Source organism: Runella sp. CRIBMP (genome assembly GCF_009905605.1).
Classification (GTDB): Bacteria; Bacteroidota; Bacteroidia; order Cytophagales; family Spirosomataceae; genus Runella.
This window is the reverse complement of sequence record NZ_JAAAKZ010000012.1, coordinates 115,344-173,014: the sequence shown is the minus strand read 5'-3', so window position 1 is coordinate 173,014 and position 57,671 is coordinate 115,344. Positions and strand designations below refer to the sequence as shown.

Sequence of the window (57,671 nt, the reverse complement as noted above, 5' to 3'; positions counted from 1 at the left end):
AACATGGCGGTTCCTGCTACCCCACGCAACCACCCCAAATTCAGCTCTTTGGGCTTGGTACAAGCGGCCGTTTTGGGTTTAACCGACCCTGATTACAACGCTTCCACGGCTTTACAATTCATTCCAAATATGGATGGCTTCCCCAACGGACGCCGCTTGGAAGATGATGTAACCACGATTGAATTGCAGGCCGTAAGTGGAGTAGTACTAGCCGCCGTTGGCTTGTGGTACGACGATTTTCAGCCGGGTGTAACGACCAGCCCCGTGACGCCTAAACTCGTTAACGTGCTGGGTTTCAACGCGGGACCCACCAAAAATGACATTGAGCTAAAGCCCATGTTTCCCTTCGTTCAGAACCCTTGGCGAGGATTTGATTATCCCGAAAAAGCAAGATTCTAACCTTCACCATTCACAACACTGAAAAAGATGAAAAACATAAAAAACCTTATAGCTGTGGTGGGGGTACTGGCCGTGATTTGCCTGCAAACCTCCCAATCGTTTGGTTCTTCGCACCGCGAAGCGCCGCTGATTTCAAACGACCCACTGGCGGATAATACGGACTTGTACGCCTTTAAAAGTCCAAATAATGCCGAAAATGTGGTGCTTATTGCCAATTATATCCCTTTTCAGCATCCTGCGGGTGGACCCAACTGGTATTCTTTTGGCGAGCGCATCCGCTACGAAGTTCACGTAGACAACAACGCTGCTACGCCCGGCTCTGACATTATTTATCGTTTTACGTTTGAGCGTGTCAACGAAGACCCTACTACTTTTTTCCTGATTCGGTTGGGTAAAGAAAACCTGAAAACTACCTACAAGTGTGAGCGCAGCATGGACGGCGGTAGGTCTTTCAGCACCATTGTGATGAAAGGCACGGTACCACCACCAAACATCGGACCCCGTTCGATTGAGAACAAAACGGTGGGTTTGGGTGCGGAGTCTTACGATGATTTGGTCAATAAGGCTGTGGCCACGGCTACCACGGGCGAAAAGATTTTCTGCGGACCGGTAGATGACCCATTCTTTGTGGATTTGGGCGGAATTTTTGACCTTGGAAACATGCGTCCAAGCAGCGGAAAAGACGGTGTAGCTAAATTTAACTGCCATTCTATCGTGATTGAAGTGCCCGTTGCGACCTTGCAGAAAAGCAAAAAAACGGTGGCGCAGGCATCCAATATTCTTGACCCTGATTACGTCATCGGAGTGTATGCCTCGGCGAGCCGCCAGATGATAAAAACGCTCTATTCGGGTGGAGATGTAGGCTTTGATGGCAACTACGTTCAGGTGTCAAGGTTGGGAATGCCATTGACCAACGAAGCCGTGATTCCGTTGGGGATGAAAGATAAATGGAATGCTGCTAAGCCAAGCGAAGATTTGCAGTTTGCCCAGTATTTTACCAATCCTGAGCTGGCACTTTACATGGATGATTCTCAGTTTGGGGCGGCAGTTCCAGGCTTGGCTCCTTTGCGGATTCAATCAAAATCATTGGGAGCCTTCGATTTTCGGAATGGCAAGCCCGGTCTTTTTGGTTTGAAAGGCAACCCTGCCCTCAACGGTACGGCGTTGTCAGAAGCGGCTTTTGGAAGTGTGTTGTTGCCAGATAATAAAAGCCCACGCGCGGTTGATATTCTGCCTATATTTTACACGGGTGTGCCCAATTTGCCACCGTACCAATTGGCCACGGGCAAAGCAGGAAATCCTTTGGCTGCAGGTAAACCGTTTATTCACAACTTCTTGCCTACTTTTGGTGATTGGCTGCGCCTCAACATGGCCGTGCCTGCCACGCCCCGTACCGACCCTAAATTTAGTTCGTTGGGCTTGGTGCAAGCCGCTGTTTTGGGTCTTACTGACCCAATGTACAACGGCTCGACGGCTTTGCAGTTTATTCCCAACATGGATGGTTTTCCTAACGGTCGCCGTTTAGAGGATGACGTCACCACCATCGAGCTTCAGGCCGTGGGTGGCGTTGTATTGGCGGCCATCGGTTTGTGGTACGACGATTTTAAACCCGGTGAAACTGCCAGCCCCGTAACGCCAAATCTGGTGAGTGTGCTGTCGTTTAATGCGGGTGTTACTAAAAATGATACCATCCTAAAACCTTGGTTTCCGTACGAACAAAATCCTTGGCGAGGTTTCCGGGGTAACAGCTACTCGGGCCCATCTACTTCATCGGCCCGTATTGCTACCACTCCGTTGGAAGATAAAGTACAAGGGTTGTCGGTCAAGGTTTTGGGAAATCCCGTGTTGACGGATGATGTTTCTGTCGAAATCTCAGGCGTTGACGGACAGGCGCTGCGCATGGGATTGACCAACAGTCAAGGTCAGGTCATGGGACAACAATCGGTCGGAAAAGCTGGTCGGATTGAGCGCCAAACGTTCCGTATCGGCCGTCAACCGGGCATTTATTTCCTACAGGTATCTACCGCGAGCGAGCACCAAACGGTGAAGATTATTCGTAACTAATGAAGTACTTGGGAGGTCGGTAATCGTTTGAAAATCATGCCTCCCAATTTTTTAATAACAACCGCTATCTCCCCTCTAAAAAAATGAAAAAAGTAATATTTATTCCAAAACGAGCATTGTTGTTCTCCCTCCCTATTTTGATGATGGGCTTGTTACCAATGAGTTGCACCGACAAAGGAAAAACCAATTCTGAAACCACCGCTTCAAGCACCTCAACGATGGAAATACCCGCGCTGTATGAACGTAGGGGAGAGTTGGCCAAAGCTGAAGAATGGGTACGAACCAAAGAAAAAGTAGAAGAACTGAAGAAACAAATCAAAAAAGACCCGAGTGATGTCAAGCCGCGTCTCCAGATGGCCATGATTTACCTTTCGGAGGCACGGATTACGGGCGAACATCCCTATTATTATCCCGCAATTTTAACCATCTTGGACGGAGTGTTGGCGATGGATTACAAAAACTTTGAGGCGACTACTTTCAAGGCTTCCGTAAAAATGTCGCAGCACCAATTTGCCGAAGCCCGCGATTTGGCAGAAAAAGCCCGCCAACTCAATCCCAACAACGCCTATGTGTACGGTGTGTTGGTCGATGCCAACGTCGAACTCGGTAACTATGAAGAAGCCGTGGCGATGTCGGATAAAATGCAGGAGATGAAGCCTTCGCTAGAATCGTACTCGCGAGCGTCTTATCTGCGGGAGATTTATGGTCAGTATCCAAGCTCAATCGAAGCCATGAAATTGGCCGTTGATGCAGGACTGCCCGGCTCAGAGCCGTATTGTTGGAGTAAAAACACTTTGGCGCAATTGTACGAAACAACGGGCAAATTGAAAGAAGCCGAACAACAATACAACGAAATTTTGGCGTTGCGTCCGAGTTATGCTTTTGCTTTGAGAGGAGTGGCCCGCATTCATAAAGCCAGAAAAGAATACGATAAAGCCCTCGCAACGCTCGACAAAGCAGCGGCCATTATGCCCGAATTTTCGTTTCATGAGGAAATGGCCGAAATCTACGCGCTGCAAGGAGACAAGGAAAAAGCAAATGCCAAATATGCCGAGGTGGTGAAAATGCTGGATGAAGATGCGCAGTCAGGTCATGCCGTTGATTTGGAGCTTTGCAAACTTTATACGCAAATGGGGCAGTTTGATTTGGCGTTGGAATATGGCATGAAAGAATACAACAAACGTCCCAAAAATATTGATGTGAATCACGCGTTGGCGTGGGTGTATTTCAAACAAAATAATATTCAAAAAGCGCAGCAACACGTACAGATTGCATTGCGTACGGGTAGTAAAGACCCTGAATTATTGCAAAAAGCGGGCACCATTGAGCTTGCCCTCGGCAATGCTGGCCCTGGAAATAAACTGATTGCCGAAGCCAAAAAAACCAATCCGAGGTTCACGCTCTGAGGTTATCTTGGTTGGATTAAATCTTGTTATTTTTTTGCATAGCATTTGGTACGATTCCCGCTTTAGAACGTATTCTGATGGGGCTATCAAACTCACTTGCTGGTGAGTTGGTTTCTATTTCTTTGAGTATTTTGTGCCAATTTTAGCAGTCTCTTTCGGTTATGAAACAAATTGTTTATTACATATTATTGACTATCAGTTGTTTGTTTAGTTTTTCGGCGTTTGCACACCTTGGCAGTATTTCGGGTGTGGTGTATGAACAAACCACCAACCTGCCCCTAAAGGGCGTAAATGTGCAATTGACTGGGTTGGGGAAAACCACCACCACCAACGAACTGGGGCAATACCGTTTTGATGAATTGGTAGCGGCTCCTTATAAAATCGAATTGTCTTACGTAGGTTTGAAAACGGTGGTAGTGGAAGCGATTGTGCTGGATGACCAAACCACGTCCCTCAAAACGCTCATGGTCAACTCTACCCTCGAATTGAAAGAAGTGGTGGTGTCGGCGCATCGGGCGCATGATCAACAGCTTATCAGTAACTTAGACATTAAAATTCGTCCCATTGTCAATTCTCAGGAGATTTTACGGATGGTGCCAGGCTTATTTATTGGCCAACATGCGGGCGGTGGAAAAGCCGAACAGATTTTTTTGCGCGGGTTTGACATCGACCACGGCACCGATATTCAACTTACCGTAGATGGCATGCCGGTCAATATGGTTTCTCACGCTCACGGGCAGGGATACGCTGATTTGCATTTTGTGATTCCCGAATTGATTCAGGGCGTTGATTTTAAAAAAGGACCTTATCATGCCGAAAAAGGCAACTTTACGACCGCAGGTTGGGTGAACTTTCGCACACGCAACGCACTTGACCGCTCGTTTGTGAAACTGGAAGCGGGCCAATTTGGCACGTACCGAGCAGTAGCAGGGCTGGATTTACTGGGAAATCGCCTGAAATCTGGGAAAAATCGTGACAAAAACCAATCGGCGTATTTGGCATCGGAGTATTCTTATTCTAATTCGTATTTTGACAATCCGCAGGACTTTAAGCGCTTAAATATCATGGGGAAATACCACGGGCATCTTTCCCCAACGACCTATCTCACGCTGACAGGGTCGACGTTTTGGAGTAAATGGAACCACTCTGGGCAGATTCCCGACCGGGCCATTGAATCGGGGCTGACTGGCTTTTTTGGATCCGTCGATCCCACCGAAGGCGGTGAAACAAGTCGAACCAACGTAAACGTCGAACTGGTGACCGTAACCCCGCGCAACCATACCATTAAGAATCAGTTTTTTTACGGAAATTATAACTTTGAGTTGTATTCCAACTTTACCTTTTTTCTGGTAGATTCAATCAATGGTGACCAAATCCGTCAGAAAGAGAAGCGTAATTTAGTGGGTTATAACGGCAGTTTTGCTACCCAAAATGACGTAGGTAATACGCAATGGACGACCACATTGGGCGTGCAGTACCGACAGGATTTTACAAAAAACTCGGAACTTTCGCACACCAAAAATCGAATAGAAACCCTCAATCGGATTCAATTCGGTAACATCGACGAACTCAACGCTTCGGTGTATGCCGATGAGTTGGTGCAGGTTTCCAGTCGGTTTACCATCAATGCGGGCCTGCGCCTTGATTTTTTTCGTAATCAATACGAAGATTTACTGTCGGCGCCTTTGACGACCAAACAGGCTTCGGCGGCGATTCTTTCGCCCAAGTTGAATTTTTATTACACCTTCAATAACCGTTTTCAGTTGTATCTCAACACGGGTCGAGGCTTTCATTCCAACGATACTAGGGTAGTGGTTCCGCAGGGAGGACGGGAGATTTTGCCGCCTGCTTACGGCTCCGACTTGGGCGCGATTTTCAAGCCTTTTCCTAAGTTACTCATCAATGCTGCCGCGTGGTATCTGTGGTTACAACAGGAATTTGTATACGTAGGTGATGCGGGCGTGGTCGAACCTGGGGGTCGTACGCGTCGGCAGGGAATTGATTTGTCGGTGCGGTATCAAATCACCGATCACTTGTACGCTGATATTGACGTAAATACCACCAAACCAAGGGCAATTGGAGAATTGGAAGGCCAAAACTACCTACCTTTGGCTCCTGTTTTTACGACAATGGGTGGCCTGTCGGTACAGAATAATGCTGGTTTCAGCGGGTCGTTGCGGTATCGCTACATCGGCAACCGTCCTGCCAACGAAGACAATTCCATCGTGGCCAAGGGCTATTTTGTAACGGATATGCAGGCCAATTATAGCCGAAAAAATTATACGCTTGGCCTATCGGTTCAGAATCTGTTTAATACACGTTGGAAAGAAACTCAGTTTGCTACTGAAAGCCGATTGCAGGGAGAAGCGGCACCCGTTGAAGAAATTCACTTTACGCCCGGAACGCCTTTTTTCGCTCGTTTGAGCTTGACAGTTTTCTTTTAAGTTTGACTAAATGAGGCTTGTTGGTAAATAAATAACTGATAAACAGGTAGTTGTGATGTTGCGGAGGCCTCCTCTAGCTGAATTAATTTTTTGCAGTCATTGGGTTAAAGAAATTATTAGGGTCAAGTTTTGTATTTTTGGGTTGTGAAATCATCAAAACGCCTTAATGCTTCAACACTGGTCTGACTCCAAATACCGACAGTTGCGTAAAACTTATGCTTTCTTGCACCGAAAGCGGTTTTTTAGCAAGGGTGTCTCGTTGGCGGATATAGGCACGTTGTTGATTGAAAAAATTCTGTTGTACGACATCGACCAACGGGCAACCGCCGTAGCTTACAACTTCACGCTCGCCGTTTTTCCCGCCATTCTGTTCTTGTTTACCCTGATTCCGTACTTCCCGATTGCCAATATGGAGTCTCAAATCATGAACTTCATGTACGATGCCATGCCCAAATCGCTGTACGAATTTGCCGCGGCCACCATTTATGACATCATCAGTCGGAAGCAGGGAGGCATCCTGTCGTTTGGTTTTGTGTTTGCGTTGCTCACCGCTACCAACGGCATGGGAGCGCTCATGACCGCCTTCAACATGGTAGACCATACTTCGGAAAACCGAGGATTTTTTAAGGCCAAAGGAATTGCGCTATTGCTGACTGTGTTGCTATCGACCGTGCTTTTTTTGGCGGTTTTGGTGATTATTGTGGGCGGGTTTTTGGTCGATTGGTTGCACCAAACCATTTTGTTTGGTGATCATTTAACCGTCTTTTTATTGGACGCTCTGCGCTATTTAGTGATGTTTTTCGCCTTTACAGTTGCGGTAGCCATCATCTACCGGTTTGCCCCCAAAGTACGTCACGGGTGGCGCTTCTTTAATTTAGGGGCAATCATTGCCTCAATGTTGATTATTTTGGTGACCTACGGATTCTCTTTTTACCTCTCTCGTTTTGGTAGTTACAACAAACTCTATGGCTCTATCGGAACCATCATCGCGATGATGATTTGGTTTTACCTCGTAGCGTTGCTGTTGATTTTTGGATTTGAACTCAATACCAGTATTTGGCGGGCCAAGCATGACAGGAAAGGCGCCGAAACAAAAAAATAAATGCCATCCGCAAATTGGGATGGCATTTATGTACTACCCTAACCCATAAATAATGAAAGATATACTTCTATATCGAATCATAATGAAATTGCAGAGAAAACCGTGCCAAATTTTAAGGTGATTTTGATTTGTATGGTTATTTTTATGGGATATTTTATAACTAATTGATTTGTATGATATTGGATATATTATTGCATTTTTTATATACCAAAAAATGCAATAATCGTCTCCCAGAAACCTACCTTTGATTCCTTTTTAGTTTACCGTTTACTAAAAAGTCAGGTTACTTTGGTTAGAGATAGAGTCTAATATTTTACATTTACTATACAAAAACGCGCCGTTTATAAATTTTTAAGCGTACTGTAACCATTGAATATGAATCCAATTGTCACCGTTATTTGCACCTGCTACAATCATGAACTTTTTGTTCGGGAAAGTCTCTTATCGGTCATTCAACAAACGTATTCTGCCATTCAGTTGATTGTGATTGATAACGCGAGCACTGATGAATCAAGGAGGGTGATTCAACGCCTAGTAGATGAATACCCTGAAATTGTTTTTATCAGAAATACCCACAATATAGGTCTATGCCGGGCTTTTAATCAAGGCCTTGGCGACGCGACGGGTAAGTACATCATTGATTTGGCCGCCGATGATGTGATGCCGGCCAACCGTATCGAAATGCAGGTAAAAGCCTTTGAGAGTCTCCCCAAAGACTACGCGGTGGTATTCTCAAATGCCGCCTATATTGATTCTTCGGGCGCAAAATTGGGCTATCATTATGCATTGCGCGCCAATGGGCACGCCAAAGGTCAAGTGCCCACGGGTGATATCTACAAAGAAATTTTGCGACGCTACTTTATTTGTACGCCTTCTATCATGATGCGCAAGTCGGTGCTGATGAAACTGGGCGGCTACGACGAAAACCTCAGTTACGAAGATTTTGATTTTTTTATCCGTTCGGCCCACGATTATAAATACCACTACATCGACGAAGTACTGATGTACAAACGGGTACTTGACGATTCGTTGGCGACGCAATTTTACCGTATCGGAAATCCGATGCTGCGGTCGAGTTGGGAGGTGTGCAACAAGGCCTACGATTTGAGCCGGTCGCAAGAAGAATACGATATTTTGGCCAATAGAATCCGGGAGTTTATCAAGAAATGTTTTGTTGCTGAAGACCCCGAACAAGCCCTGGCATTTAGAAAATTGCTCAATTACATCGAAGACCCTGGCTGGAAAACCGACCTTTTGGTGTTTCTCTGCCGCCTCCATTTGCCCGTCAACTGGTTATACCAGCGTTACGCCAAATGGCGCAATCACCGCAACCTCGCCCTGATGCAACAGGGAGTACCTTTTGTACAACTGGAACGGTAGTGAGTTAAAAGTGGACAGGGAGGAAAATAGGCCCAAACGTGTAAAATAGTTGAAGGAAGTTTCCAATTAATGAAAAATTCCGCGTAATTAGTCCAACTGATTTTGCACTCAAACACTTAACCCACTTCCTACGTGCCTGCGGAATTCCTTCATATTCATCCCCAAACGCCCGAACCGCGTAAGATTCAGCAGGTAGTCAACAGCCTGCGCAACGGGGGTATTGTTATTTATCCGACCGACACCGTCTACGCCCTCGGCTGCGATATTCACAACGCCAGGGCCGTGGAGCGCATTGCGCGCATCAAAGGAATCAAACCCCAAAAGAATGATTTCTCGTTTATTTGCCACGATTTGAGCCATATTTCAGACTACGCTAGGGTAAGCAACGCCGCCTTTAAAGTAATGAAACGACTCCTGCCTGGGCCGTTTACGTTTATTTTGGAAGCCAACAATAAGGTCCCGAAAGTACTGGCCAATCGCAAAACCGTGGGAATTAGGGTGCCCGACCACCCCATTGCGCGGATGATTGTGTTTGAATTGGACCATCCCATTATTACTACTTCCATAAAGGATGACGAAGACGAAATCATGGAATATCCCACCGACCCCGAGATTATCTTTGAACGTTTTCAGCATCAGGTAGATATTGTCATTGACGGAGGCTTTGGTGGGTTGATCCCTTCCACGGTCATTGATGCCACCGACGATAATTTTGACATTATTCGAGAGGGTGCTGGGGAGTTTACGCGTTAGTAAAGTGTCTGTTCACAATAAAATACATTCAATACGTTCCTGATTTTGAAGGAATAATATTAAAAACTGTTGTCTTGAAATACCTTCGCCAACTTTATATCTCCACCCTTTTTTGGGAGGTTTTCATTGGATTGACGGCCACCTTTTTGTTGGCGTTTGCTTTCCCGTTTCTCTTCGGAATTGCCAAGATCGGCAGTGCCATCGCGGCATTGCTGGTGGTGGCCGATTTGGTTTTGCTTTTTAGAAATAACGAGGGCGTTTTTGCGCGTCGTGATGTAACCGACCGCCTTTCTAACGGTGACCCTAATCCGATTACCATTTACTTAGAAAATCGCTATGGATTTAAGGCACGGTTGGAAGTCATTGACGAGATTCCGTTTCAATTTCAAAAACGTGATGTGCTGTTTGAAGCCGAATTGGTGCCCAACGAAACCCAACTTTTACGCTACGAACTGCGCCCTACCAAGCGCGGAGAATATAGCTTTGGGGCCGTCAATGTGTTGGTAAGAAGCCCGTTGGGGTTGATAAAACGTCGGTTTCAGTTTTCGCAAAACAAGATGGTGGCGGTGTATCCGTCGTACCTCCAAATGCGTCAATACGAATTGATGGCCATTTCCAACCGCCTGACCGAGCTGGGCATAAAGCGCATCCGTCGGTTGGGGCACAGCATGGAATTTGAACAGATTCGGCCTTATGTGCAGGGAGACGACATCCGCACCGTCAACTGGAAAGCAACCGCCCGTCGTAACGACCTCATGGTGAATGCATTTCAGGACGAAAGCTCACAGGCCGTGTATTGTCTGATTGACAAGGGCCGCATCATGAAATCGCCGTTTGAAGGGCTAACGCTCTTGGATTATGCCATCAATGCCACACTGGTATTGAGCAATATCGCGTTGTTGAAGCAAGACAAAGCGGGCGTGATTACGTTTTCGGAAGTCATCGGTCAAATTCTGCCCGCCGAGCGTAAAGCGGGACAAATGCAGAAGATTCTGGAAATGCTCTACAAGCAGAAAACACGTTACCTAGAAAGTGATTATGAAACGCTGTATTCGTACGTAAAAACGCACGTGCGGCAGCGGAGTTTGTTGTTGTTGTTTACCAATTTTGAGACCGTCAACGCAATGCGTCGGCAGCTACCTTTTTTGCGGCGATTGGCCAAAACCCACTTGCTGATTGTGGTGTTCTTCGAAAATACCGAGACTTCGTTATTGCTCAAGACCCCCGCCGAAAACACCGAAGACATCTACCTCAAAACCATTGCCGAGCGGTTTTTCTACGAAAAGCGCCGCATTGTAAAAGAGCTTGAGCAATATGGCATCCAATCCATCCTCACCGCCCCCAAAGACCTGAATGCCAATACGGTGAATAAATATCTGGAATTGAAGGCGAGAGGGATGATGTAGGGGGCAGGCCCGCGGCGGCTCTTAGTTCAGTTAAAAGCTCGGGGGAAGATGATTTATAGAAATCGTCTATGCCCAATCGTTTAGTGCCTTGATAGTCTAAAATCAAAGCTAAGGCTTTAAGTAGGTCCGTTTTGCCTGAATTATTATGCCAGATAAGGACATTTATTCCTTCTTTAAACTCTACTTCCTTTTCTTTGAAGTTGCGAAAATTTTTGATTTTAATTTTTGATATATACATTACTCATCTTTTTAAAAGCTATAATAATTGCGTATACAATCTGCGGTAGTGTAACTTATTGCAGCTATATAAAAGACCTGTAATCGTAATTTACACAGGGATGTATATAACTTACGGGAATGTATAAAACTGCTTGCACTACCCCAATTTATGCCAATTAATTTATCAAACGGCTATTTCCCCTCTCTGGCCATTCTCCAAAAGCACCTACTCCCGTCATAAAATCCCCCCCTTCATTTGACATCCTGCACCACTATCCCTATTTTTAGGATAAAATCGACAAACCCAAACTAAAACCTTATGAAACTACTTCGCTTTCTGCCGATGGCTTTTGCCCTTTTTCTGATAAATAGGGAGGGCAATGCGCAGGCATTCAATAACTTACCAGTCACTACCCAAAAGCCTCCGCTGCATGGAAAGCACTGGATGGCCATTACGGGCAAGCCCTTGGCCGCTACGGCCGGGGCCATGACCTTTACCAAAGGCGGCAATGCCATCGACGCGGCCTGCGCTATGTTGGCCGCTACCTGTACCATGTGGGATGTGCTCAGTTGGGGCGGGGAGACGCAGGCACTCATTTACAACCCCAAAACCAAAAAGGTCATCGCCATCAACGCTCACGGGGTAGCTCCCACGGGCGCCACGCCCGAGTTTTATAAGAGCAAAGGCATGAAATACCCGCCCGAATATGGCCCGTTGGCTGCTGTCACGCCCGGTACGCCCGGCGGACTGATGACCATGCTTGCCGAGTACGGCACTATGTCGCTAAAAGACGTGTTGGCACCAGCCATGGAAATGGCCGCTGGCTACCCCATTGAAGCCCAAACCGCCAATTCGATTGAAAAAGGCAAAGACCTGATCAAGCAGTGGCCGTATTCCAAAAAAGTATTTTTGCCGCATTTGGGGGCCAGTCGCGAAGCGCCCGACGCAGGTGAGATATTCGTTCAAAAAGACCTGCTCGAAACCCTAAAAAAACTGGTAAACGCGGAGCAACAGGCACTTGCCAAAGGTAAATCGCGCAAAGACGCTATCTACGCCGCCAACGATCTGTTTTATAAAGGCGAGATTGCCAAGGAATTTTCGAGGGGTTGCCGCGAGCAGGGCGGGTTGATTACAGAGCAGGATTTGGCCAACTGGAAAGTGAAGATTGAAGAGCCCATGATGACCACCTACAAAGGCATCGAGGTTTATAAATTGCAACAGTGGACCCAAGGGCCGGCCATGCTCCAAGCATTAAATATTCTGGAGAATTTTGACCTGAAAAGCATGGGTTATAACTCCACCCGCTACGTGCATACGCTGTATCAGGCCATGAACTTGGCGTTTGCAGACCGTGATTTTTACTACGGCGACCCCGCTTTTGGCCCCGAAGAACCGATGAAAGGGCTGCTTTCTAAAGAGTACGCCAAAGAGCGCAGCAAGCTGATTAATCCCAACATGAACGACCCCAAAATCGGCCCCGGCGACCCGTATCCGTTTGAGGGAAAGGCCAATCCGTACTTGGATATGCTGAAAAATTGGGGCAGCGCTAGCCTGACGTCGCCGAAAAACAATGCCACTCTGGACGAAAAATTTGAAGAATCATTTACGGCAGGAACTACTTCCATCGAAACCGCCGACGAAGAGGGTTGGGTGGTTTCGGTGACGCCGAGCGGCGGCTGGGTACCTGCCTGCATTGCGGGCAATACTGGCATTGGCATGAGCCAACGGATGCAGGCGTTTGTGCTGGATGCCAAAGAAAACCCTTTCAACGTGCTCGAACCCGGCAAACGCCCTCGCGTGACGCTCACCCCGAGCATGGCCCTCAAAAATGGCAAACCTTACCTGTCGTTTGCCAAGCAAGCGGGGGATGAGCAAGACCAATTGCTATTGCAGTTTTTCCTGAACATGGTAGAATTTGACATGACGGTGCAGGAATCCTGCGAAGCGCCTAGTTTTAAGACTTTTCAGATGTATTCAAGTTTTGGAAAGCACGAGCGTATCAATGGCGGTTTGACTCTCAACGAAGCCATGCCCGACTGGACCCGCAAAGATTTGGGTCGAATGGGCTACAAAATAAATTATCAGGAACGTACCAGCGGACCCATCAACGCCATTTATTTCGATTGGGAACACGGCAGTTTCTGGGGTGGCTCCAGCAACCACGGCGAAGATTACGGTATTGGCTGGTAGTTTTTGTTCTCATAAAGTATCTTGAGAAGGGTGTTGGGCTTAGAAATGGTCTGACACCCTTTTTATTGGTCTAAACGTGTTTTTAACAAACACCTCGGTCGCTATTTTTGGCAACTCAGCCTAAAAAAAGGCGGATTTAGTACCTCCTTGTTTCTGAAAAGGCATGATAGCAAATACATTTGTTGCATCCTGTCATCCAACTCATTACAGCCCATGATTCAACGCTACACTTTTGTTTTTGCAGGTTTTTTGCTATTTATTTTAACCCAACCCCTTTTGGCGCAAACATTTAGACTTTCTGGTGAAATACAGGGCACTAGTCAAAAACCGCTAGAAGGAGCCGTGGTTTCTTTGTTGAATGCCAAAGATTCTTCGTTTGTAAAAGCGGCGGTGACCGAAGCCAATGGTCAGTTTGAATTGCTGAACATCAAATCGGTGGCTTACCTGCTGATGGTGAGCAACTTGGGCTATCAAAAATACATCAGTAAGCCATTTTTAGTGGCGCAAACTGATGCGACGCTACCTGCCGTGGTTTTGGTGGAAGAAAACAAAAGTTTGGCGGAAGTGAAAGTGACGGGTAAGAAACCCTTTGTCGAAACTAAAATTGACCGAACAGTGGTGAATGTGGATGCGCTGATTGGCAATGCAGGCACAAATGCGTTGGAGGTACTCGAAAAATCGCCAGGAATTGCCGTTGACCAAAACGGAGGAATTCGGCTGAAAGGCAAATCGGGCGTGGTGGTGTTTGTGGACGATAAACCTACGTACCTATCGGCCGATGATTTGGCCAATTACCTCAAATCGCTCCCCGCGGGCTCGGTCGAAACCATCGAAATTATGCCCAATCCGCCCGCCAAATACGACGCGGCGGGGAATGCGGGTGTGATTAATATTCGACTGAAAAAAAATGTGTTGAAGGGGTTTAACGGCGGGGTCAATTTGAGCTATGGTCAGGGAGTTTATAGACGTACCAACAACAGCCTCAATTTTAATTATCGCATCAATAAGCTTAATTTTTTCTCCAACGCGAGCGTTAACCATAACAGTACTTATCAAGACCTTACCATTTGGCGACGCTATTACCAGCCCACGGGGGAATATACCTCGGCATTTACCCAAAATTCTTACATTCAGCGCAATCAGGGCGGGAATAACCTGAAAGTCGGCGTGGATTTTTACGCGTCCAAAAAAACGACTTTGGGGGTGGTATTGAATGGATTTTACAACCCTTCGTTGGTCAATGTAACCAACAAAGCCAAAGTACTTAACGCCGCAAATGAAATAACAAGCCTGGTGGAGGCCGTCAGTCCTACCGACAGAGTGTGGAAAAACGGCAGCGCCAATTTTAATTTTACCTATAAATTTGACAGCACGGGCAAAGAACTTTCGACCAATGCCGATTACATTCACTACCAATCGACCAGCAACCAAACATTGACCAATACCCTGTTTGACCCCCAAAATAAATTTGTCAGTCAGTCGATTTTGTTTTCGTCGCTGCCTACTACCATCGACATCAGTACGGCTAAAGTTGATTATACGAGCCCGTTGAAAAGCGGCGGTAAGATTGAAACGGGCCTGAAAACGAGCTTTATCAAGACAGGAAACGTCGCCGATTTTTTTGATGTTTTGGACGGGAAACGTTTTCCAAATTATGAGTTTACCAATAACTTTAATTACAAAGAAAACATCAACGCGTCGTACGTAAATTACACCCGGGAGTTCAAGCGGCTGTCGGTGCAGGCGGGGCTTCGTTTTGAAAATACCACCATCAAAGGGCATCAATTGGGCAATGAGCAAACCAAAGACTCAACTTTTACTCGAAAATACAACAGCTTTTTCCCGACATTTTACGCCCGTTATCGGTTAGATTCGGCCGATGTTCACCAAGTCGGATTCTCGTTTGGCCGTCGGATTGACCGACCCAATTATCAGGACATGAATCCCTTTTCGTACCCCCTCGACCGCTTTACTTATTACGGTGGAAATCCCTTTTTGCAACCGACATTTTCGTACAATTTCGAACTCTCCCATACCTTCAAAAACAAGATTACCACGACGTTACAGTACAGCCTTGCTAAAAACGTGATTTCGGAAACCAACGAACAGCGTGGTACGATTTATTACAGTCGACCAGGCAATTTTGGGCAGCGGATTTCATATGGAATTTCGGTTAATGGCAGCTTGCAGCCCACCAAATGGTGGACACTCAATCTCTATACCGAGTACATCAACAATGGTTTTAAGGCAACTTTGTACGGTCAAAAGCTGGATGATTCGCGTTTTTATTGGGCGGTTATTCCCACCAATCAATTCCAACTCAGTAGCACTTGGTCGGCCGAATTGGCAGGGTCGTACCAAAGTACGTTTCTATTGGGCCAACTCTTGATTTATCCGATTGGCTCGGTGCGGGCTGGATTGTCCAAAAAGGTATGGAAAAATCAGGGGACGATTAGACTCAACGTCAGCGATATATTTTATACCAATCAAATTAAGGGAGATATTCGCAACATTGCCAATGCCTCGGCCAACTGGTTCAGCTATTTGGACTCGCGCGTCGCGACTCTTTCACTTACCTATCGTTTCAATAAAGGCAAAACCCTGAATGTACGCCAAACAGGCGGCTCAGAAAGCGAGAAAAGTCGGGTGAGAAGTTAATAAATACGGTTATCGTTGTTAGTTTGCATTGTTGAATTTGTCCCGCCTTTCTATTGGGTGCAAACCGCCCGAACGTACTTTTAACCCCTGTGTAAAATGTTTGACTTTTCTGAATTTTACTGGCTAAACCCACCGCAGAAATGGGAGCTAGCCAACGAGCGTCTCAGCATCAGAACTGAGCCGAAAACCGATTTTTGGCAACGCACCTACTATGGCTTTCAAAATGACAATGCCCCGGCTTTCCTGCGGAGTATTACTGGGGATTTTACATTTACGGTCAAAACAACCTTTGATTCCAACATCCAATTTGACCAATGCGGCGTCCTCATTTATCAAAACAGCGACAACTGGTTTAAGGCATCCATTGAATATGAAAATAAACAAATAGCCCGCTTGGGCAGCGTCGTAACCAATTTAGGATATTCAGATTGGGCCACAACCGATATTTCTGCCGAAGTGCGTACCATGTGGTATCGACTGTCGCGGGGTGGTTCGGATTTTTTGATTGAAAATTCAGAAGATGGTGAAGAATTCAGTCAAATGCGCATTTTTCATTTGCACCAACCGTTGCCCGAAGTACATTTTGGAGTGTATGCGTGCAGTCCGTTGGAGTCAAGTTTTGAGGCGGGTTTTACCAATTTTTATTTAACAGAATCGACATGGCAGGCGCATCCGCTGTGATTTTTGCGCTGAAATGGGTGTAGAATATGAGACAAAATTGTTGAGGTAACACCTCGAAAATTCCAACCCTTTGAAATCTTTTGGGGTCTTTGGTGCAAACAATAAATGATGAAAATGCGCTCATTCTATTCTTCTTTGTTATGTACTGCCACCATTGTATGCCTGTTAAGTTGCGAAGGCTCCTGCCCGGTATCGCCTAATTGCTCATTAGAACCCGAGAGTGGAGCATGTTTTGCGGCCTTTAAAAGATACTATTACGATAAAAAAGAAAAGAAATGTAAAGAATTTACATGGGGCGGATGTGGAGGCGTCGTACCGTTTGAGACCTTGGAAGCCTGCCGAGACTGTGAGTGCAGAAAGTGATGATCAAATACTTGGCTAAAAAAGTTGAGACCTTTTGAGAAAATAAAGAAAACGTCCAGTAAAACCCTTGGAGCAGGGTTTTTGTTATGTGGAATATGCATCCATTCAGGCAGTTTATCAACAGGTACGTTGCGATTTTGGAAGAGAAATGGTAGGCAATTGAGACGTATTTTTCGAGGAGAGAAATAAAAAAAGAAACCGTATTGCTGGAAGAGGGTAAAGTGTGCCGGCATCTTCTGAGGCCATTCGTCTGGTAGGTGCATTGTGGGGTGCTATTTTTCTACTTTCGGTTTTGGGGCTTTTTTTTCCGCAAAAAATGCAGATAGTGTTGGTTTTTCAACTCATCTATAAATCTTCATGGCTGCTTTTTGCCGCCTTGCCCGCGCTTCTTTTGCATCAGCCATTTCCTAAGGGTATGGCCCTGTTTTTTATTGTATGGGTAATTAGTTTACCCTTTGTGATTGAATGGAAATGGCTATTTGATTAATCCACCGTAAAAGAGGGACGCGTTTATGGGGTAACGGAATGGCTTTTATTCATTAAATTTGTCTCAAAATAGCCTTCCCTTTATGATAACAATTCAAAACGCCGATATTAAAGCCACCATCAATACCAAAGGTGCGGAGCTCAATAGCTTGGTTTTGCTCGCTTCCCAGCTTGAATTTATGTGGCAGGGAAATCCTAATTTTTGGGGCAAACATTCGCCCGTTTTGTTTCCGATTGTAGGAGGCCTGAAAGATAACACTTACTATTTTAACGGCACAGCCTACCACCTTCCCCGCCACGGGTTTGCCCGTGAAAAAACCTTTTCGGTGGAGCAGCAACAAAGCGATTCAGTTACGTTTTTATTGACCCACGATGAAAGTACATTGGCCGTGTACCCGTTTGGATTTGCGTTTCGGATTCGGTATTCATTGTTGAATAATCAGTTGAAAGTTAGCTACTTGGTAGAAAATCCAAGCGGCGGCACGCTGTGGTTTTCGGTGGGAGCGCACCCCGCGTTTAAAGTGCCGTTAGTAGAAGCAACGCAGTATGAAGACTATCTTTTGAGTTTCAATAAATCCGAAGATTGGGCGCGGTGGCCGCTGACACCCGAAGGAATGGTTGAAAAAACGCCTGTTTTGTTGGCAGAGCAAACAACGGATTTGCCGCTGACCAAAGAACTATTCTACGAAGATGCGCTTGTCTTCAAAAACTATCGTTCCGACAGCGTGGTGCTGCACACTCCAAAATCCCCTCATTCGTTGCAATTTGATTTCCCTGATTTTCCTTATCTCGGCATTTGGGCCGCCAAAAACGCTGACTTCGTTTGTATCGAACCTTGGTGCGGCATCGCCGATTCGGTGGACCACAACCAAGACATTACCCAAAAGGAAGGCATTATTCAGTTGGCAGCCAAAGAACATTTTGAGCGGAGTTGGACGGTGACTTTGGGGTGAGAAAATGCTAGTTATTTCTCCGTTTTTTTCTCTAAAATCTTAATTTCCGTTTTCTCTTTTTTGATAGCCTGACGAATCAACGCGTAGATGTTCATGTAGAGATTGGCGAGCCAGACCAAGGCAAATCCAGCCACCAGATAGCCGCGCCAATCGGGCATCAGTAACTTAAAGTCGGTCAGGAAAAGAAAGAAAATCGTGATGTAGTGACTGAAACAATACTCGCAGGTAAAAAGATAATAGAACTTGCGTCGGACTAAGGTTTGGTCATTCTGACTTCGATTTACACAATATTCGCGGGGTTCCCGAAAAATTTCCTCATGGGTGACCGTCCATGAGATGCAGGCAATAGGAAGTGCCAAAAGAAAAAGCCATTGGATTTGGGTGTACATTTCCATGCGTCAGGTGTTGGTAAAGTGATACCGCCTAAATCGCTAAAAAATCGTTCCAACGAGGCTCTGCAGGTTACTACACACCCTTCTCCAACATTCCCTCTAGCACTTGCCATACATTTTCGGCTACGATTTTGGCCCCGATGGCGTTGGGGTGGATGCCGTCTTTTTGGTTAAGTTTTACTTCACCGCCTACGTTTTCGAGGAGGAAAGGAATGAGTTCTACCTTGTTTTTCTGGGCCAATTCGGGATAAATTACTTTAAATTCGTCGGCGTATTTTTTGCCCATACTGGGCGGCACCTGCATACCCGCTAAAACAATCTTGGCTTTGGGGTATTTGGCTTTTACCTTGTCAATCATGGATTGGAGATTTTTGCGGGTTTCAGTGGCGGGAATCCCGCGCAGGCCGTCGTTGCCGCCCAATTCCAAAATGAAAATATCAACGGGGTTTTTCAGTACCCAATCCAAACGGCTATTGCCGCCCGAAGTAGTTTCGCCGCTGACGCCCGCATTCACGATTTTATAAGGTAATTTGAGCGAATCCAGCCGATTTTGGAGCTGTGCAGGGTACGATTCCGAAGGCTCCAGACCATAACCCGCCGTGAGGCTATTGCCAAAAATAAGAATGTTCTTAACGGTTTTTACTGGTGTGGCGGGGCTGCTTTTGGTTGCGGAAGTTTGCTCATCCGAGGGTTTTTCGGTGTTGGTACAGGCCACAAAGGCGAACATCAAAAAATAAAGCAGAAAGATTGAAACTATTTTTGGCATAATGTATTTTGATTAGAATACTGATATAAAATAAACTCATGCAAAGACGTATAAGTTTCTGAAACACTGTCGTTTCTTTGCTCCTTTGCAGCTTGGCGTGAATTCTAAACATAGACTATGGCAAATATACTTCATCTTCATCAGGTTGGGAAAGTTTATCGGAGTGGTAATCGAGATTTAAAAGTACTGGATGACGTCAATTTTTCGGTCGAAGCAGGCTCTACGCTTTCGATTGTTGGGCCGTCGGGCAGTGGAAAAACAACTTTACTTGGTCTTTGTGCAGGATTGGACCGCGCGTCGAGCGGACAGGTTGAGCTCAACGGCATCGGTCTAAACCAACTCAACGAAGATGAATTGGCGTCGGTCAGGAATCGTTACATTGGGTTTATCTTTCAGAATTTTCAACTCATGCCCACCCTCACGGCGCTCGAAAACGTGATGGTGCCGTTGGAATTGCGCGGCGAAAAAAACGTTCGCAGTCGTGCTTTGGACTTGCTTGATAAGGTGGGCTTGGCCGACAGAGGGCATCATTATCCAACGCAGTTGAGCGGCGGCGAGCAGCAGCGCGTATCGTTGGCGCGGGCATTTTCTAACCAACCCCAAATCCTTTTTGCCGATGAGCCCACGGGAAACCTAGACGCCGAAACAGGCGTTAAAGTGGAGAAATTGCTGTTTGATTTGAACAAAGAATCAGGAACTACGCTCATTCTCGTGACCCACAACCTCGAATTGGCCGCCAAAACCCAGCGAATCATTCGCATCAAAGGCGGAAAAATTCTTTCAGATACGCTTACTGCCTAACATTGTCAATCTCCCGACGATTTAAGTATTCAACCACATAGTATGAATTCAAAGATAAATTTTGCGTGGCTAGTCACGATGGCTTGGCGCGACAGTCGGCGCAATTATTCGCGTTTGTTGCTTTTTGTTTCTTCCATTGTTTTGGGCATTGCGGCGTTGGTAGCGATCTATTCTTTGGGCTACAACTTGCAGCAAAATATTGATACACAGGCTGCATCGCTGTTGGGGGCCGACTTGGAACTTTCCGACAATACGCCGCCGAGTCCTAAAATGACCCATTTGGTTGATTCATTGAAAGGGCAGCAATCAAAAGAGTTGAGCTTTGCGTCCATGATTTATTTCCCCAAAAACAGCGGTACGCGTTTGGCGCAGATTCGGGCGTTGGAGGGAGATTTTCCGTATTATGGAGAATTGGAGACCGAGCCAGCCTCGGCGGGGAAAACCTTCCGCAACAAAAAAGAAGTGCTGGTAGACCAGACGCTCATGCTGCAATACCAAGCCAAAGTAGGCGATTCGCTCAAAGTAGGCGAGGTGACGTTTTTGATTGCAGGGATTCTCAAAAAAGCGCCTGGGCAAACGGGCATTGCAGCCACGGTGGCGCCGTCGGTCTACATTCCCTTGTCATATTTGAAGCAAACGAATTTGGCGCAGAAAGGCAGCCGAATCACGTACCGTTATTATTTCAAGTTTGCGCCCAAGGTCAATATGCCGCTGTTGGTCAAGAAAATTGAACCCACGGTGGAGGCCGAAGATTACAACTACCGCACCGTCGAAAGTCAAAAAGAAGATACGGGGCGCTCATTTCGCGATTTGACACGTTTTTTGAGTTTAGTCGGCTTTATTGCGTTGCTTTTGGGATGTGTTGGAGTGGCGAGTGCCATTCATATTTATATCAAGGAAAAGCTCAATTCCATTGCTATTTTGCGGTGTTTGGGTGTAAAAGCGTCACAAGCATTTCTAATTTATTTGATTCAAATTTCAGGAATCGGTTTGATTGGCTCACTCCTCGGGGCGGGATTAGGAGCCGTGATTCAGCAATTTTTACCCGCTGTATTGAAAGACTTTCTACCGTTTGAGTTGGCTACCGAACTGTCATTTTCGGCCATCGGTCAGGGCGTTGTGTTGGGGGTAATCATTTCAAATCTGTTTGCGTTATTATCGTTGATTTCCATTCGTAAAGTGTCGCCGCTTAATGTACTTCGGGCCTCGTACGAACAAACAACCATCACCAAAGACCCGCTAAAATGGCTCGTTTATGCTCTGATTCTCTTGTTTGTGTTCGGATTTACGTGGTTGCAAATGAAAAAATGGACCGATGCCGTAGCCTTTACGGGGGGGGTAACGATGGCGTTTTTGCTGCTTCTGGGGATGGCCTCGCTGTTGATGTGGTTGGTGCGCCGTTTTTTCCCTTCTTCGTGGGGGTATTTGGGGCGACAGGGATTGGCAAATTTGTACCGTCCCAACAATCAAACGGCCATTTTGATGGTGTCTATTGGCTTGGGAACCATGTTTATCTGCACGTTGCTTTTTGTACAAAACCTTTTGCTGGCCCGCATCAAACTTTCGACCGACGGCGACCAACCCAACATGGTACTGTTTGATATTCAAACACCGCAAAAAGCGCCCGTGATGGCTTTGTTGAAACAACAAAAACTACCTGTTTTACAGTCGGTGCCGATTGTGACGATGCGCTTGGATGAACTGAACGGACAAACCTCAGTAGAAGCTCTCAAAGATACCACCAATAAACGTTGGCGGGGGCTGTTTAGCCGTGAATACCGCGTTACCTTCCGCGATTCGCTGATTTCGACCGAAAAAATAGTGAAAGGTAAATGGATTGGCGAAGCAAAAGACTTGGCCGCGCCCGTGCCGATTTCGTTGGAGGATGGCTACGCGGAGCGCAATACCATCAAAGTTGGTGATACGCTGACCTTCAACGTGCAGGGAACCATGCTGACGACCGTGGTGGCGAGCCTGCGCGATGTGGATTGGGCGGGCGTACAAACCAATTTTTTGGTGCTGTTTCCCAAAGGGGTATTGGAAGACGCGCCGCAGTTTCACGTATTTCTGACGCACGTACCCAACAACCAAGTGTCGGCGAAGTTTCAGCAGTCGGTAGTGCAGCAATTTCCCAATATCTCGATGATTGATTTGGGGCTTATTCTCACCGTTTTGGACGATATTTCTACCAAAATTGGCTTTGTGATTCGTTTCATGGCGGGCTTCAGCATCCTGACGGGCTTGATTGTCCTCATTGCGTCGGTGTTGATTTCTAAGTACCAACGCATTCAGGAAAGCGTGTTGTTAAGAACCTTAGGCGCAAGCCGTCGGCAAATTTTGGTGATTACGGCCTTAGAATACTTCTTTTTGGGAACGTTGGCCGCCGCAACGGGTGTTTTATTGGCCGTAGGCGGTGGTTGGGCGCTGGCGCGTTTTAGCTTTGAAACGGATTTTAACCCTCAATTCCTGCCCGTTTTGGTGGTGTTTTTGGTAGTGCCTGCTATCACGGTGTTCATCGGTTTGGTCAACAGTTGGGGGATTCTGTCGCGCTCGCCGCTGGAGGTGCTGCGGCAGGATGTGTAGTAAGTCTAACAATGACAACGTTTCAAACGTTGTCATTGTTGATATTTTACTTCAACAGCGCTCGGATGGCTTCCTCGGCTTTGCCAGATGAGGGCCTTGGGGCAACGGTACTCACGATTTCCCCCTGTTGGTCAATGAGGAAATACTTGGGAACGCCGCCGCCGCACTGATATTCTTCACTGATTTTACGTTGTTCGATGGGCGAGAGCCTGAGGTGGACGCCTTCGGGACTATTGGTCGTTTTTAGGAATTTACGCCAGGCGTTTGGGTCGCCATCTACGGAAGCATACAAAAATACGACCTCATTATTTCCCTCAAACTGTTTTTTTAATTCTTTTGCCCACGCAAATTCGGCCCGGCAAGGGCCGCACCAAGTGGCCCATATATCGATGTACACTATTTTCCCTTTTAAGTTGCTCAATGATAATCTCTGCCCATCGGGCGTTTCTCCTGTAAAATCAGGTGCGGTCGTGCCCGGTGCTACGCTGAGCCATTTCGCATAACTTCTTTGCAGAACGGGCAGATACGGTGAGGTACTGTAATGGGTTTTGAAATCACTAAGCAGGCTTTCGGTAGCGGGGATTATTCCTAAGGTCTCTAGTGCTTCATCAATGTTTTTAGCCAGAAAAAACCCTTTAAACGGAGGAGAAAGCATACTTTTTTGAATGTTTGCGTGGGCGGCCTGAGGAATGATATGGCGAATCGAATCTATTTTTTGCGGAGTGTCGGTTGGTTTAAAAAAAGGGTTGTAGAATTTTTGCCGATAATAATAATCCAGCATTCCGGCGTAATTTATCAATCCTGAAGAGAGAAGAGTAGTATCAAAAAAGATGGTATTCGTCCACTGCTTCAGACGTGGCGGCATTTTGTCTTTGGTGGCAAAAGATCCAAAATAAGCATCAGTGTAATTTTGCGCAAATGCCAGTACCAACAGCTCATTGTTGGCCTTAAGTAAAGTACTTACATTTTTGGGCAAGGGGTGCTTTGTGACATACTGGGAATGAAAAGCCTTGAGCGCTTTTGCCATCGTATCCAGTCCAATAACAAATTCGTTTGTATTTAACTCATTGATATATTGGTTTTTATATCGAAATTTTTTATCCTTAATAACGGCGGATTGCCACAAGTAATTATTGGCGTCACCTCCTTTTCCAGTGAAGGTGAAATTGGGATTCGTTAAATCAACTTCAAGACGTAAGTCATCGCCAGGGCTAAGATAGAGGTCTGTTTTTTTAGTGCCAATGCGTATTTCGGCAAAGGTAGGCTTGGTCAATGAGAGCAGTAATACAGCATTTCCTGATGCATTAATTTTATTGCCAGCTAAAGTGTCTCTTCGGTAGTTGATCGAATTGAATTTCGTGACAAACGCGCTTAATCCCTGCGTCTTTCCTGTTATTTTTAGAGAAATCTGAACCGTGGAGGAGGCAGGTAAATTGTTCTCATTTTGGGCAAAACAGCCAATGCCAAAACAGAAAATTAACAAGTAAAAAAGGGGCGAAGTTTTCATAAAGCAGGCGTTAAAGGCTGTATATTAAATCTTTAACGAAAAGATGATATTTTGTCTGCTTTTACTTACGCATTTTTATTTTTTGAAGCACCCATTCTCCAATTTGCTGACCTTGTTTTTGACCATTTTCAATGGCAGGGCGGTAATGAATCCCGCCGTACAAACGGCTGATAGAAGCTTCTTCGGCGGCCTGTTTAAAAGAACTGAACCGGCGGGTGGGTAAGCCATAGGGTACTTCAGTAGCGTCGACGAACGCAATGTTATCCCCAAACCAATGGGTAAGCACCACCGCCACCGCCGACGAAATAACGCTGTGGCCGCTGGTATATTCAGGGAAAGGCGGTGTTTGGAGCAGCGGACGCCATTTTTCATCGATATGCGCATTAATGTAGGTCTCAGGACGAATCACATTTGAACGATACTTCTCATCCCAACAACTGATAAACCCATCAAACAATGCAATGGCCGTGAGTGTGTAGGCAGCGCTGCTTTTCAGAATATCAGCGTTGGTTTGAGCCGCTACCTGACCCGCAATTGAAAGCCAGTGACCTCCTGGCGAAAGCTTTTTTGTGCCAAAATTGAGATGTCCACGCGTGTTGAGAAAGAAGGGGTTACAATCCCAAAAATTGGCAATTAGGGTTTGTTCAGGTGTTAAATTTTGTCCTACCTGATGTACCTCTTTGGCCAACCGAAAAAATGGGCTATCGGGAGCAGTGCTAAAAGATGCATTGGGGGCGGGCCTGCACTGAGAAGCAGAGTCCAGCACTAAAGGTCGAATTCGATTCCAGTAGGGTTCTACTGCAGCCATGTATCCTGGCGGCGTGGGCAACCACATGCCGGGGCGCTTGATAGGTGTATAACGCCGCATTGCTCGGGTGGCTTTGTAGTTATCTTTGGTCGTCCAGCTCAATATGTGTTGGGCTACCTGCCGTCCATATGCTCGAGAAAGTGCCAGTGTATCAGGAGAATAGCCCTTCTGCACAAAACTTTGCCAGATTTTTGCGCTGAGTTCGTCAAACATTTGTTCCGAAAAAATCATGGTGCGTCCCGTCGTTAGGAGTGCTTCAATGGCCGCAATGCTGGGGTTGATAGGGTGGGTAGGAACAGGAGGTGGGGTGAGTTGGGAAAGTTGTCCAGCCAACGATTGATGCGAGGATGGCCGAGTTGCCACCAATGTTTCGTAGGCTGCCACGTGGGCGTATACGTACACGCGAGAAGCCACGGGCGGGGTAAGAATATCAGTAACGATGACGTCGGTCAGCAGCTGATGCGCTTGGTGGAAGGCTGTTTCCTCAAACCGGGTACTTTGACCCGTGGCCCGAGGACTGAAAATGACTCCCAAAAGCAGCAGTATTCCGCTGATGACGCTTTGTTGTAGACAAAAAAATATTTTTTTTGGGAAAGCCATGCCGTGTGTTTACTTAAATTCAAAAATCTTTAACTGGTCATTGTTTAAGCCCAATAATAACTTTCTAAGGCCTGATTTGGTCTGAACAATGGTGGCAGTGCGCACGTCCCCTTGCGCCCACAATCCTGTTTGAGCGGGCGAAAGCGGCGTGAAGAGCCCTTTGCCGTTACCTTTCATTAATTGCCCGAAACTACCGTCGCAAGGGCCCATTTGTACCCGATACGGGTGAAAATTGCCGAGAAGCAATAGGTCTTTTTGGCCGTCTTGGTCTATGTCTTCGTACAAAATACTGCTGATGCGTGAAAACTGTGCTTCAACCGAAAATGCCTCAAATTCAAATTTGCCGTTGTTGTTACGAAAAATTCCCGAAGCCAATTGGCGGCAGTAGACCGTGTTGGCTTGGGCGAGTTGCCGGGCTGAATAAATGTCGTTGATGGTGGCGTTGGCGTAGAGATGATAGCGGTTAAATTTTTTACGAAGCGGCACCACTTGGTCGAGCAGTTCATCGCGGGAGGCTACAGGATAGCTTTTTCCCTCTATGAAATAACTCCAGATGGGATCAATGACGCCGTCGTCGTTGATGTCGGCGGTCACGATACTCATGGGTTCTTTGACCGACGCTCTGAATTGGTTGTTGAGGCCAGCATTGCCCGCAATGATGTCCAGATCACCATCATTATCAATATCGGCAGGCAGCAATGTGGCCCATAGCCCTTCGGTATTAATGAGCCCACTTTCGTTTGATATATCGGTAAGACGGCCGCTTTTGTTACGGAAAATTTTAAGGGGCATCCAATCGCCCGCCAAAATCAGTTCGGGATATTTATCATTGTTTAAATCAGCCCAAACCGCGGTTTGAACCATGCCGACGCTACGTAAGGCGGGGGCAGCTTGCTCTGTAATGTCGGTAAAAATACCTTTATCGTTCTGGAGGAGATAACTCACCGAAGGCATGGGGAAAAAACCAGCTTTGCCACGCCCTCCAACAAAGAGGTCGAGGTCGCCGTCTTGGTCAAAATCTGCCGCAGTGATGGCCATTTTGCTGTCATTCATGGCAGGAAGGACCGAAGTGTTACGCTGAAAATTACCTTTCCCGTCGTTGATATACAGCCGGTCTTGGTATTCAGGAGAGCCAGATTCGTACTCATTTCCCCCACTCACCACGTACAAATCAGCGTCTTTGTCACCATCTACATCGAAAAAAAGGGCGTTGACATCCTCACTGACGGCTTCTTTTTGCCAAGGTTGTTGTGCGGCCCGCTGAAAATTGCCATCTACACGTTGCTGCCACAATTCGCCGCTTTGGTCTACAGCTCCGCCCACAAAAATATCCTCTAGCCCGTCGCCATTTACATCCGCTTTCGCCAGTGCTGGCCCTAGTCGGGAGAGTTGGTACGGGATCAAAACTTCGACTTTAAAATCAATAAAATCGTTTTCTCGGTGATGAAAATCTAAGGTGTTTTTTACGGCGGTTTCGGTAAATATCGGGGAGAGGATAGGCTGTGTAAAGGCGACAGTTTCGGAGGCTTCCTGTTGCGATAACTCAATCAGGCGGTCGGTGGGAGGGTTGGGTAAAATGCTGCGCTTTCCGTTGGGCCAATACACCGTGATGGATTTGACGGAGGTCTGTATTCCTAGTCCAAAATTGAGCAATGGTTCGACCGATGCCTGATAGCCACGCACGGGATACAGCTCCCGGTATTGAACCCCAGCGGCGGTTTCAACGACGACTTTCGCCCCCAGTGCTTGGGTGTTTCCTACCTGCCCCTTCAGTTTTACCTTTAAAAAATGGGGCTTAGCACTGTCAAGGTTGATTTGGTTTTGATAAAGGTGTACGGGTTCATTTTGGTTACAAACCACCATGTCCATATCCCCGTCGTCGTCAAAATCGGCGTAGGCGGCAGCCGTTGAAACCGAAGGCGAAGTAATGCCCCATTCTTGGTTTTTCTTTGAAAACGTTAAATCATGGTTGTTCCGAAAAACATAATTAAGCAGTCGGTTTGAAGGCATTTTTTTGACCAACTCAAAGGTCTGAAAATCCAGTATTCCGCGCGCTGCGTAGTCTAGTTTGGCTTCAGCAACGATATATTTCATGAAATCCAAATCGGTAAAATCGCGCAGGTAACCGTTGGAAACAAACAAGTCCTGCCAACCATCATTGTCAAAATCGGCAAACAAACCCGCCCAACTCCAGTCGGTGGCAGAAACACCTGCCAACTGACCAATTTCTGAAAACGATGGCCCTGCGTTGTTTTGCTTCAATCCTTGGTTCAATTGTAGCATATTACGCATATTTTGATGATAATAGCCGCTGTCTATCAGGAGTTTATATTGGTCATATTCGTCTGGCCCCTTCAACATTTTTTGCCGATGGTTATCTTCAGGCAGCATGTCGAGGGTAAACACATCGGGCCGTGTATCGTTGTTATAATCGGCAATGTCTACCCCCATCGAAAACTTGGAAGTGTGGGCCATGCTCTGGCGCAATGATTCTTTGAAAGTGCCGTCTCGTTGATTGAGATAGAGGCAGTCTTGCTCAGTATAGTCACTGGTGGAGTAAATATCTGGCCAACCGTCGTGGTTTAGGTCAGATATGGCAACGCCTAACCCAAAATTGAGTGGGTTGTTAATAATTCCTGCCTGTAAAGTAACGTCCTCAAATACGCCTTTTTCATTTTTTAATAATCTATTTCCAAAACGCATATCGGGGGTTGCGCGGATAGAACGGGTATTCAGGAAAGGATTGTAGGTGTGATTGGAATGGTTGAGGACAAACACGTCCAAGTCGCCGTCGCGGTCATAATCAAAGAAGGCGGCTTGGGTGCTTTGCGTGCCCGGCAGATCCAGTCCGTATTCACGAGCACTTTCTTTAAAAACAGGAATCCCTTTTTGTACTCCCTGATTGATAAAAAGCTCATTGACGAGGCCTTCAGGGGGGAATTTCCCCGAATGACAGACGTAGATGTCCAATAAACCGTCGCCATTAATATCTACTACACTCACTCCAGTGCCCCAGGTGCCATTGCCAATGACGCCGGCGGGAGTTGTAACGTCCTCAAATTTCCAGTTTTTGCGATTGAGGTATAATTTGTGGGGAACTGTATTGCCCGAAAAAAATAAATCTGGTAATCCGTCATTGTCAAAATCTCCCACACCTACGCCGTTGCCGTTGTAGAGGTATTCGTATTTGAAAATGTGCAAAGAATCGTCTTCTTTGATTTGGTTAATAAACCTAACGCCCGTTTGGTCTTGACTCAGCAGTTTGAAGAGAGGCTGGGCAGCGGCTGATATATCGGGGTGTTGTTTGTCCTTTTTACCGATGGTTACAAACTTTTCTTTGGATACCGTTGGCGGTAAAATCTCAAACAGCAATAAAGCGGAGAAACCCAAGGCGCTGTATAAAAGTCGATTCATATCGGTCGTGTTTAATGGAAGAATCCAGCCCGTTTATTCCCAAGTTTTTTTTTCGTCGTCGTCTTGATAAGGTACATATACCAGCAACAGCGTGAGCATCTCCTGGTCGCTGCGCATATCGCCCGTCGATAAGATAAGCTTCGGCGGGTTAAACGGGTTAGCTGGGTTTTCGGCGGTGTTGTCGTAAGTGCCGTCGATGTTGATGACTGAGCCGCGTCGTAGTACCACTGGCCGGCGATAACGATAGAGTTCTTGCCATCTGAAATCCCATTTGGGGATATGTACCAACGGAATGGTATCGGTCGGAGTGGTGGCGTAGGCTTTAAATTCAGCACCGATTTGGTGCATATGCGGCCACACATACAGCAATGAAATATCCTCGTTTCGGTTGGTGACTTGGAGGTGGTGCGTTGATTTGTCATTGGCAAAAATCATCAGCGGAGGGTCGATGTCTTTCTGACCGATGCCGCCAGAGCCCAAGCTGATTACTTTTACGGTGCGTTGGATGGGTTCAGATTTAAAAAAGAAGTTGACTCCGTCGATGCTTTCGGCGTCTTTGCCCGCCGGACCAAAGTGAATCGTCAGCAAAATGACGCCCCGTTTGGGCATTTTCCAGCCGACGCCCGCTGGGTATGACTCGTACGATGAACCTGGAATCCAGCCGCCATAATAGACCATCTTCTTTTTATAGGGAAGCCATTGGTCGTAGTTGTATTTCTCGTCGGTGCCCAGATTGATTTGTGACACTGTGGTATGAATATCAATGCCAGGGTCTTCAACGGGGTGAACGGCGTAGTTGGCGTGGTGAATGATTTTTTTATTGTTGGACGTAAACTCTACCGCTTCCACATTGGCTTCGGCGGGCAGTTCAAAAGGAATCTTAAATACCATAAAGCGCTCTTCGCCATCACCTTTTTGCAGGTAAGCTTGCGCCATCTTGAGTGTCAGGTCGGGTTTGCGGTGGTAGGCGGTACCAGCTTCGGTGCGCTCTAAAAGTTTTGTTTCGGCTTCAAGGTTGACTTTTCCTTTGGGCATACCGTCGTCAATCCACGATCCAATGGTTTGGATTTGAGCCTCGGTGAGTTGACGTTTGTTGGTAAAATCGGTGTAGTGGTCGTTGGCGTACCAGGGGGGCATGTAGCCGTTGGTAGTCACTTTTTTGATGAAGTCGGAGCGTTTACTGATGTCGTTGTAAGTAATAAGATTAAACGGAGCCGCTTCGCCGGGGCGGTGGCATCCCGCACAGTGTGCATGGATAATGGGTTGTACGTCTTGGTAGAAGGTGAATTTTTGGGCAAAAGAAGTAATACTGATAAGGCAGAAAAAGAATGCCTTACGGGATACGTTCATTTTCGGTTTCCCCAATCGCATGGTAAAAGTGGTATTTGGTAGTATGAGATGCACAAAAGTACGATAAATGAAAGAAAAAAATTCCGAGATAAAACTATCTCGGAATTTAAATCAGTTTACCAAAGTTCAACTCTATTGAATTGCATTATTATTGATCCCACCATACACGGCCGGTAGCATCCTGTGGGTCGCGGCCCCATCCTGTGATGGCAGCCATGGCGTCGTATGCACCTTTTTTGTTGGTATAGTTAGGGTCACTTGTGTTAATTAAACCAAGAGGGGCACGGCGTGGAAGGCTCAATACTGCACCGTTTGAGCGCATATTAGGCAATGCCAAAACCGAAGTTGCGTTGGGGAAACCTGTTCTTTTCCAAACGGCCCATCCTTCATTTACTTTGTTGAAGTAATTGATGTAGGCTTGGCTAGCAATTTGTTCCAGCGCTTTGGCGGGGTTGAAAGCTACTTCTGGTTTGGCCAGATAAGCCGCGATTTCGCCCGCAGCCAGTGGGGTGTAGTTTTCGATTTTACTACCTTTGGCTACTTCGTCAAACCACTGAATGGAAGCAGTAATTCCTGCTTCATACCAATCTTTGGCCGACTCTGATGTGATGGTGAGGGCTGCTAACTCAGCACGCATCAAACAGAAGTCAGCGTACGTAATGACAGGTAGGTAAGAGTTGCCATCACCAACGCCGTTGCCGCTGTTGAAGGCAGGCTGAAACAAACGTGGTTGAATGTTAGACAAAGTATCAACGGATACTTGCTGACCGTTGACAGTGATGGTGCGCGGGGTATAAAACGCACGGCGATTGGTGGCGTTTTGGGCTTCGTCGGGGCTGGTAAAGCTGCCTACATAACGACGGGCATTTTCGGTAGTACCCGCAGGCAATTGCTTAGCGGCAATCAAAGCGTTAATATTGGCCTGTGTGTAGCGGTTTGGCGTAAAAAATGCGTCCAAACGCGGGTCTTTGGTGTTCCACATAAAATCAACTAATGGCTTTCCAGCTCTAAAACCGTCGGGGTTCCAGTTGCCACCACTAGTAAAGTCAAAACGACCTACAAATACCCAACCGTCGGCGTTAGATGTCATTAAGTCAGCGGGCGTGGCCAGTACTTCCTGAGCAATGCTACGAGCTTTAGCGGCATCTCTTTTGACGAGGCGCGTAGCGATTTTCAAACGGAGCGCATTGGCGGCTTTTACCCATTTGGCAGCGTTGCCACCGTAGTACTGGTCATAAGCAGGTGCACTTGTGTTAATTTGAACTACCGTTTGTGGGGTTTTTAGGGTAGTAACGGCTTCTTTCAAATCGGTATCCAACTTATTGAAAAGCTCCTGTTGCGTGTCATATTTTGGGGTAAGTGTACCGCCATAACGCGCCTGAAAAGCGTCAGAATAAGGAATGCTGCCGTAGATGTCGCTCACGTAAAATGCGTAGTAAGAACGCAATACGCGGGCCATCCGAACCATGTGCACGTATTTTGGACGCTCGCTTTCGGGCAGGCGGTCTACTAGCTTTTCCAAATCATACAATACGTTGCCGATTCCGTTATAGAAGCGGCCGTAGCGCTGAGAGAAGTTATCTACGTTGCTCGTAAAGCCTAGCTCGTTGCCGTTGGTACCTGTATTGTATTGCATCCAAGGCATGATACGGCGATAAGTATCGTAAAAAGCCTCGAAATCTTGTGAATGCAAGCTGATGGTTGCATTGAGCAGCTGATTTTCCGGTGGTACGGTTGAAAGCGCATCCGGATCTTTGTTGATTTCCACGAAGTCTTGCTTTTCGCAGGAAGTAGTGACAAATCCTGCAACGAGCAAACCAAGGATTGTTTTATTGGACCATTTCATAATATTCTGTCTTTAATGAATGATTGTAAAAATTCAGCAATGAACGGCTGAAAATTAAAAACCTGCGTTAAGGGTTACACCAATGTTACGTGAGAATGGCAAACCACCGTATTCGGCAAACTCACCCGGACGGTTAGATTTCAAACCTTCAGGGTTGATGCCATCGGGGGCAGTACGGTACAGGTAGCCTAAGTTGCGACCCACTACGCTGAGGCGTAGGGTCTGGAACTTGATTTTGTTTACAATCTTAGCTGGTACATCGTAGCCTACTGAGATTTCACGCATCGACACCCAAGAGTTTTCAAAGGTTGAATACTCACGGATACCCGACGACCATTGGGTAAGGTTTTCGTAGTAGTTGCGGGCAGGAATTGGTGTAATGTAGCCTTTTTGTACTGCTTCGGCATAAGTCATACCACCCAATTCGATGGTTTGACCATCTTTGGTTACTTTAAAACCATCCGCCATAACACCATCAGGAATAATACCGTCGTCGCGTCTTACTCCCTGTGCATCCGTAAATTCAACGCCGCCAAGCTCTTTGTTACGGCCAGGTAGACTGCGGGCAAAGTTACCGCTTTGCGAACCGTACTGGTGCGTAGCAGAAGCCATCATGCCGCCAATTTTTGAATCGACTTGCAGGTTCAGGGTAAAGTTCTTGTAAGTAACGGTGTTGATGTTGCTCAACAATACTCTTTCCATGATGCTGCCGATTTCTTTTTCGCCTTGACCATAAGCACCGCTGCGCATAAAGCCAAGGTAACCACCAGAGCCACCGCTCACTGAGCCGATTACGCGTTGTCCGTTGCTAGGGTGTGCAACTGGGTTGCCAGAAGCATCTTTTCTCTGATAAGTGGCAAAAGCATAAGAAGTTACGATGGTACCGTAGTCTTTTCCAACGCGGGCCACCGAAGCCATATCGGCACCGAATGCCAAATCAAGCTGGTAAGAGCTGATTCCTTCGGTCAATTCAAGGATTTTGTTTCGGTTGCGGGTAATGTTCAAAGAAGTATTCCAACGCACATCATTTGATTTGATTGGGGTAGCTGTAATCATCAACTCAATCCCTTTGTTTTGGATTTTACCAGCATTGATAATCCGGCTACCAACCCCTGCTTCTGAAGTAACAGGAATGCTCAAGATTTCGTTGGTAGTGAGTTTGTTATAAACGGTAAAGTCGATACCAAGACGATTGTTGAAGAAGCGGGCGTCAAAGCCAAGTTCCCACTCACGCGCCAAACGGTTACGTAATCCGTAGTTGGGCAGGGTGTTGTCGCGGAAACCAGAGCGTTGAATGGTACCACCTGGATAATTGTAAACTCCGCCAGGGCTATAGATACCTGTACGGTTGAGTGACCACGGGTCGGTATCGGCTCCAGTGTAGCCAAGGCTACCGCGAAGTTTACCGAAACTGAGCCAGCTAGGCAAGTTTTTGATGCTTTCGGTCACGATGTAAGAAACCCCAACTGAAGGATAATAGTAAGAGAAATCTCCGCTACCATCAGCATAAGTCAGGGTAGAAGAAAAGTCCATACGATTGCTAAAGTTGAACGTCAAAAACTCTTTGTACGTCAAGTCACCGTATAAATAGACGGCGTCGGTACGTTTTTGGGCGATTAGACCCGTAGCAACCTCAATGCGGTTACGAGCGTTGGCCAGTGAATATATCTCAGGCAAACGCAAGCCACCATCAGTATAGGTGCGGTAGTTACGACCACCCAATAGGCGGTTGGTTTCTCCACCTGCCGAGATGTTAAATTGCAAATTGTTGCCAATGGTACGGTTAGCACTCAAGACGGCCTGTAAACGATACTGAGAGTCGTCTTGTGTACGCGTTTGATATAAGTCGTTGCCAGCAAAACGGGGACCATCACCACGGTTTTTGGTCTCTGCTTTAATCAATTGGTTCTGTACGTTTCCGCGCACCAAAAGGTTGAGCCACGGCGCGATATTGGCCGTAAGGTCGATATTGGTACGGAATACTTTCTCATTCTGAAGTTCGTCTCTTTCAAATGTTTCCCAGAAGAAAGAAGTAATGTTGTAAGGGTCGTTTACACCCTGACGGCGGCCACCTGCCACGGGGTCAATGTAGTTGTTGGCCCAATAATTAATGTCGAAAGTACGGGGACGACCAAACACGAGACGGAATACTGGGTTGAAGTTACCTCCCTGACGGGCGGGGTTCATCAAGTTGTTGTCGGTGTAGTCAACGGTCGCATCCAACGTGAAGATTTTTCCAATTTTTTGGGTGGCTCTTAAGTTAAAGTTGTTACGCTGGAGTTCAGTACCTGAAGGCATAATGGTACTGTTGTTGAGGCGTGAATAAGCGGCTCTGAAAGTGGTTGTTTCGGTACCGCCTTCAACGGCTACGTTATGGTTGGTATACCGACCAGTTTGGAAGAAATCAAGTGGGTTGTTAGCTACCCACGGCACCATCCGTCCGTCCATATCACGCACCATTTGCCCCTGCAAGCGCGGGCCATAAGAATAGCTCCATGCGCCGCCTACGCGGTCTACTTCGTCTACGCCGTCGGCTCCTTTAGTGAAAGTTGGGTTGATACCCGCCCCAAATTCGTTTTGTAAATCAAGGAAGCGATAGGCTTTTTCAAAAGAAGAAGTATGGTTGTAGGTTACGCCCAATCCCTTCTGTACACGTCCTTTTTTGGTTTGAATTACAATTACCCCGTTCAATGCTTCGGAGCCGTAAAGCGCACTTGCACCCGAACCTTTCAGAACGGTCATCGACTCAATGTTGTCAGAGTTGATGTTTTTCATGATGTTACCCATGTCCTGAGCAGCACCCCAAGAGTCAGCCCCCGAAGTTCCAGGACGAATTAGCACGCCGTCAATCACAAAAAGGGGTTGGGTGTTGCCGCCCAAAGAAGCATTTCCACGAATACGAATCCGAGAAGAAGACATCGGTCCGCCAGTGCCTTGGTCAATGTGTACACCAGCCACTTTTCCTTGAAGTGAGTTAACAACGTTGGCGTTGTTGGCACGGATAAGGTCTTGCCCTTTTACTTCCTGCACCGCATAGGCCAGTTTTCGGGTTTCCTGTTTTACCCCAAATCCCGTCACAACTACTTCGCTTAAGGTTTTGGTGTCTTCATCCAATACCACAGATAAAGCACTGCTGTTTCCAACTGACACCTCTTTCTTTAGAAAACCTACGTAAGAAAAAATCAACGTTGAGCTGGGGCCAATGTTGATTCGAAAGTTACCATACTGGTCAGTGATGGCGCCACTGCGAGAGCCCTTCTCAATAATGCTTACGCCTGGAATGGCTTCGCCTTTAGCATCGCGTACAGTACCCGTGAGGGTACGGTTGCTTTGCGCAAAGGCTGAAATGCAGCCTAGCAAAAGCAACATGCACACAAGTAGCGGTTTTTTCATAAATGATGGATTGTTAGTAGATGATTAGTAAAAAAAATAATTTTTGGTTGTACTTGTTAAGAGTGAATGGAGGGATTTATAGAATTATTTTACAATTATAAAGAGAAAGTTAATTTTAACAAATAAATTTAATAAAAATTATTTTTAATTTGTATTAATTACTAAAAAAAATTAATATTACATTTATACTTTTAAATACAGTAATTTCAACGCTGTTTTTCCTTAATGCTATATGTTTGATTCCACTACTTCGTCTGAGGTTGATATTCTGCCTAAAACTTCTGTCGTTGACTACAAAAAGAGCCAACATCGTCGTCGTATTCTTACTGAGTTATACCGCTCGGGTACTTGTTCAATTGCCGAAATGGCGCGCGTCATTCACAGCAGCGTTCCTTCCGTGACCAGTATCGTGGAAGAAATGGTAGAAGAAAAATGGATCGTACCCGTAGGAACGGGGGTGACAAAGCAGGGCCGTAAGCCCGTTTTGTTCAGTCTCAGTACGGAGCGTTTCTATTCTGTTGTGTTGGATGTAAACACGCATGATACCAAAATTCTGATATTAAATCTTAAGAATGAGGTGATTATGCGTAGGGACTTTAACCTGCGTTTGGAGGATTCTCCCCAATTTTTGAAGAGTCTTGTTGAGGCAACCGAGCAAGTTTTACGGGAGTCAAACATTCATTATGATGGCTTTATGGCTATGGGCGTTTCGGTGGCTGGATTGGTGGATGCGCGCAAAGGCTTCAACTTTACGTACCGTAGCCTGAACCAAAATGAGTCTTTTGGCACTTTTTTGGAAAATTATTTCAAATTTCCAGTCTACGTTATCAATGACACCAAAGCGACAACGTTGGGTGAGCACCGTTTTGGATTAGCACAGGGTAAAGACCACGTTTTAGCTATTTATATTGATTGGGGCGTAGGTTTAGGCGTTATTTTGAACGGAGAAGTTTTTCAGGGAGCGTCGGGATTTGCGGGTGAGCTTGGTCACATTCAGGTGGTGCCCAACGGGGAGTTGTGTCATTGCGGAAAAGTAGGATGTCTCGACACCATTACATCGGCAGCTTCATTGATTCGACGTATAAAAAAAGGATTGGCCGAAGGTAGAATTTCTCGACTATCGGCGATTGAAGGCGAAAAAATAGATGCCGAAACCATCATTGATGCCGCTTGGCAGGGAGACTCATTTGCCATCGATATCCTGCACGAAATCGGAATGGAACTTGGCAAAGGATTGTCTATCGCGATTCATTTGTTCAACCCCGAAATTATCATCGTGGACGGAATCGTGGCAAAAGCAGGCGCTTTTATCACCAATCCAATTGAGCAAGCCATCAATAAATATTGTTTGACGGACTTCAGAAACAACCTCACCGTGGTTATATCTCAACTGGGTCAAGAAGCCAAATGGCTTGGAACTCAGGCGTATGTGGTTGAAAAGGTAATTGAAAGTATCTAATCCAATAATAGCAATTGCGCTAACAAATAATCGGCAATCAATACGGCAATACAGCTGTTGGTAACAGCAGCTGTTGATGCTTGCCCTACTTCCAAGGCTCCTCCTCGGGTAAAATACCCTTTAAATGAAGAAATAGAGGTAATCAGAAAGGCGAACACCACCGACTTGATGATGGCAAAGGGGATATTGAAGGGACGAAAATCAGAACGAAGGCCGATGATATAATCTTCAGGAGAGATAACATTGGTGGCGATTCCTGCCAAATACCCCCCAAAAATGGACAAGAAACCTGAGAGAATGACCAACATCGGAAAAGTAATGACCGAGGCAATGATTTTGGGCAGTACTAAATAAGAAATTGAATTGATTCCCATCACTTCCAGTGCGTCGATTTGCTCCGTAATGCGCATCGTACCTAGCCCGCCCGCGATGTGAGAACCTACCTTCCCCGACAACACAACGCAGGTGATAGTGGGCGCAAATTCCAGTATACTGCTATCGCGGACAATTAACGAAATGATGTAATTAGGCACAAAAGGGCTAACGAGGTTGTCGGCCGTTTGAACGCAGGTAACGGCCCCCAGAAAAGTAGCAACGATGGAAACGATAAAGACGGAATTGGTGCCGATTTCGACACATTCATCAAATACCAGTTTGACGTATACGCGAAACTTCTCGCGGTTGCTCAATAAACTTCCCAGAAAAATAAAATAATTCCCTAACGTTTTCATAGCCATAAAAGTAGATAAAAAACATTGGACTACAGATACTAGTGGTTATGTCCAGCATCTATAGTCCAACGTTTACTGTCAACGAAAATTAATCCATGATAAAAGGATAATCTTCCTGAACGTACACATCCTTGAAAATCTCGGATGCATCAGGCCAAGGAGATTCTTCCGAAAACTTCACGGCGTCTTCTACTTGTTGCTTGATTTTGGCGTCGATAGCGGCTAATTCTTCTTCCGTAGCGATTCCGTTTGTCAGGATTGTGGACTTTACCATTTCGATTGGGTCGCGCTTTTTGTATTCTTCAACTTCCTCTTTGGTACGGTATTTTTGCGGGTCCGACATGGAGTGTCCACGGTAACGATACGTTTTGAATTCCAAAAAGGTTGGGCCTTGCCCGCTGCGAGCACGCTCTGCCGCGCGGCTAACGGCCTCATGTACGGCTTCTACGTCCATGCCATCAACGGGCTCCGAAGGCATATCGTAGGCTTCGCCAATGGTGTAAAGGTCGGTAACATTGGAGGTCCGGTTGACCGACGTTCCCATTGCGTAGCCGTTGTTTTCTACGACAAAAATGACGGGGAGTTTCCAAGTCATGGCCATGTTAAACGCCTCGTGCAAAGCACCTTGGCGTACGGCTCCGTCGCCAAAAAGACATATACAAAGGTTGGTGGTTTTGTTGTATTTTTCGGCAAATGCAATTCCAGCTCCCAACGGGATTTGCGCGCCTACGATACCGTGTCCGCCCACGAAATTGTGTTCTTTATCAAAAATGTGCATTGAACCGCCTTTTCCTTTGGTCGTACCCGTAGCCTTCCCGAAAAGCTCGGCCATAATGGCGTTGGGGTCAGTACCCAATGCCAACGGAATGCCGTGGTCACGGTACGCAGTAATCCATTTATCATCTTTAGTCAATGCACTTACTCCGCCCGACGAACACGCCTCCTGACCAATGTACAGGTGACAAAAGCCGCGTATTTTTTGCTGACCGTAGAGTTGCCCTGCTTTTTCTTCAAACTTACGCTGAAGTTGCATTGACTCATACCAGTACATATATCGTTCTTTGGGATGGGTAATTTTTGCGGGTGTCGCTTTGGTTTTGGTTGCCATTTTTTATAAAAAATAAAGTTTATCGGTCAACTATGAACTGAGAACTGTTGACTATTTTATCTTTGCCCCGCGAAAATAAGCATAAAACCAATTAATGCCACAGCTACACTTAGAAAAACTCCATTTGACGTACTTCAAAAATTATGAAGAGGGGCGTTTTGAGTTTAGTCCCGGGCTCAATTGTATCGTAGGGGAGAATGGAAGCGGAAAAACCAACCTGCTTGATGCCGTCTATTGGCTGGGGTTGACCAAGAGTGCCTTTCAGGTGCAAGATGCGTTTAGTATTCAGCACGACGCTGATTTTATGCTCATTGATGGTTTTTTTAAGAAAGACTCCCGCAAAATACAGATTACGTGCAGTCTGCAACGGGGGCAACGAAAAGTGTTGTTGTCGGATAAAAAAACGTACGAGCGCATCAGTGACCACATCGGGGAGTTTCCAGTGGTCTTGGTTGCACCCAATGACACCGATTTGGTGCGGGAGGGAAGCGAAGAGCGGCGGCGTTTTTTTGACGGTGTGCTGTCGCAGCTGGACCAATTGTATCTGCAAGATTTACTTCAATATAACAAACTGTTGGCACAACGAAATGGCCTCCTGAAGATTTTTTTTGAGCGCCATTATGTGGATGATTTATTGTTGGATACGTACGACGAATCAATAATTGCCCTTGCCAATCGGATTTTTGACCGTCGTCAGCGGTTTTTGGTTGATTTTGAGCCTTTGGTGCAGCATTATTACGAATTTTTGGGCGAAAGTCGAGAAGCGGTGGCGGTGAAATACGAATCGGAAATGGAAGATTTGGCGTTTAGAGAGAACTTCCGGCGTCATCGTCAGCGGGATTTGCAAATGCAGCGTACGTTCATGGGCGCCCACAAAGATGATTTTCGGTTTGAAATGGGTGGGGTTGCCCTGAAAAAATTTGGTTCGCAAGGGCAGCAGAAGTCGTTTGTGTTGGCGTTAAAACTGGCCCAGTTTGAACTACTTTCCGTCGAAAAAGAAATGAAACCGTTGTTGTTGTTGGATGATATTTTTGACAAGCTAGACGACCGTCGTATTCAAAAATTGATTCAACTCATTGAAAATGAGTCATTCGGGCAAGTATTTTTGACGGATGCCCGCCCTGACAGAACGCGTGAGCTGTTAAAGGATGTGAGCGTGGACGTGAAGTTTTTTGTAACTAATATTTAGAGCAGAACCTGATTTTAAGCGGTACCAATCAATTTGAAAAATGGTATACCTATCAAAATATAGTACATGATTTCGGTAACTCCTACGTTGGGTAAGGTACAAAGTCGAAAATTAAAGATTTAATGCGGGATGATATTCAAGTGAAGTGGGTGTTTTTAAGGCCGTAAATCCTTGAATATAAGGGAAGGGGCTTCACTCATTGAGGCCCCTTCTGGGTTAAAATGTTAGACCTTTTTGGCTGGATTCCCAAAGACGCGACTTCCTGCGGGCACATTTTCTACCACTACCGAACCTGCACCTACGCTGGCCCCTTTGCCGATTTTTACGCCCGAAATAATCGTAACTCCTGACCCGATAAAGGCATCCTGCTCAATCACTACGCCACTGCCAATGATGCTTCCGGCTCCGATATTAACGTAGTCACCCAAGATGGCATCGTGCTCAATGATGACGCCAGTGTGCAAAATAGAATGGTGGCCGAGTACCGCTTTGGAGCTGATGGCTACGCGGGCACCAATCAAATTTCCGTGGCCGATTTGGGCAAAGGAAGAAATGATGGCCGTATCATGAATGGCGTTGACGGGCATAATGCTGCGTCGTTCGTTGAGCATTTCGACGAGGTCGTGCCGTTCGGCACGCGCTTCGATTGCGACAAATGCTTCACACTTTTTGCCGATGAGTTTTAAAAACCCATCGTCGTCGGTACTTCCCAAAACGGTGTATTCACCAATTTGGGTGTTGTGTAAATTAGGGTCATCGTCCAGTAAGCCATACACTACTACGTTATTGCGCTGAAAAATATCTAATGCAACCACTCCTAAACCTTTTGCCCCAAAAATTAATACTGGGTTTTCCATGTATGTATACGGTTTTGCTGATAAAATTTTGATGTATCTTAAATGACTATTTCATTTTTAAAGTTCCTCCAAATGTACTAAACTACCAAATCTTTATGTTTGGTTGATTGGAAACGAATAGGGTTATCATGCTTAAAATCAATTGTTTGACAAATGATGTTTTGGGTAGATTATTCTTTGTTACTCAAATGTTATTGCACAAAAAAAAATATATTAAAAAGGTAAATTGCTGATAATGAATAAGTAATGGATTAATGTTTTTTTTGAGAACATGAAAAGCAAGATCCATTTTCGCACAATCGTCATTTCGGACCTGCACTTGGGTACGAAAGGCTCCAAAGCCAAAGAAGTCACTAACTTCCTGAAACAATATAAATGCCGAAAGTTGATTCTCAACGGCGATATCATAGATGGATGGCAGTTGAGAAAATACGGCGCGTGGAAGAAAAAACATACCGCATTTTTTAAGACAGTCCTAAAAATGATGGATGATTATGACACAAAGGTAATTTATCTTCGTGGTAATCATGACGATTTCTTAGACCGTATCAGGCCCCTTCGATTGGGGAAGCAGTTTCAGATTCGAAAAGATTACATTCTTAAATCGGGCTCCAAGCGTTTCTACATTACCCACGGGGATGTTTTTGACAGCATCACTACCAATTTAAAATGGTTGGCTTACTTGGGCGATATGGGCTATACATTCCTGCTTTGGGTCAATAAACTCTACAATCATTATCGTTCGTGGCAGGGACTTCCATATTACTCATTGTCGCAACAAATCAAGCAACGGGTAAAGGCGGCGGTCAGTTATATTTCTGATTTTGAGGAAAAGCTAACTGAGCTGGCCCGTTCACAGAATTGTGATGGAATCATCTGCGGACACATTCACCAACCTGCCATTCGGCAAATAGACGGCTTGATTTACATGAATTCGGGGGATTGGGTGGAATCGTTGAGTGCTTTAGTGGAAGACCACGATGGAAACTGGAGTTTAATGTTTTACAATGAACAAGAAGTGAAAAGTGCTTCAGAACCAACCATTTCAGAGTTTTTTGGACGTAAAGAGCGGCTGGCCAAAGTCAGTTAACTATTTCTTTTCTGGAAAAGGAATAATCAGTTTTTCACCCCGTTCGGTAAAGTTTTTAGTCTTCTTATTGGCAGCCATCAGTTGCTCAACCGTTACGCCATATTTTTCGGCAACGACCCGCAATATATCGCCGGGCCCAACCGTATGAACGGCCTGAACGCGAACCTTTATGCGGGTTACCCCTGATTTTACATCAGTACTTTCATCTTTTATGACTGGGTTGAGCCCTTTAAGGGTTCCGCTTTTTAGATTGTACCGATTGGCGATGCCGTAAAACGTCTCACCACTCTGAACCGTGTGCGTAATTTCTACGCCTCCAGGATCTACCGCGACTGGCTTAGGTTTTTCAGGGGCTTTTTCTTCGGGCTTTTTAGTTTCTTCTTCGTCGGCAGGGCGAGGGGTGGGAGTTACCGTTTCCTCTTCCTTGGGAGAATCGCTCGTTTTCTCTTCTGTGGTACTGCTGGTTGTCTCTTTTGAAGATTGAGGCACCGTCGATAACTGGTCGTTTTCGTTAGGTATGGGCTGTAATTCCCGCCCTGTGGTGTCCAAAGGGGTATTAAGAAGCTGATCTACATCGGCAGCGTCGTCGGCGATGTATTCATAACCTACGTACAATAATCCAGCAATCATCAAAACCAAAACGCCTAACGAAAGATAAGGCAACTTTGATGATTCTTCAGGGCGACGATTTCTATTTTCGTTCTCTGACATTTGATTTGGTGGTGTTTTAGTCGATTTCCGAAGTGTAAAGGTTGTACTTTATAGCCATAAAACCCCAACTTGGTATAATCTAATTCAAATTATGTGAAAATTTTGTACCTTACAATGATGCCCCTTATTTTATTTGGAGGCGTTCATTTTTTTGGCTTCGAGGCTCATTTCGGCTACTTTCACTTTGAGGTCTTCTTTGTATTGCTCAAGTTTTGTACCAACTGTTGTATCTGACGTACCAATAATTTGTGCGGCTAAAATTCCCGCGTTCCGGGCACCGTTGAGGGCCACGGTAGCCACTGGCACACCAGATGGCATTTGTAAAATCGAAAGAACTGAGTCCCATCCATCTATTGAGTTGCTACTTTTGACAGGGACACCGATTACAGGCAACGTTGTTAAGGAAGCAATCATCCCTGGCAAATGAGCGGCTCCCCCTGCCCCAGCGATGATGACTTTCAAACCCCTAAGGCGGGCGTTTTTGCCATAATCAACCATTTTTTCGGGAGTACGATGGGCAGAAACGATGTCTATCTCAAAATCAATCTCAAACTCTTTTAAAATATCGACAGCTTCCTGCATTACTTTTAGATCTGAAATGCTGCCCATTATGATTCCTACCATGTTATTTTCGTACGTATTTTAGCTTATTATACAAAGTTTCGCAGACTTTATCAACTTTGGCGTGTTAAATATGTGTTGTTTTTACTTAAATTGCCGCACAAAAATAGTATTTTTCTAATGACTAACGAATTAGAACAAGCGTTAATACAACTGACGACGCCATTTTATGCTTTGCTAATTGGATTAGAAGCTTTGGCGAGCCATTGGCAACACCGTCAGAATTATTCTTTTGCGGACACGCTTACCAATTTTTTGTTGATGCTTTTTAACGGTGGAATTGATTTGGCCTTCCGTGCCGTTTACGTTGTTGTTTTGGTATGGTTTTATCAATATCACTTTACCGAAATTACCAACGTTTATGGATATTGGTTATTGCTGTTTTTGGCCGAAGATTTCCTTTTTTATGTACTGCACGTGGTAGACCATTATTGTCGTTTGTTTTGGGCGGTTCACGTTACCCATCATTCTTCGGAGTATTTTAATCTTACCACGGGTTTTCGTTCTTCGGTATTCCAGCCCTTGTATCGGTTTATTTATTTTATCCCGCTGGTTTTGCTAGGTTTTCGTCCCGCCGATATTATACTGATGTATGCCATTACGCAAATATACGGCATTATTGTACATACCAATTATGTTGGAAAATTAGGCGTTTTGGAATATATTTTGGTTACTCCCTCGCATCACCGGGTGCATCATGCCTCCAACGTAGAATATTTGGATAAGAACATGGGAATGTGTCTTATTATTTGGGATAGAATATTCGGGACTTTTCAGGAGGAAGAAGCAAGTATTTCTTTAAAATATGGATTAACAACGCCCCTTGCCAAACGGAGCATTGGCCATACCGTTTTTCATGAATGGAAGGCAATCTTGGATGATTTGAAGCGTGATGTAGATTTTAAAACAAAAATTAAGTACGTGTTTAACCCGCCAGGATGGTCACACGATGGAAGTACCAAAACCAGTAATCAGTTGAGAGAAACAATTATTTCGGCTAAGGAACCCATCGGGGTAGAATCTGACTTTTAACGCGCATCAAAAATTACCATCAAGAGCCTTGGTCGGGGGAAATATTGGTTCTTAAGGTAGACTCTCGGACGATGAGTGAGGCCGATAAAACAATGTTTTCAGTAAGCTGATTGGCAGAGGAATCCTTTAATTGACTTAAAAATATCCGAGAAGCCTCAGTGCCGATTTGTTTTCCGGGGCGTTTTACGGTGGTAAGCGTAGGGTGAATGTAGGCTGATATGGGTGAGTCATCAAATCCCACAATTGCAACTTGGTTGGGCACTTCGAGTCCATTTTCTCTCACAACATACATGGCCCCAATCGCTACTTGATCATTCACCCCAAAAATTCCGTCGGGAGGATGTGGCAGGTCCAAAAGGCGTTGGGTGGGAATAATGGCGCTTTCTACCCCAAAATTGGTCGTGACAATCAACTCTTCATCCAAAGGAAATTGATATTTGGCAAGGCAATCAACATAACCTTTGTAGCGTTGCTCAGTCACGGCCAGACCATGCGGCCCTTTTAGATGAGCAATTCTTTGGCAGCCTATTTTAATCAGGTGTTCAGTGGCGGCAAAGGCACCATAATAGTCGTCGATGGTAACCCGGCAAGCATCAAATCCTTCGTATTCGCGGTCAATAAAAATGAGGGGGACTTTGCGTTGAATGATACTTTCCAGATGTTCGTAATGCCCTGAGTCATACGTCTCTTGCGATATTGAAAGAAAAATACCTTCAACTCGGTTGGCTAAGAGTTTTTCAACGTATTCTTTTTCAAGGAGATAGCTTTCGTTGCTTACACAGATATTCATCAAATACCCCAAAGGTTGCAGAATGGATTGCAAGCCTTCGATGATGGCGGTTTCGTGTTGATGATTGAGGGTAGGGACGATTACGCCCAAAGTTCCTGTTCGTTTGTTAAGAAGGCTGAGGGAAACCGAATTGCGTTGATAACCAACTTTTTGGGCATACTCCTGAAGATTTCGACGGGTATCCTCATTGATTAAAGGATGGTTATTTAGCGCCCTTGATACGGTAGAAGGGGAGCATTTAAACTTCTTGGCAATGTCTTTAATCGTAACGGGGCGGTCAGCAGCCATGGCAATAATAACTTGAGGATTGCACTAAAGTACAATTTATTTCTCAATACTGATTTTCTTTTACGGGAGTATCTTTTAAAACAAAAGAGCGGCTTCAAAGCCGCTCTTTTGTTTTAAAATTTGAGAGTTGCCGGTAAATATTTAGCGGCTAGATCCTCGTAATAAGGACGAAGTTCTTTCCAGTTTGGAACCTTTGGCGACTTCGTGTATAAATCATAAGGATTGAAAACTTTTACCCACTTAAAATATTCGTGGTCATGCTCGTCCATCAAATGCGTGTAGGCATTCTCGCGGTGCTGTGCATAAAACGAGTGATAACGAATCATATACAACGCCGACTCGGGCAAGTAATTTTTGGTCATTTGGTACAAATACTCATCGTGCCCCCACGACATGTGTACGTTGCGCAGACCGCAATTGGGTTCATACACGCCATATTTGGTATTATAGCGCTCATCGTGCGCATCAGGGTTGGCTTGGAAAAATTCAGGGAAAACGATTTTGCCTGAATGCTTGCAACCTACGGGGAAAGTATCGCCTACTACCGCCCACTGGGGTTCTCCAAACAAACAAAGTACTTTTCCCATGTCATGCAATAAACCCGTCAACACAAACCAATCAGGATGACCATCGGCACGGATGGCTTCAGAGGTTTGGAGCAAGTGTTGAAGCTGATCAAGGTCAATGTCTGGATCAGAATCATCGACCAACGTATTAAGAAAATCAAATGACTCCCACAGGGTCATTTCTTTTTTGTCAAACTTAAGGAAGTCGCGCTCTTTTTCCATCACAAAGTCATAGGTCTGATACTTGTGATTGAGACGATAAAACTCCGTCACCGTGTCGCGGGCGGGAGTGTCATAATTGCGGAATTCTTCCTTGGCTTTGGCCTGAGCGATGCTGTCAGGATCGGGATAACGAACTAAAAGGTCGTCTTCCCACTCATCTAAACTTGCCAAAGGAGCTATTTCTGCATTGCTGAAAGTCGTTGCGTTCATGAGTACTATGAAAGGTATAATTGGAGTTGTCGCTTATAACTCAACAAATATACATTATTAAGTTTTTAAGAAATAAACCTTTGTGACAAAAGATATATGCAAACGTTTGAAATAATTTAACCCCAAAAATTAGAGTAAAATTGTTGGGGTATTTGCCACCTCTGATGGTTATTTTCAATATCCGTCTAGCTTTGTAAAAAAAAGATAAAATTATGTTTGTTAACGTAGAACATCTCGGAATAGCGGTCAAAGACATTGCTGCTTCTGACGAATTATTTTCCAAACTTTTTAATACGCAGCCTTATAAACACGAGGCTGTGGAGTCGGAAGGAGTAACAACTTCTTTTTTTAAAATTAATCAAACGAAAATCGAGCTGCTTGAAGCGACAAATCCCGATAGCCCCATTGCCAAATTTATTGAGAAAAAAGGGGAGGGTATCCACCATGTAGCATTTGAGGTAGAAAATATTTTGGCTGAAATGCAACGACTTGAAAAAGAGGGATTTGTGCTATTAAATAAAACCCCAAAGCAAGGAGCTGACAATAAATTAGTGTGCTTTCTGCATCCTAAAGGCACCAACGGAGTGTTGATTGAACTTTGCCAAGAACAAACGTAGGGGCAGGGTTTACCGATGCTTTTGTGACTTCGGGCAGAGGCAAACCCTGCCCCTATATGTTAATTTTCTTAACTTTTCTGACAGATTTTATGCGTTTAAAACTACTTATTTTTTTGGTTATTGTGGTGGCCGAAATTGCTTCTGGCTATGATGGTTTCTGGCAGGGCGTTTATTTATTTAAGCCATTAATTATGCTTTCCCTACTTTTTTGGACGAGCGACTACCGCAAGTCTTATCCTTACTTATGGATAGGGATGTGGTTCGGTCTAGGTGGAGATATATTTTTAATGATTCGAGAAAAAGACCTGTTTGTGGCGGGTTTAGGCTCTTTTTTGGTCATGCAAATTTTTTATATCATTGCTTTTAGCAAGACACTAACCCCTACTGGAAAAGCGCAGTTACGTTCAACTTGGTGGTGGTTAACGTTACCGTTTGCACTATACGCGCTTATTTTTCTGGTGATATTGTATTCACCAATCACTCAATCTGCTGATAAACAGGGTCTTTGGGGTCCAGTGGTTGCTTATTCAATTTGCCTTTGTGCGATGGGGGCAGCTGCCGCTCTCCGAAAAGGCTCCGTGAATTCAACAAGCTATGCTTGGGTTTTGGTGGGGGCTGTATTATTTATCGCGTCTGATTCTGGAATAGCGGTCAATAAGTTCCTACATCGTTTTGAGGGCTCAACGCTTTTTGTCATGATGACTTATAGCGCGGCCCAGTGGTTGATTGTCTGGGGAATGATCAAAAAAGAAAGCCGCTTCCAGTGAAGGAAGCGGCTTTCTTACAGAATGATTTTTATGAATAAAATTAGATAACTTTTACGTTAACTGCATTTAAGCCTTTTTTACCATTTTCGACATCATAAGACACGTTGTCATTTTCACGAATGTCTTCAGTAAGACCTGTAACGTGGACAAAAATGTCTTGGCTTCCATTTGATGGAGTTATAAAACCAAATCCTTTGGTATCATTGAAAAATTTTACTACGCCTTCTTGCATTATCTTTTCTTTAAAGTATTAGGCCATAAAAGTACGGTTAATTATTTACATATCCTACATATTAATTTTTATTCTTATGTGAAAGCATATTTACTATTCGTGTTGTCGGCAAAAAAATTATATTTGTTCCTATTTTAAAAAATATTAAAAACTATCCACTCGCATGAAAAAAGCTCTTTATTTACTGATTTTTGGCGGTTTGTTTATCGTTCATTTTGGTTTTGCGCAGACCGTGGTGCCCTTCAAAGAGGGACTCGCGGTTGGGCCTTGCCACCAATACGGGAGAGAAGCCATCTATACTGACCAATTAACCTACCAATTGATTCGCAAAACATTCCAAACACCCGCAGAGGGAAAGGTCTTTTTGACTGATGCGCAAGGAAAAGAGCAGAAATGGCAACGTATCACCAGCGACACCTCGCAGCGGTTTCGGCACAATGCTTTGACGAATGGATATTTATACCTAACCTACACCTCCCCCAAAGAAACCGTGGCGTTGTTGCACGTGGCGGGTCACGCGGGATTGTATTTTAACGGCGCTCCTAGAGGTGGAGATGCGAATCGCTATGGGTATATGTATAGTCCTGTCAAGTTGAAGAAAGGACTGAACGAGGTTTTGGTAAGAGTGGGGATGGGTGGACGCTTTCAGGGTGTTTCGGCGGAGTGGATTTTTTCTGAAAAAAATATTCAGTTAAGCACTCCAGATATAACTTTGCCAAATGTAGTGCTTACAGAAAATAACGGACAACTTTTGGGCGGAATAGTGCTATTTAATTTGACCGAAAAACCCTTGACAAATTTGAAAATTCGGGCCGTTATTCAGGGAAAAGAAATGATTTCTGAAGTCCCTGTTGTTTCGGCAATGAACTCTCGAAAAGTAGGTTTTAGAATGGATGCGAGCGCGGTTCAGCAAAAAGGCGATGTTGTGTGTGAACTTACCTTGCTACAAAACGGCAAAACCGTTGACCAAAGTACGATTAAATTGCAGGCGGTTGCTGCCAATGAACATTACAGCAATACGTTTATCAGCGGCATTGATGGAAGCGTTCAGTATTTCGGGGTGGCCCCCCAAAAAGGTGGGCAAACGGACACCGCTGCGCTGTTTTTGTCGGTACATGGTGCGGGTGTAGAGGCAATCGGGCAAGCAAGAGCCTATAAACCAAAAGATTGGGGAACTTTGGTTGCGCCCACCAATCGCCGGCCAAGGGGTTTCAATTGGGAAGATTGGGGAAGAATTGACGCTTTGGAAGTATTGGAAGTTGCGCAAAAGAAATTTAAACCGCATCCCCAAAAAATATACCTGACGGGGCACTCGATGGGTGGACACGGGTCTTGGTACTTGGGGGCAACGTACCCAGGAAAATGGGCAGGGGTTGCACCCTGCGCGGGGTATCCAACGCTAATGGGCTACGGCTCTGCCGATGGGAAGATTCCTGAAAATAGTACCAATCCAATGGAAAAAATGCTGCTTCGGGCCAGCAATCCTAGTAATGTAATGGCTTTGGCCTCAAATTATAAAGCCAGCGGTATTTACGTGTTGCACGGAGATGCCGACCGTACCGTTTCGGTAGAATATGCGCGTACGATGCGTAAAGTATTGGGGGCTTTTCACAACGATTTTTCGTATTATGAATACCCAAACGGCTCGCATTGGTACGGCGACCATAGCGTAGATTGGCCTGCATTGTTTGACTTTTTTAAATGGCATCGCAGCAAAAATGCCGAAGAAAAGGATATTATTGATTTTACAACGGCCAATCCAGCTATTTCGGCCAACTATTTGTGGGCGGGCATTGAGCAACAGGAAACTCCGCTCAATTACAGCCGTATTCAGGCCAAAAGAAATGTGAATGACAAAAGTGTAATCATTACCACCGACAATGTCCGTACCGTTATGATAATGCCGGGGGCGTTTGCAAAAGGTCAGGCATTTAAAGCAACAGTGGACGAAACGGTGGTATGCGCCGCCTGCATTTTGGATGAGAAGCCGCTGTATTTTACAAAAAAAGAAAAGTGGGAAGCGGTCGAAAAACCAGCACTGGCCCAACGAGGCTCGCACCGCAACGGTACATTTAAGGCCGCGTTTAATCACCGCATGGTGTTTGTCTATGGAACGACGGGTACCAAAGAAGAAAACGAATGGGCGTACAACAAAGCCCGCTATGATGCCGAAACTTGGTATTATCGCGGCAACGGGGCCGTTGATGTCATCTCTGACCGGGAGTTTACCCCTACGGCTTACGCTGATCGTGGCGTTGTTTTGTTTGGAAATGCCACCACAAACGGCGCTTGGTCTGCTTTGTTGAGCCAAAGTCCGATTCAAATTCAGCGGGGAAGTATCAAAATAGGAGAGGAGCAAATCGTGGGCGATGATTTGGCGGCTTACTTTACTTATCCGCGCCCCGACAGCCCCGTTGCTTCAGTGGCGGTTGTGGCTGGTTCAGGTTTGGCAGGAATGTTGGCTACCGAGTCAAACCAATATTTTACGGGTGGGAGTGGTTTCCCCGACTACTTTATTTTCGGAGCAGATATGCTGAAAGAAGGCACCAAAGGCGTAAAACAAGCAGGCTTTTTTGATACAAATTGGCAAATTACCAAAGTGGATGCGGTGAAAGCGCAGTAACTTTGGTTGAATATACATCAAAAAAGCCCTTTCATTTTTTGAAAGGGCTTTTTTGATTTTTAGTGCGAATGCGCTTCGCTTGTTTTTTGGCAGCACTCTGGCAACTTGTCGTGGGCCGTTTGGCTGCACACCAAATTGTCGGCGTCGTAACCCGTTTCGGTAATCACTTTACGGATTTGGGCTTCGTCGGTTTTTTTGGGGTTGTATTTGACGGTTACCACTTTGTCTTCCAGATTTAGTACCGCTTCTGAGATACCTTTACTAAGGGTGAGGTTTTTCTCAATGCGCTCTTTGCACATGTCGCAGACAGCCGAGGTCTTGATTTTTACCTCTTTGTCTTTACCAGGTTTGTTGGCTACCGCCCCAAAAACGATTGTCAAAACTAACGCGACTACGAATGTTAACTGTTTCATTGCTTGATTGATTTATGTGTAAATTTTAGTTTAAAAGTTTCCTAATCTTTGATTTTTACCCGGATACCTGCGTAAATCATGCGACCAACCACGGGACCCCAAGTTTGCCCTGCATCAAAATATTTATTGAAGGGGTCTTCTGCGTGAATGATTGGGTTGGGTTGTTTAAAGTTTGCCAAATTTTCACCTCCTAGGTATACTTCAAACTTTTTAAACGCTCGTGATGCCTGTGCATTTATATTCATAAACGATTGTGAATACAAAATTGGCATTGGCTTGCGATCAATGGTGGCCTGCAATGACTGCATCGGATCGGTGATGCGCGCTTGACCATTCCACTGAACGGTCAAATCCAACTTCCATTTGTCGTACGGAAGATTGTACCCAATATTGAACAATACCCGGTCGCGGGGTACCATCATGCGTTGTTGTAACACAGAATTTCCGAAAGGTTGTCCCATGGTTTGCCATACGTCGAACAAACGGTATGCCAATTTTACCTCGGTACGTTTGGATAATAGCGTATTCAGCTCAATCTGAAAGCTATTGGAGAAAGATTTACCTTTCAAATTGTAAAAATACAGGTGCGAAGCCAACGGTGTGGCGTGGTCGGTGTCGACAATGAGTTGATTTTGAAAATCGGTTCGGTAATAGTCGAGCACCAAATCCCAGTGCTTATCAAACCAATGGAAGGTTTGGGTCAGGCTGAGGCCGTAGTTCCAAGTTACTTCAGGCTGAATGGTTTGTCCCCAAAAACGAACCGTACGTCCGCTTACTAAATATCCATAGTATTCGGCAAAAGCATTGGGAGTGCGTTGACCACGTCCTCCCGACAGCCGCAAGGTAGTGTTTTCCCAAGGCTGCCACCGAAGGTGTAGGCGTGGCGTGGCAAAAGCACCAAACAAATTGTGATAATCGGCACGTAAACCAGCCACGAGCGTAAATTTATCCAAGTGGTTGTAAGTGTACTCGAAAAATGCTCCCGGAACCGATTCAGTGCGCGTCATGAGGCTGTCTTTGTAGGTTTCGCGGTAATCATCCAGCAAGTAATTGATGCCTGTTTTGAACTGGTGATTTGTATTATTAATGATGGATTGATAAATCAAATTTCCATAAAGGGTCCGCTGCCGACCGTCATAATTTACAAACCCAAAGTAAGAGTCTGTGTTATGCAATGAGGCATTCAATACCAGTCCTAAGCCTTTGTAGGGTTTGTCTTGGTACAATTTGGCAGTTTTAGAAAAAAGCTCGATTCGGTTGGTCTTATTTCCAAAGCCATAAAATTGGGCCGTTCCGCGATGTTCGTCTGGGCGGAACCCTGTCTGCCCGCCCAATCGGTCTTCGTAGAGTGCTTTAACCCCAAACTGAGCCATCATTTTGTCGCTTTTGTATTGCCAACGATTGATACCGTTGAATTGGGTATAAAGTGGTAAATCCAGAAAGCCATCACCGTTGTTGTCAACACGATTTTGTAGCGTGCTGGCGTGGGTAAGAAAGCCCGTAGCCCATTTGTCGGATAACTTTCGATTAAGGTTCAGATTAACTTCGCCGCGCCCCAAATGATTAACGTAAGTGTTGAAATACAGTTTCTCGCGTGCATCGGGTTTTACGAGCTCTACATTGATGGCGCCCGTCATGCTTTCGTAGCCATTGACCACCGACCCCGCTCCTTTGGCTACATCAATGGACTGAATCCAAGTGCCTGGAATATAGCTCATTCCAAACGTAGACGCTAACCCACGAATGGTGGGTACGTTTTCGACGTTAGTTTGGACATATTGGCCACCTAAACCTAAAAACTGGATTTGTTTGGCACCCGTTACGGCATCGCTGTAACTTACGGATACTGATGCATTGGTTTCAAAACTTTCCGATAAGTTACAGCAGGCCGCCTTAGCCAAGGCTTTAGTCGTAATGATTTCGGTTTGAATCGGGTTCAGGCGGTCAATTTGGGAAGAGGTGCCGCGTATAACCACCTCGCCCAGTTGGCCCTCGGGCTTCATCACAATCTCAAAATTGTTTTCAGAAGTGACTCTTATCGTGTCGGTTTTGAAGCCGATGTATCTTAATACCAGTCGGTTTGATTTGGCAGAGCGGGCAATGTCAAATTTGCCTAGTGAATCAGTAATAGTGCCTAATGAAGTTTCGGCCCAAAATATATTTACACCTACCAAAGGTGACTTTTTGTCCGTTCCATTGCGCTCAAAAACAGTACCTGTAACGCGTTGGGCACGAAGCGTCATAACAAGTGCAGAGGCAGTCAGAATAAGTATGGTTTGCAATAAACTTTTCATTGTTTTTATGTTAGAATCAACCTTTAAATTGAAAAATTGGCAAATACGAATCGGAAATGTTGTTTTCATGATTGAGCTGTTTTTGTACACTGCAAAGGTACTGGCAGGCTCTTTGAAAAATGCTTCAGAATTTTTCCGATGTTTTACAAAATTTCAGGGTTTTTCCCTGTGCCAATGGTTGATTATGATGAAATTACTTTTTTGATTGATACGTTTTTCCAAAAAAAATATGCGCCAATAGACCGTAAGAGTGGTTCTTACAGAAGGAAAACAACGCGAAATGTGGCTAAATCAAAAAAGATTGGACAAACGAAAGCAGGGTACGTCCGTGAAATAAAGAGGAGAAGGAAGATAACGAATCAGCTGATTCTGGACTTGAAACAAAAAATGCAAGGATTGACTTAAATACGGCCGACAATGCACCAATGACGGCATCGCTGATAATCTGTAAAAACTTGGCAACCCATTGAGTGACCGATGACGACACATCTACGTTTTCGTAGCTTTGTTGGTCATCGCAGCAATCGGGTTTTTGGAAAGAAGGTTGATCAGAAACGGGAGCCTTGGTACTGTCTTGTCCGCAAGCGGCTAGGCCCTCTTTTTGTAAAGCGGCCAGTTGGATTGACTTACCCCGCATGAGGCAGTGATGCTCAACCACACCAAATCCCATACTCGCGGTGAGTACAACGACGGCCATGAATAAGGTAAGCGCTTTGCGGAGCAGTGTTTTCATTTGTTTCTAACCAATACTGAAAGACGTAGTAAAGATAATAAGTCTTATATGTAATACCAAAACGTCGGAAAGAAGAATTTTGTTCAAAAAAAAAGCGGGACGTTTGCCCCGCTTTTTGTGTACTACTTTACTTTTTCGACTACTGCCTTGAATGCCTCTGGGTGATTCATTGCAAGGTCAGCAAGTACTTTACGGTTCAGTTCGATACCTGCGGCGTGAACTTTACCCATCAAAGCAGAATAAGATAATCCTTCTTGACGAGCAGCAGCGTTGATACGCTGAATCCACAACGCGCGGAAATTTCTTTTCTTGTGTTTACGACCAGTGTATGCATAAACAAGCCCTTTTTCAACGGCGTTTTTGGCAACGGTCCAAACGTTTTTACGACGGCCATAGTAACCTTTGGCCAATTTTAAGATTTTTTTGCGGCGAGCCCGCGAAGCGACGTGATTTACCGAACGTGGCATAATTTTTAAACGTTTTTTGACGGTTGGTGGCCTCTGCTGAAGCACTTTTTAGACCAACAATCGGGTGAAACAATGAACCTGTGCTTGCGCACTTTTTTTGTTAAAAGTTGGTCGTTAATTGTAAAAAAAGGTACGATTAACGTTCAAGCAGTTAACTCAAATCTTGAGCATCAATTTAACGCGGTCAAGGTTTGTGTCATCAACCAGCGAAAAGCCAACCAAGTTGCGCTTACGTTTTGTTGATTTTTTAGTCAAAATGTGACTGTGGAAAGCGTGCTTACGCTTGATTTTCCCGGTGCCGGTAAGCTTAAAACGCTTCTTAGCACTTGAGTGTGTTTTTACTTTAGGCATGATACTGAATCGTTTAAGATACTAAAAAAGTAAAGTTTTGGGGCGCAAAGGTAGTGATTTGCTGCTATAAATACAACGATGTATTTGATTTTAAGTGTCAAGCATAGCAGAGGCAGGGCCTTTAAATTCCTAAAGCCAGTGTAGTGTCGTCTTTTTTGAAAATATAAGACTTTTTCTGACCCTGATAATTGAGGTTTACCAAGTTGATTTGGTCGTCAAAAAGGTCATGCATGATGGTATTCTGGAGCGAAAACCCCGTAACGGCTTCCTGATTGGGAATTTCAATGTATATCCACGTGGCATCGGCTTCTTGTTCTTTGCCAACGTAAGAATATGCTTTCTTCTGTTTCTGTGAACTAACCAACGCAAAATGCTTGCGGATGTATTTTTCTACCAATGGGTCATTTTTGTCGTTGTTGACCACCACAATTTTTTGTCCGTTGTTATCTTTCGAGAGGGCTTTTTCTAAGTCGTCCGTAAAGACGCGAATGCTTATTTCAAAGGATTTTTCCTTGACATTATAGTCCATCCGAGTGATGCTGGTGTGGAAATCGTGAAGACGAAAAGACAGCAAAAGAAAAAGGGCTGAAAAGGATACGGATTGAATCACGCAGAGGCGCAAAGTAGCAAAGTTAAGGTTCATTATAACTCCTAATGCTTTGCTCCTTTGCATCTTTGCGTGATTTTTTAAATGGTGATATTTTTTCACTGTACTATCTAAACAATTTGAATATATCGTTGCCAAAAGCAAATACCATAAGTCCCAGCAAAATGACCATGCCCACTTTTTGGGCACCTTCCAGAAAGCTGTCGGAGGGTTTGTGGCCAGTTACCATTTCATAAATTAACAACACGGAGTGCCCACCATCTAAGGCTGGAATCGGCAAAATGTTCATGAAGGCCAAAACCATTGACAAAAGACCCGTTAAGAACCAAAAACGGCTCCAGTCCCAAATACCGCCAAACATTTGGGCAATACCAATCGGGCCGCTGAGGGCTTTTGAAGGAGAAACTTCTCCGCGAAATATCTTACCAAAGCCGCGAATGTTGTCTGTCACCACACTAAATGCTTTGCCTGTTCCTACTACCACTGATTCGCCAAAAGAATAATCAATGTGGGTGATATTCAAGATTTGTTCGGGATAAAAACCAATCGTGCCTTCTGGAGAAACTTTGACCGATAAGGGTAGAGTTTGGCCCCCTCGCACCACCGAAAGCGTAACAGTTTGACCTTTGGACTTATCCAAGGCTTCCTGAATTTCGTGGTAAAAATTAATCGGTGTTTCGTTGAGCTTTACGATTTTATCGCCAGGCTTCAATCCACCTTTTTCGGCGGGCATCCCCGGAACCAGTTCACGTACCGTAAAAGGAAAGATCGGGTCGATAAACTCTTTCGCATTTTTCTTGTCGCTGACCTTTTCAATGAAATCATTGGGCACGTAAACGTCGACTCGTTCGCCGCCGCGTTCAACGGTATAATAACTGTTTGATTCCAGAAATACTTTGCGAACTTCCGAAAAGTCATCAAAGGGTTTGCCATTGATAGCCACAATTTTATCGCCCGTACGGAGACCAATTTCTTGGCCTAATTTGTGCGCAACGATTCCGTATTTTACGTCTTTGGTAGCAATATAATCGTGGCCTTCGTAGTAAGTGATGGCTACAAAAATAATGACACCCGTAATGACATTGACAATAATGCCACCGAGCATTACGATGAGGCGTTGCCAGGCGGGTTTGGCGCGAAACTCCCAAGGCTCAGGTTCGGCTGATAGATTTTTAGTGTCCAACGATTCGTCGACCATGCCTGAAATCTTCACAAATCCACCCAATGGTATGGCGCCTACGCCGTATTCTGTTTCACCGCGCTTAATCGACCATATTTTAGGAGGAAATCCAATGAAATATTTTTCGACCCGCATTCCGAATATCTTGGCGGTGATGAGGTGCCCCCATTCATGTAATCCAACTAAAATTGACAGTCCTAAAATTAACTGCCCGACCATTACTAAAATTTCCATTCTGTGTTTTTGTGAGTTTGTATTGTTTTTTCTGTTGGGCAACGTCGTTTTCTTTAACGCCGTTTTCTTATCCTATGTCTTCAAAAATGGTTCTCAAATCAATCGTTAATCCTTCTAACACGTCACCGCCGTTGATAATTCCAAACGGTTGTTTATCAGGATTGGTATTCTGAGGAGTAAAAATCATGTAGGCTTGCTCATTAGGATTGATGAGCCAGCCGAGCTGGCAGCCATTGACTAGGTACTCACGCATTTTATCTTTCTGCTCATTCCAAGTGTCTGATTCTGACATTACTTCTACCACAAAGTCAGGA

General features: G+C 45.3%; 48 protein-coding genes (2 of these 48 cut by a window edge). 23 read left to right on the top strand and 25 right to left on the bottom strand.

The annotated features are described in order from the left end of the window. The 8 genes from GVN20_RS22685 to GVN20_RS22650 form a co-directional block, all read left to right on the top strand. Window positions 1–399, top strand: partial view of a DUF4331 domain-containing protein gene (locus GVN20_RS22685; RefSeq protein ID WP_166560544.1) — the end only. Its footprint begins 1,356 nt before the window's first position; only the last 399 of its 1,755 coding nucleotides appear in the window; its start codon lies off the left edge, out of view; it ends in the stop codon at window positions 397–399. Between the two features lie 27 nt (window positions 400–426). Beyond that, window positions 427–2,463: a DUF4331 family protein gene (locus GVN20_RS22680; RefSeq protein WP_166560543.1), complete on the top strand. Its 2,037-nt coding sequence runs from the start codon at window positions 427–429 to the stop codon at window positions 2,461–2,463. 83 nt (window positions 2,464–2,546) lie between these two features. Continuing rightward, window positions 2,547–3,869 (top strand): tetratricopeptide repeat protein, encoded by a 1,323-nt coding sequence (locus GVN20_RS22675; protein WP_229599158.1) that lies wholly within the window; start codon window positions 2,547–2,549, stop codon window positions 3,867–3,869. A gap of 161 nt (window positions 3,870–4,030) precedes the next feature. After that, a complete protein-coding gene (locus GVN20_RS22670) occupies window positions 4,031–6,313 on the top strand; it encodes a TonB-dependent receptor domain-containing protein (RefSeq protein ID WP_166560542.1) in 2,283 nt (760 codons plus the stop codon). A 166-nt stretch (window positions 6,314–6,479) separates the two neighbouring features. Then, complete coding sequence (locus tag GVN20_RS22665) at window positions 6,480–7,415, top strand: YihY/virulence factor BrkB family protein (RefSeq protein WP_166560541.1); 936 nt, start codon at window positions 6,480–6,482, stop codon at window positions 7,413–7,415. Window positions 7,416–7,790: 375 nt separating this feature from the next. Next, complete coding sequence (locus GVN20_RS22660) at window positions 7,791–8,795, top strand: glycosyltransferase (RefSeq protein ID WP_166560540.1); 1,005 nt, start codon at window positions 7,791–7,793, stop codon at window positions 8,793–8,795. A 132-nt stretch (window positions 8,796–8,927) separates the two neighbouring features. Then, window positions 8,928–9,548: an L-threonylcarbamoyladenylate synthase gene (locus tag GVN20_RS22655; protein WP_166560539.1), complete on the top strand. Its 621-nt coding sequence runs from the start codon at window positions 8,928–8,930 to the stop codon at window positions 9,546–9,548. A 74-nt stretch (window positions 9,549–9,622) separates the two neighbouring features. Continuing rightward, the gene (locus tag GVN20_RS22650) at window positions 9,623–10,954 is read left to right on the top strand and encodes a DUF58 domain-containing protein (RefSeq protein ID WP_166560538.1); all 1,332 of its coding nucleotides are present in this window, start codon (window positions 9,623–9,625) and stop codon (window positions 10,952–10,954) included. On the opposite strand, the gene GVN20_RS30170 is transcribed toward GVN20_RS22650, so the two are convergent. After that, on the bottom strand, window positions 10,881–11,192 hold the full coding sequence (locus GVN20_RS30170; protein WP_166560537.1) for an AAA family ATPase: 312 nt from the start codon (window positions 11,190–11,192) through the stop codon (window positions 10,881–10,883). The two genes, GVN20_RS22650 and GVN20_RS30170, sit on opposite strands and share 74 nt — an antisense overlap. A gap of 426 nt (window positions 11,193–11,618) precedes the next feature. Here GVN20_RS30170 and GVN20_RS22640 point away from each other — a divergent pair, with 426 nt between their 5' ends. From GVN20_RS22640 to GVN20_RS22615, 6 genes are all read left to right on the top strand, one after another. Continuing rightward, window positions 11,619–13,364 carry a gamma-glutamyltransferase family protein gene (locus GVN20_RS22640; RefSeq protein ID WP_409033847.1) on the top strand — a complete coding sequence of 582 codons (1,746 nt, stop codon included), beginning with the start codon at window positions 11,619–11,621 and terminating at the stop codon, window positions 13,362–13,364. A gap of 213 nt (window positions 13,365–13,577) precedes the next feature. Further along, complete coding sequence (locus GVN20_RS22635) at window positions 13,578–16,022, top strand: outer membrane beta-barrel family protein (RefSeq protein WP_166560535.1); 2,445 nt, start codon at window positions 13,578–13,580, stop codon at window positions 16,020–16,022. A 96-nt stretch (window positions 16,023–16,118) separates the two neighbouring features. Further along, window positions 16,119–16,703, top strand: coding sequence for a DUF1349 domain-containing protein (locus GVN20_RS22630; protein ID WP_166560534.1), 585 nt, complete (start codon window positions 16,119–16,121; stop codon window positions 16,701–16,703). A gap of 105 nt (window positions 16,704–16,808) precedes the next feature. Then, window positions 16,809–17,066, top strand: coding sequence for a BPTI/Kunitz domain-containing protein (locus tag GVN20_RS22625; RefSeq protein WP_310586847.1), 258 nt, complete (start codon window positions 16,809–16,811; stop codon window positions 17,064–17,066). Window positions 17,067–17,289: 223 nt separating this feature from the next. Further along, window positions 17,290–17,553, top strand: coding sequence for a hypothetical protein (locus GVN20_RS22620; RefSeq protein ID WP_166560533.1), 264 nt, complete (start codon window positions 17,290–17,292; stop codon window positions 17,551–17,553). Between the two features lie 82 nt (window positions 17,554–17,635). After that, window positions 17,636–18,505 (top strand): aldose 1-epimerase family protein, encoded by an 870-nt coding sequence (locus tag GVN20_RS22615; protein WP_166560532.1) that lies wholly within the window; start codon window positions 17,636–17,638, stop codon window positions 18,503–18,505. Window positions 18,506–18,516: 11 nt separating this feature from the next. Here GVN20_RS22615 and GVN20_RS22610 read toward each other — a convergent pair whose 3' ends face one another. Beyond that, window positions 18,517–18,900 (bottom strand): hypothetical protein, encoded by a 384-nt coding sequence (locus GVN20_RS22610; protein ID WP_166560531.1) that lies wholly within the window; start codon window positions 18,898–18,900, stop codon window positions 18,517–18,519. 70 nt (window positions 18,901–18,970) lie between these two features. Then, a complete protein-coding gene (locus tag GVN20_RS22605; protein ID WP_166560530.1) occupies window positions 18,971–19,663 on the bottom strand; it encodes an arylesterase in 693 nt (230 codons plus the stop codon). Between the two features lie 117 nt (window positions 19,664–19,780). Here GVN20_RS22605 and GVN20_RS22600 point away from each other — a divergent pair, with 117 nt between their 5' ends. Both GVN20_RS22600 and GVN20_RS22595 read left to right on the top strand, forming a co-directional pair. Beyond that, window positions 19,781–20,464, top strand: coding sequence for an ABC transporter ATP-binding protein (locus tag GVN20_RS22600; RefSeq protein WP_114069792.1), 684 nt, complete (start codon window positions 19,781–19,783; stop codon window positions 20,462–20,464). A 42-nt stretch (window positions 20,465–20,506) separates the two neighbouring features. Continuing rightward, complete coding sequence (locus GVN20_RS22595; protein ID WP_166560529.1) at window positions 20,507–23,047, top strand: ABC transporter permease; 2,541 nt, start codon at window positions 20,507–20,509, stop codon at window positions 23,045–23,047. 46 nt (window positions 23,048–23,093) lie between these two features. Here the strand turns inward: GVN20_RS22595 and GVN20_RS22590 are convergent, their stop codons facing one another. From GVN20_RS22590 to GVN20_RS22565, 6 genes are all read right to left on the bottom strand, one after another. Then, window positions 23,094–24,554 (bottom strand): TlpA disulfide reductase family protein, encoded by a 1,461-nt coding sequence (locus GVN20_RS22590; protein ID WP_166560528.1) that lies wholly within the window; start codon window positions 24,552–24,554, stop codon window positions 23,094–23,096. A 61-nt stretch (window positions 24,555–24,615) separates the two neighbouring features. Next, a complete protein-coding gene (locus tag GVN20_RS22585; RefSeq protein ID WP_166560527.1) occupies window positions 24,616–25,962 on the bottom strand; it encodes a vanadium-dependent haloperoxidase in 1,347 nt (448 codons plus the stop codon). 9 nt (window positions 25,963–25,971) lie between these two features. After that, window positions 25,972–29,376 (bottom strand): VCBS repeat-containing protein, encoded by a 3,405-nt coding sequence (locus GVN20_RS22580; RefSeq protein ID WP_166560526.1) that lies wholly within the window; start codon window positions 29,374–29,376, stop codon window positions 25,972–25,974. Window positions 29,377–29,409: 33 nt separating this feature from the next. Continuing rightward, window positions 29,410–30,780: a cytochrome c gene (locus GVN20_RS22575; protein WP_310586846.1), complete on the bottom strand. Its 1,371-nt coding sequence runs from the start codon at window positions 30,778–30,780 to the stop codon at window positions 29,410–29,412. 94 nt (window positions 30,781–30,874) lie between these two features. Continuing rightward, window positions 30,875–32,572, bottom strand: a complete 1,698-nt coding sequence (locus GVN20_RS22570; protein WP_166560525.1) for a SusD/RagB family nutrient-binding outer membrane lipoprotein — start codon at window positions 32,570–32,572, stop codon at window positions 30,875–30,877. Between the two features lie 54 nt (window positions 32,573–32,626). Continuing rightward, window positions 32,627–35,965, bottom strand: coding sequence for a SusC/RagA family TonB-linked outer membrane protein (locus GVN20_RS22565; protein WP_166560524.1), 3,339 nt, complete (start codon window positions 35,963–35,965; stop codon window positions 32,627–32,629). Window positions 35,966–36,197: 232 nt separating this feature from the next. Between GVN20_RS22565 and GVN20_RS22560 the strand changes: the two genes are divergently transcribed. After that, window positions 36,198–37,424: an ROK family transcriptional regulator gene (locus tag GVN20_RS22560; RefSeq protein ID WP_114459053.1), complete on the top strand. Its 1,227-nt coding sequence runs from the start codon at window positions 36,198–36,200 to the stop codon at window positions 37,422–37,424. Here the strand turns inward: GVN20_RS22560 and GVN20_RS22555 are convergent. Together GVN20_RS22555 and pdhA are read right to left on the bottom strand one after the other, a co-directional pair. After that, window positions 37,421–38,155, bottom strand: coding sequence for an ABC transporter permease (locus GVN20_RS22555; protein ID WP_166560523.1), 735 nt, complete (start codon window positions 38,153–38,155; stop codon window positions 37,421–37,423). The genes GVN20_RS22560 and GVN20_RS22555 overlap by 4 nt on opposite strands. Window positions 38,156–38,243: 88 nt before the next feature. After that, window positions 38,244–39,263: a pyruvate dehydrogenase (acetyl-transferring) E1 component subunit alpha gene (pdhA, locus tag GVN20_RS22550; RefSeq protein WP_114069800.1), complete on the bottom strand. Its 1,020-nt coding sequence runs from the start codon at window positions 39,261–39,263 to the stop codon at window positions 38,244–38,246. A 94-nt stretch (window positions 39,264–39,357) separates the two neighbouring features. Between pdhA and recF the strand changes: the two genes are divergently transcribed. After that, window positions 39,358–40,452, top strand: a complete 1,095-nt coding sequence (gene recF / locus GVN20_RS22545; RefSeq protein ID WP_166560522.1) for a DNA replication/repair protein RecF — start codon at window positions 39,358–39,360, stop codon at window positions 40,450–40,452. Between the two features lie 224 nt (window positions 40,453–40,676). Here recF and GVN20_RS22540 read toward each other — a convergent pair whose 3' ends face one another. Next, on the bottom strand, window positions 40,677–41,309 hold the full coding sequence (locus GVN20_RS22540; RefSeq protein ID WP_166560521.1) for an acetyltransferase: 633 nt from the start codon (window positions 41,307–41,309) through the stop codon (window positions 40,677–40,679). Window positions 41,310–41,580: 271 nt separating this feature from the next. On the opposite strand from GVN20_RS22540, the gene GVN20_RS22535 reads away from it, so the two are divergent. Then, the gene (locus GVN20_RS22535) at window positions 41,581–42,399 is read left to right on the top strand and encodes a UDP-2,3-diacylglucosamine diphosphatase (protein WP_166560520.1); all 819 of its coding nucleotides are present in this window, start codon (window positions 41,581–41,583) and stop codon (window positions 42,397–42,399) included. Here the strand turns inward: GVN20_RS22535 and GVN20_RS22530 are convergent, their stop codons facing one another. Next, window positions 42,400–43,110, bottom strand: a complete 711-nt coding sequence (locus GVN20_RS22530) for a LysM domain-containing protein (protein ID WP_166560519.1) — start codon at window positions 43,108–43,110, stop codon at window positions 42,400–42,402. A gap of 129 nt (window positions 43,111–43,239) precedes the next feature. Beyond that, entirely contained in the window at window positions 43,240–43,734 is a 495-nt protein-coding gene (purE, locus tag GVN20_RS22525; RefSeq protein ID WP_166560518.1) for a 5-(carboxyamino)imidazole ribonucleotide mutase, read from the bottom strand. 117 nt (window positions 43,735–43,851) lie between these two features. Between purE and GVN20_RS22520 the strand changes: the two genes are divergently transcribed. Beyond that, on the top strand, window positions 43,852–44,763 hold the full coding sequence (locus tag GVN20_RS22520) for a sterol desaturase family protein (RefSeq protein ID WP_166560517.1): 912 nt from the start codon (window positions 43,852–43,854) through the stop codon (window positions 44,761–44,763). Between the two features lie 19 nt (window positions 44,764–44,782). Here GVN20_RS22520 and GVN20_RS22515 read toward each other — a convergent pair whose 3' ends face one another. Next, window positions 44,783–45,841 carry a LacI family DNA-binding transcriptional regulator gene (locus GVN20_RS22515; protein ID WP_166560516.1) on the bottom strand — a complete coding sequence of 353 codons (1,059 nt, stop codon included), beginning with the start codon at window positions 45,839–45,841 and terminating at the stop codon, window positions 44,783–44,785. A 113-nt stretch (window positions 45,842–45,954) separates the two neighbouring features. Then, window positions 45,955–46,839: an inositol oxygenase family protein gene (locus GVN20_RS22510; RefSeq protein ID WP_166560515.1), complete on the bottom strand. Its 885-nt coding sequence runs from the start codon at window positions 46,837–46,839 to the stop codon at window positions 45,955–45,957. 212 nt (window positions 46,840–47,051) lie between these two features. Here GVN20_RS22510 and mce point away from each other — a divergent pair, with 212 nt between their 5' ends. Both mce and GVN20_RS22500 read left to right on the top strand, forming a co-directional pair. Next, a complete protein-coding gene (mce, locus tag GVN20_RS22505) occupies window positions 47,052–47,456 on the top strand; it encodes a methylmalonyl-CoA epimerase (protein ID WP_166560514.1) in 405 nt (134 codons plus the stop codon). A 56-nt stretch (window positions 47,457–47,512) separates the two neighbouring features. Then, window positions 47,513–48,223 (top strand): lysoplasmalogenase, encoded by a 711-nt coding sequence (locus GVN20_RS22500; RefSeq protein WP_166560513.1) that lies wholly within the window; start codon window positions 47,513–47,515, stop codon window positions 48,221–48,223. 40 nt (window positions 48,224–48,263) lie between these two features. Here the strand turns inward: GVN20_RS22500 and GVN20_RS22495 are convergent, their stop codons facing one another. Next, complete coding sequence (locus GVN20_RS22495; RefSeq protein WP_114069813.1) at window positions 48,264–48,455, bottom strand: cold-shock protein; 192 nt, start codon at window positions 48,453–48,455, stop codon at window positions 48,264–48,266. Window positions 48,456–48,618: 163 nt separating this feature from the next. Here GVN20_RS22495 and GVN20_RS22490 point away from each other — a divergent pair, with 163 nt between their 5' ends. Continuing rightward, window positions 48,619–51,078 (top strand): alpha/beta hydrolase-fold protein, encoded by a 2,460-nt coding sequence (locus GVN20_RS22490; protein WP_166560512.1) that lies wholly within the window; start codon window positions 48,619–48,621, stop codon window positions 51,076–51,078. Between the two features lie 59 nt (window positions 51,079–51,137). Here GVN20_RS22490 and GVN20_RS22485 read toward each other — a convergent pair whose 3' ends face one another. The 8 genes from GVN20_RS22485 to GVN20_RS22450 all read right to left on the bottom strand — a co-directional run. Continuing rightward, window positions 51,138–51,491: a heavy-metal-associated domain-containing protein gene (locus tag GVN20_RS22485; RefSeq protein WP_166560511.1), complete on the bottom strand. Its 354-nt coding sequence runs from the start codon at window positions 51,489–51,491 to the stop codon at window positions 51,138–51,140. 41 nt (window positions 51,492–51,532) lie between these two features. Continuing rightward, a complete protein-coding gene (locus GVN20_RS22480) occupies window positions 51,533–53,785 on the bottom strand; it encodes a TonB-dependent receptor (RefSeq protein ID WP_166560510.1) in 2,253 nt (750 codons plus the stop codon). 286 nt (window positions 53,786–54,071) lie between these two features. After that, window positions 54,072–54,518 (bottom strand): HYC_CC_PP family protein, encoded by a 447-nt coding sequence (locus tag GVN20_RS22475; RefSeq protein ID WP_166560509.1) that lies wholly within the window; start codon window positions 54,516–54,518, stop codon window positions 54,072–54,074. A gap of 122 nt (window positions 54,519–54,640) precedes the next feature. Then, the gene (gene rplT / locus GVN20_RS22470) at window positions 54,641–54,985 is read right to left on the bottom strand and encodes a 50S ribosomal protein L20 (RefSeq protein WP_013930989.1); all 345 of its coding nucleotides are present in this window, start codon (window positions 54,983–54,985) and stop codon (window positions 54,641–54,643) included. Between the two features lie 156 nt (window positions 54,986–55,141). After that, window positions 55,142–55,336 (bottom strand): 50S ribosomal protein L35, encoded by a 195-nt coding sequence (rpmI, locus tag GVN20_RS22465; protein WP_114459086.1) that lies wholly within the window; start codon window positions 55,334–55,336, stop codon window positions 55,142–55,144. A 121-nt stretch (window positions 55,337–55,457) separates the two neighbouring features. After that, entirely contained in the window at window positions 55,458–55,979 is a 522-nt protein-coding gene (locus tag GVN20_RS22460) for a DUF6702 family protein (RefSeq protein ID WP_229599156.1), read from the bottom strand. A gap of 70 nt (window positions 55,980–56,049) precedes the next feature. Beyond that, window positions 56,050–57,357: an RIP metalloprotease RseP gene (gene rseP, locus GVN20_RS22455; RefSeq protein ID WP_166560508.1), complete on the bottom strand. Its 1,308-nt coding sequence runs from the start codon at window positions 57,355–57,357 to the stop codon at window positions 56,050–56,052. Between the two features lie 67 nt (window positions 57,358–57,424). Further along, window positions 57,425–57,671: the 3' end of a Uma2 family endonuclease gene (locus GVN20_RS22450; protein WP_166560507.1), read on the bottom strand. The gene runs 344 nt beyond the window's last position; only the last 247 of its 591 coding nucleotides appear in the window; its start codon lies beyond the right edge, outside the window; its stop codon occupies window positions 57,425–57,427.

Coding starts and splice junctions, on each gene's coding strand:
- GVN20_RS22680 (WP_166560543.1), top strand. CDS start 427: ATGAAAAACATAAAAAACCTTATAGCTGTGGTGGGGGTACTGGCCGTG.
- GVN20_RS22675 (WP_229599158.1), top strand. CDS start 2,547: ATGAAAAAAGTAATATTTATTCCAAAACGAGCATTGTTGTTCTCCCTC.
- GVN20_RS22670 (WP_166560542.1), top strand. CDS start 4,031: ATGAAACAAATTGTTTATTACATATTATTGACTATCAGTTGTTTGTTT.
- GVN20_RS22665 (WP_166560541.1), top strand. CDS start 6,480: ATGCTTCAACACTGGTCTGACTCCAAATACCGACAGTTGCGTAAAACT.
- GVN20_RS22660 (WP_166560540.1), top strand. CDS start 7,791: ATGAATCCAATTGTCACCGTTATTTGCACCTGCTACAATCATGAACTT.
- GVN20_RS30170 (WP_166560537.1), bottom strand. CDS start 11,192: ATGTATATATCAAAAATTAAAATCAAAAATTTTCGCAACTTCAAAGAA.
- GVN20_RS22640 (WP_409033847.1), top strand. CDS start 11,619: ATGGCCATTACGGGCAAGCCCTTGGCCGCTACGGCCGGGGCCATGACC.
- GVN20_RS22635 (WP_166560535.1), top strand. CDS start 13,578: ATGATTCAACGCTACACTTTTGTTTTTGCAGGTTTTTTGCTATTTATT.
- GVN20_RS22630 (WP_166560534.1), top strand. CDS start 16,119: ATGTTTGACTTTTCTGAATTTTACTGGCTAAACCCACCGCAGAAATGG.
- GVN20_RS22625 (WP_310586847.1), top strand. CDS start 16,809: ATGATGAAAATGCGCTCATTCTATTCTTCTTTGTTATGTACTGCCACC.
- GVN20_RS22615 (WP_166560532.1), top strand. CDS start 17,636: ATGATAACAATTCAAAACGCCGATATTAAAGCCACCATCAATACCAAA.
- GVN20_RS22610 (WP_166560531.1), bottom strand. CDS start 18,900: ATGGAAATGTACACCCAAATCCAATGGCTTTTTCTTTTGGCACTTCCT.
- GVN20_RS22605 (WP_166560530.1), bottom strand. CDS start 19,663: ATGCCAAAAATAGTTTCAATCTTTCTGCTTTATTTTTTGATGTTCGCC.
- GVN20_RS22600 (WP_114069792.1), top strand. CDS start 19,781: ATGGCAAATATACTTCATCTTCATCAGGTTGGGAAAGTTTATCGGAGT.
- GVN20_RS22595 (WP_166560529.1), top strand. CDS start 20,507: ATGAATTCAAAGATAAATTTTGCGTGGCTAGTCACGATGGCTTGGCGC.
- GVN20_RS22590 (WP_166560528.1), bottom strand. CDS start 24,554: ATGAAAACTTCGCCCCTTTTTTACTTGTTAATTTTCTGTTTTGGCATT.
- GVN20_RS22585 (WP_166560527.1), bottom strand. CDS start 25,962: ATGGCTTTCCCAAAAAAAATATTTTTTTGTCTACAACAAAGCGTCATC.
- GVN20_RS22580 (WP_166560526.1), bottom strand. CDS start 29,376: ATGAATCGACTTTTATACAGCGCCTTGGGTTTCTCCGCTTTATTGCTG.
- GVN20_RS22570 (WP_166560525.1), bottom strand. CDS start 32,572: ATGAAATGGTCCAATAAAACAATCCTTGGTTTGCTCGTTGCAGGATTT.
- GVN20_RS22565 (WP_166560524.1), bottom strand. CDS start 35,965: ATGAAAAAACCGCTACTTGTGTGCATGTTGCTTTTGCTAGGCTGCATT.
- GVN20_RS22560 (WP_114459053.1), top strand. CDS start 36,198: ATGTTTGATTCCACTACTTCGTCTGAGGTTGATATTCTGCCTAAAACT.
- GVN20_RS22555 (WP_166560523.1), bottom strand. CDS start 38,155: ATGAAAACGTTAGGGAATTATTTTATTTTTCTGGGAAGTTTATTGAGC.
- pdhA (WP_114069800.1), bottom strand. CDS start 39,263: ATGGCAACCAAAACCAAAGCGACACCCGCAAAAATTACCCATCCCAAA.
- recF (WP_166560522.1), top strand. CDS start 39,358: ATGCCACAGCTACACTTAGAAAAACTCCATTTGACGTACTTCAAAAAT.
- GVN20_RS22540 (WP_166560521.1), bottom strand. CDS start 41,309: ATGGAAAACCCAGTATTAATTTTTGGGGCAAAAGGTTTAGGAGTGGTT.
- GVN20_RS22535 (WP_166560520.1), top strand. CDS start 41,581: ATGAAAAGCAAGATCCATTTTCGCACAATCGTCATTTCGGACCTGCAC.
- GVN20_RS22530 (WP_166560519.1), bottom strand. CDS start 43,110: ATGTCAGAGAACGAAAATAGAAATCGTCGCCCTGAAGAATCATCAAAG.
- purE (WP_166560518.1), bottom strand. CDS start 43,734: ATGGTAGGAATCATAATGGGCAGCATTTCAGATCTAAAAGTAATGCAG.
- GVN20_RS22520 (WP_166560517.1), top strand. CDS start 43,852: ATGACTAACGAATTAGAACAAGCGTTAATACAACTGACGACGCCATTT.
- GVN20_RS22515 (WP_166560516.1), bottom strand. CDS start 45,841: ATGGCTGCTGACCGCCCCGTTACGATTAAAGACATTGCCAAGAAGTTT.
- GVN20_RS22510 (WP_166560515.1), bottom strand. CDS start 46,839: ATGAACGCAACGACTTTCAGCAATGCAGAAATAGCTCCTTTGGCAAGT.
- mce (WP_166560514.1), top strand. CDS start 47,052: ATGTTTGTTAACGTAGAACATCTCGGAATAGCGGTCAAAGACATTGCT.
- GVN20_RS22500 (WP_166560513.1), top strand. CDS start 47,513: ATGTTAATTTTCTTAACTTTTCTGACAGATTTTATGCGTTTAAAACTA.
- GVN20_RS22495 (WP_114069813.1), bottom strand. CDS start 48,455: ATGCAAGAAGGCGTAGTAAAATTTTTCAATGATACCAAAGGATTTGGT.
- GVN20_RS22490 (WP_166560512.1), top strand. CDS start 48,619: ATGAAAAAAGCTCTTTATTTACTGATTTTTGGCGGTTTGTTTATCGTT.
- GVN20_RS22485 (WP_166560511.1), bottom strand. CDS start 51,491: ATGAAACAGTTAACATTCGTAGTCGCGTTAGTTTTGACAATCGTTTTT.
- GVN20_RS22480 (WP_166560510.1), bottom strand. CDS start 53,785: ATGAAAAGTTTATTGCAAACCATACTTATTCTGACTGCCTCTGCACTT.
- GVN20_RS22475 (WP_166560509.1), bottom strand. CDS start 54,518: ATGAAAACACTGCTCCGCAAAGCGCTTACCTTATTCATGGCCGTCGTT.
- rplT (WP_013930989.1), bottom strand. CDS start 54,985: ATGCCACGTTCGGTAAATCACGTCGCTTCGCGGGCTCGCCGCAAAAAA.
- rpmI (WP_114459086.1), bottom strand. CDS start 55,336: ATGCCTAAAGTAAAAACACACTCAAGTGCTAAGAAGCGTTTTAAGCTT.
- GVN20_RS22460 (WP_229599156.1), bottom strand. CDS start 55,979: ATGAACCTTAACTTTGCTACTTTGCGCCTCTGCGTGATTCAATCCGTA.
- rseP (WP_166560508.1), bottom strand. CDS start 57,357: ATGGAAATTTTAGTAATGGTCGGGCAGTTAATTTTAGGACTGTCAATT.